Source organism: Hassallia byssoidea VB512170 (genome assembly GCF_000817785.2).
Taxonomy (GTDB): Bacteria; Cyanobacteriota; Cyanobacteriia; order Cyanobacteriales; family Nostocaceae; genus Hassallia; species Hassallia carrinoi.
The window spans coordinates 1-57,000 of the sequence record NZ_JTCM02000001.1; the positions used below are offsets into that span (position 1 = coordinate 1).

Annotated in this window: 58 protein-coding genes and 2 pseudogenes; 29 read left to right on the forward strand and 31 right to left on the reverse strand. The window is 43.2% G+C overall.

Translation table 11 applies throughout. The annotated features are described in order from the left end of the window. Window positions 1–424 precede the first annotated feature (424 nt). Complete coding sequence (gene lpdA / locus PI95_RS00005) at window positions 425–1,852, forward strand: dihydrolipoyl dehydrogenase (RefSeq protein WP_039753108.1); 1,428 nt, start codon at window positions 425–427, stop codon at window positions 1,850–1,852. Here the strand turns inward: lpdA and PI95_RS00010 are convergent. Then, window positions 1,845–1,985 (reverse strand): hypothetical protein, encoded by a 141-nt coding sequence (locus PI95_RS00010; RefSeq protein WP_236116873.1) that lies wholly within the window; start codon window positions 1,983–1,985, stop codon window positions 1,845–1,847. The two genes, lpdA and PI95_RS00010, sit on opposite strands and share 8 nt — an antisense overlap. Before the next feature lie 18 nt (window positions 1,986–2,003). Between PI95_RS00010 and trpC the strand changes: the two genes are divergently transcribed. Genes trpC through PI95_RS00025 form a run of 3 tightly spaced genes read left to right on the forward strand, consistent with a single transcriptional unit; the run spans window position 2,004 to window position 3,376 of the window. After that, entirely contained in the window at window positions 2,004–2,894 is an 891-nt protein-coding gene (trpC, locus tag PI95_RS00015; RefSeq protein WP_039753106.1) for an indole-3-glycerol phosphate synthase TrpC, read from the forward strand. A 12-nt stretch (window positions 2,895–2,906) separates the two neighbouring features. Continuing rightward, window positions 2,907–3,083 (forward strand): hypothetical protein, encoded by a 177-nt coding sequence (locus tag PI95_RS00020; RefSeq protein WP_163518462.1) that lies wholly within the window; start codon window positions 2,907–2,909, stop codon window positions 3,081–3,083. Window positions 3,084–3,124: 41 nt separating this feature from the next. Beyond that, window positions 3,125–3,376, forward strand: coding sequence for a DUF5340 domain-containing protein (locus PI95_RS00025; protein WP_039753105.1), 252 nt, complete (start codon window positions 3,125–3,127; stop codon window positions 3,374–3,376). Between the two features lie 221 nt (window positions 3,377–3,597). On the opposite strand, the gene PI95_RS00030 is transcribed toward PI95_RS00025, so the two are convergent. Continuing rightward, window positions 3,598–3,789, reverse strand: coding sequence for a DUF2949 domain-containing protein (locus tag PI95_RS00030; RefSeq protein WP_039753103.1), 192 nt, complete (start codon window positions 3,787–3,789; stop codon window positions 3,598–3,600). Window positions 3,790–4,316: 527 nt separating this feature from the next. Next, window positions 4,317–4,847: a DUF192 domain-containing protein gene (locus PI95_RS00035; RefSeq protein WP_039753102.1), complete on the reverse strand. Its 531-nt coding sequence runs from the start codon at window positions 4,845–4,847 to the stop codon at window positions 4,317–4,319. Window positions 4,848–4,872: 25 nt separating this feature from the next. Between PI95_RS00035 and PI95_RS00040 the strand changes: the two genes are divergently transcribed. Further along, complete coding sequence (locus PI95_RS00040) at window positions 4,873–5,136, forward strand: hypothetical protein (protein ID WP_163518463.1); 264 nt, start codon at window positions 4,873–4,875, stop codon at window positions 5,134–5,136. 21 nt (window positions 5,137–5,157) lie between these two features. Here PI95_RS00040 and PI95_RS00045 read toward each other — a convergent pair whose 3' ends face one another. The 5 genes from PI95_RS00045 to petM all read right to left on the reverse strand — a co-directional run bounded on the left by PI95_RS00045 (window position 5,158) and on the right by petM (window position 8,944). Continuing rightward, window positions 5,158–5,322, reverse strand: coding sequence for a hypothetical protein (locus PI95_RS00045; RefSeq protein ID WP_163518464.1), 165 nt, complete (start codon window positions 5,320–5,322; stop codon window positions 5,158–5,160). Between the two features lie 135 nt (window positions 5,323–5,457). After that, window positions 5,458–6,144 carry a response regulator transcription factor NblR gene (gene nblR, locus PI95_RS00050; protein ID WP_039753100.1) on the reverse strand — a complete coding sequence of 229 codons (687 nt, stop codon included), beginning with the start codon at window positions 6,142–6,144 and terminating at the stop codon, window positions 5,458–5,460. 404 nt (window positions 6,145–6,548) lie between these two features. Further along, complete coding sequence (locus tag PI95_RS00055) at window positions 6,549–7,466, reverse strand: NAD(+) kinase (RefSeq protein WP_039754087.1); 918 nt, start codon at window positions 7,464–7,466, stop codon at window positions 6,549–6,551. Window positions 7,467–7,699: 233 nt separating this feature from the next. Beyond that, on the reverse strand, window positions 7,700–8,686 hold the full coding sequence (locus PI95_RS00060) for an SDR family oxidoreductase (protein ID WP_039753099.1): 987 nt from the start codon (window positions 8,684–8,686) through the stop codon (window positions 7,700–7,702). Between the two features lie 153 nt (window positions 8,687–8,839). Next, window positions 8,840–8,944, reverse strand: coding sequence for a cytochrome b6-f complex subunit PetM (gene petM / locus PI95_RS00065; protein ID WP_039753098.1), 105 nt, complete (start codon window positions 8,942–8,944; stop codon window positions 8,840–8,842). On the opposite strand from petM, the gene PI95_RS00070 reads away from it, so the two are divergent. Both PI95_RS00070 and pdxA read left to right on the forward strand, forming a co-directional pair. Beyond that, window positions 8,895–9,290: a hypothetical protein gene (locus PI95_RS00070; protein WP_163518461.1), complete on the forward strand. Its 396-nt coding sequence runs from the start codon at window positions 8,895–8,897 to the stop codon at window positions 9,288–9,290. The genes petM and PI95_RS00070 overlap by 50 nt on opposite strands. Before the next feature lie 36 nt (window positions 9,291–9,326). Beyond that, window positions 9,327–10,412, forward strand: coding sequence for a 4-hydroxythreonine-4-phosphate dehydrogenase PdxA (gene pdxA / locus PI95_RS00075; RefSeq protein WP_039753096.1), 1,086 nt, complete (start codon window positions 9,327–9,329; stop codon window positions 10,410–10,412). A gap of 367 nt (window positions 10,413–10,779) precedes the next feature. Here pdxA and PI95_RS00080 read toward each other — a convergent pair whose 3' ends face one another. Then, the gene (locus PI95_RS00080; protein WP_039753095.1) at window positions 10,780–11,625 is read right to left on the reverse strand and encodes a hypothetical protein; all 846 of its coding nucleotides are present in this window, start codon (window positions 11,623–11,625) and stop codon (window positions 10,780–10,782) included. A 26-nt stretch (window positions 11,626–11,651) separates the two neighbouring features. Here PI95_RS00080 and PI95_RS00085 point away from each other — a divergent pair, with 26 nt between their 5' ends. The 3 genes from PI95_RS00085 (at window position 11,652) to PI95_RS00095 (ending at window position 16,433) form a co-directional block, all read left to right on the forward strand. Then, complete coding sequence (locus tag PI95_RS00085) at window positions 11,652–11,900, forward strand: hypothetical protein (protein WP_236116874.1); 249 nt, start codon at window positions 11,652–11,654, stop codon at window positions 11,898–11,900. 129 nt (window positions 11,901–12,029) lie between these two features. Next, entirely contained in the window at window positions 12,030–12,596 is a 567-nt protein-coding gene (locus PI95_RS00090) for a hypothetical protein (RefSeq protein ID WP_039753094.1), read from the forward strand. Between the two features lie 69 nt (window positions 12,597–12,665). Then, the gene (locus PI95_RS00095) at window positions 12,666–16,433 is read left to right on the forward strand and encodes a CHAT domain-containing protein (RefSeq protein WP_039753093.1); all 3,768 of its coding nucleotides are present in this window, start codon (window positions 12,666–12,668) and stop codon (window positions 16,431–16,433) included. A 75-nt stretch (window positions 16,434–16,508) separates the two neighbouring features. Here the strand turns inward: PI95_RS00095 and PI95_RS00100 are convergent, their stop codons facing one another. After that, window positions 16,509–17,405: a DUF4351 domain-containing protein gene (locus PI95_RS00100; RefSeq protein WP_039753092.1), complete on the reverse strand. Its 897-nt coding sequence runs from the start codon at window positions 17,403–17,405 to the stop codon at window positions 16,509–16,511. Window positions 17,406–18,093: 688 nt separating this feature from the next. Here PI95_RS00100 and PI95_RS00105 point away from each other — a divergent pair. Next, complete coding sequence (locus tag PI95_RS00105) at window positions 18,094–18,522, forward strand: rhodanese-like domain-containing protein (protein ID WP_039754086.1); 429 nt, start codon at window positions 18,094–18,096, stop codon at window positions 18,520–18,522. A 129-nt stretch (window positions 18,523–18,651) separates the two neighbouring features. Here PI95_RS00105 and PI95_RS00110 read toward each other — a convergent pair whose 3' ends face one another. The 4 genes from PI95_RS00110 to trpB form a co-directional block, all read right to left on the reverse strand. Next, the gene (locus PI95_RS00110; RefSeq protein WP_039753091.1) at window positions 18,652–19,275 is read right to left on the reverse strand and encodes a ribonuclease D; all 624 of its coding nucleotides are present in this window, start codon (window positions 19,273–19,275) and stop codon (window positions 18,652–18,654) included. Between the two features lie 357 nt (window positions 19,276–19,632). Then, a complete protein-coding gene (locus PI95_RS00115) occupies window positions 19,633–20,181 on the reverse strand; it encodes a CAP domain-containing protein (RefSeq protein ID WP_039753090.1) in 549 nt (182 codons plus the stop codon). Between the two features lie 183 nt (window positions 20,182–20,364). After that, the gene (locus tag PI95_RS00120; RefSeq protein ID WP_163518466.1) at window positions 20,365–20,568 is read right to left on the reverse strand and encodes a hypothetical protein; all 204 of its coding nucleotides are present in this window, start codon (window positions 20,566–20,568) and stop codon (window positions 20,365–20,367) included. Next, the gene (gene trpB / locus PI95_RS00125) at window positions 20,568–21,803 is read right to left on the reverse strand and encodes a tryptophan synthase subunit beta (protein WP_039753089.1); all 1,236 of its coding nucleotides are present in this window, start codon (window positions 21,801–21,803) and stop codon (window positions 20,568–20,570) included. Before trpB ends, PI95_RS00120 begins: the two co-directional genes overlap by 1 nt. 263 nt (window positions 21,804–22,066) lie before the next feature. On the opposite strand from trpB, the gene PI95_RS00130 reads away from it, so the two are divergent. The 3 genes from PI95_RS00130 to PI95_RS00135 are packed head-to-tail and all read left to right on the forward strand — an operon-like array spanning window position 22,067 to window position 22,782. Continuing rightward, window positions 22,067–22,411: a translation initiation factor gene (locus PI95_RS00130; protein WP_039753088.1), complete on the forward strand. Its 345-nt coding sequence runs from the start codon at window positions 22,067–22,069 to the stop codon at window positions 22,409–22,411. A 35-nt stretch (window positions 22,412–22,446) separates the two neighbouring features. Further along, window positions 22,447–22,551: a DUF6888 family protein gene (locus PI95_RS37385; protein ID WP_373695658.1), complete on the forward strand. Its 105-nt coding sequence runs from the start codon at window positions 22,447–22,449 to the stop codon at window positions 22,549–22,551. A 45-nt stretch (window positions 22,552–22,596) separates the two neighbouring features. Next, window positions 22,597–22,782 (forward strand): DUF6887 family protein, encoded by a 186-nt coding sequence (locus PI95_RS00135; protein WP_039753087.1) that lies wholly within the window; start codon window positions 22,597–22,599, stop codon window positions 22,780–22,782. On the opposite strand, the gene PI95_RS36580 is transcribed toward PI95_RS00135, so the two are convergent. Next, window positions 22,779–22,910 (reverse strand): hypothetical protein, encoded by a 132-nt coding sequence (locus PI95_RS36580; protein ID WP_268896619.1) that lies wholly within the window; start codon window positions 22,908–22,910, stop codon window positions 22,779–22,781. The two genes, PI95_RS00135 and PI95_RS36580, sit on opposite strands and share 4 nt — an antisense overlap. Window positions 22,911–22,946: 36 nt before the next feature. Here PI95_RS36580 and PI95_RS00140 point away from each other — a divergent pair, with 36 nt between their 5' ends. From PI95_RS00140 to PI95_RS00155, 4 genes and pseudogenes are all read left to right on the forward strand, one after another. Beyond that, entirely contained in the window at window positions 22,947–23,105 is a 159-nt protein-coding gene (locus PI95_RS00140; RefSeq protein ID WP_039753086.1) for a YqaE/Pmp3 family membrane protein, read from the forward strand. Window positions 23,106–23,228: 123 nt separating this feature from the next. Continuing rightward, complete coding sequence (locus PI95_RS00145; RefSeq protein ID WP_039753085.1) at window positions 23,229–24,116, forward strand: class I SAM-dependent methyltransferase; 888 nt, start codon at window positions 23,229–23,231, stop codon at window positions 24,114–24,116. A gap of 186 nt (window positions 24,117–24,302) precedes the next feature. Then, window positions 24,303–25,320: pseudogene (locus PI95_RS00150) on the forward strand (IS630 family transposase); the annotation flags it as partial. A 365-nt stretch (window positions 25,321–25,685) separates the two neighbouring features. Further along, a complete protein-coding gene (locus PI95_RS00155) occupies window positions 25,686–26,414 on the forward strand; it encodes an alpha/beta hydrolase (protein ID WP_201280236.1) in 729 nt (242 codons plus the stop codon). Window positions 26,415–27,168: 754 nt separating this feature from the next. Here PI95_RS00155 and PI95_RS00160 read toward each other — a convergent pair. The 3 genes from PI95_RS00160 to PI95_RS00170 form a co-directional block, all read right to left on the reverse strand. Next, window positions 27,169–31,050: a 2-oxoacid:acceptor oxidoreductase family protein gene (locus tag PI95_RS00160; RefSeq protein WP_039754083.1), complete on the reverse strand. Its 3,882-nt coding sequence runs from the start codon at window positions 31,048–31,050 to the stop codon at window positions 27,169–27,171. Window positions 31,051–31,573: 523 nt separating this feature from the next. Further along, window positions 31,574–32,029, reverse strand: coding sequence for a hypothetical protein (locus PI95_RS00165; RefSeq protein WP_052325792.1), 456 nt, complete (start codon window positions 32,027–32,029; stop codon window positions 31,574–31,576). Window positions 32,030–32,230: 201 nt separating this feature from the next. Beyond that, on the reverse strand, window positions 32,231–32,710 hold the full coding sequence (locus PI95_RS00170) for a hypothetical protein (RefSeq protein WP_039753083.1): 480 nt from the start codon (window positions 32,708–32,710) through the stop codon (window positions 32,231–32,233). Window positions 32,711–32,962: 252 nt separating this feature from the next. Between PI95_RS00170 and PI95_RS00175 the strand changes: the two genes are divergently transcribed. Both PI95_RS00175 and PI95_RS00180 read left to right on the forward strand, forming a co-directional pair. After that, window positions 32,963–34,162 (forward strand): histidine kinase, encoded by a 1,200-nt coding sequence (locus PI95_RS00175; RefSeq protein ID WP_039753082.1) that lies wholly within the window; start codon window positions 32,963–32,965, stop codon window positions 34,160–34,162. Between the two features lie 144 nt (window positions 34,163–34,306). Then, entirely contained in the window at window positions 34,307–34,960 is a 654-nt protein-coding gene (locus PI95_RS00180) for a response regulator (RefSeq protein ID WP_039753081.1), read from the forward strand. 246 nt (window positions 34,961–35,206) lie between these two features. On the opposite strand, the pseudogene PI95_RS35470 reads toward PI95_RS00180, so the two are convergent. After that, window positions 35,207–35,428, reverse strand: a pseudogene (locus PI95_RS35470) (tRNA-specific adenosine deaminase); the annotation flags it as partial. A gap of 332 nt (window positions 35,429–35,760) precedes the next feature. Between PI95_RS35470 and PI95_RS00190 the strand changes: the two are divergent. The 5 genes from PI95_RS00190 (at window position 35,761) to PI95_RS00210 (ending at window position 40,350) form a co-directional block, all read left to right on the forward strand. Next, window positions 35,761–36,591: an ion transporter gene (locus PI95_RS00190; protein WP_052325791.1), complete on the forward strand. Its 831-nt coding sequence runs from the start codon at window positions 35,761–35,763 to the stop codon at window positions 36,589–36,591. Between the two features lie 182 nt (window positions 36,592–36,773). Next, window positions 36,774–37,733, forward strand: a complete 960-nt coding sequence (locus tag PI95_RS00195; protein ID WP_052325790.1) for a TIGR04222 domain-containing membrane protein — start codon at window positions 36,774–36,776, stop codon at window positions 37,731–37,733. 97 nt (window positions 37,734–37,830) lie between these two features. Next, a complete protein-coding gene (locus PI95_RS00200) occupies window positions 37,831–38,946 on the forward strand; it encodes a TIGR04222 domain-containing membrane protein (RefSeq protein ID WP_052325789.1) in 1,116 nt (371 codons plus the stop codon). A gap of 37 nt (window positions 38,947–38,983) precedes the next feature. Further along, on the forward strand, window positions 38,984–39,817 hold the full coding sequence (locus PI95_RS00205) for an MbnB/TglH/ChrH family RiPP precursor modification enzyme (protein ID WP_039753080.1): 834 nt from the start codon (window positions 38,984–38,986) through the stop codon (window positions 39,815–39,817). Then, window positions 39,808–40,350: an SCO6045 C-terminal-like domain-containing protein gene (locus PI95_RS00210; protein ID WP_039753079.1), complete on the forward strand. Its 543-nt coding sequence runs from the start codon at window positions 39,808–39,810 to the stop codon at window positions 40,348–40,350. Before PI95_RS00205 ends, PI95_RS00210 begins: the two co-directional genes overlap by 10 nt. A gap of 126 nt (window positions 40,351–40,476) precedes the next feature. Here PI95_RS00210 and rimM read toward each other — a convergent pair whose 3' ends face one another. Both rimM and PI95_RS00220 read right to left on the reverse strand, forming a co-directional pair. Beyond that, window positions 40,477–41,169: a ribosome maturation factor RimM gene (gene rimM, locus PI95_RS00215; protein WP_039753078.1), complete on the reverse strand. Its 693-nt coding sequence runs from the start codon at window positions 41,167–41,169 to the stop codon at window positions 40,477–40,479. Continuing rightward, entirely contained in the window at window positions 41,170–42,453 is a 1,284-nt protein-coding gene (locus PI95_RS00220; protein WP_039753077.1) for a valine--pyruvate transaminase, read from the reverse strand. Window positions 42,454–42,720: 267 nt separating this feature from the next. Between PI95_RS00220 and PI95_RS00225 the strand changes: the two genes are divergently transcribed. The 3 genes from PI95_RS00225 (at window position 42,721) to PI95_RS00235 (ending at window position 45,523) form a co-directional block, all read left to right on the forward strand. Continuing rightward, window positions 42,721–43,833 (forward strand): S-(hydroxymethyl)glutathione dehydrogenase/class III alcohol dehydrogenase, encoded by a 1,113-nt coding sequence (locus tag PI95_RS00225; protein WP_039753076.1) that lies wholly within the window; start codon window positions 42,721–42,723, stop codon window positions 43,831–43,833. Between the two features lie 167 nt (window positions 43,834–44,000). Then, on the forward strand, window positions 44,001–44,849 hold the full coding sequence (fghA, locus tag PI95_RS00230; protein WP_039753075.1) for an S-formylglutathione hydrolase: 849 nt from the start codon (window positions 44,001–44,003) through the stop codon (window positions 44,847–44,849). Between the two features lie 14 nt (window positions 44,850–44,863). Next, on the forward strand, window positions 44,864–45,523 hold the full coding sequence (locus PI95_RS00235) for a Uma2 family endonuclease (protein WP_039753074.1): 660 nt from the start codon (window positions 44,864–44,866) through the stop codon (window positions 45,521–45,523). A 37-nt stretch (window positions 45,524–45,560) separates the two neighbouring features. Here PI95_RS00235 and xseB read toward each other — a convergent pair whose 3' ends face one another. The 3 genes from xseB to PI95_RS00250 all read right to left on the reverse strand — a co-directional run bounded on the left by xseB (window position 45,561) and on the right by PI95_RS00250 (window position 48,241). Then, window positions 45,561–45,791, reverse strand: coding sequence for an exodeoxyribonuclease VII small subunit (gene xseB, locus PI95_RS00240; protein ID WP_039753073.1), 231 nt, complete (start codon window positions 45,789–45,791; stop codon window positions 45,561–45,563). Then, window positions 45,784–47,001, reverse strand: coding sequence for an exodeoxyribonuclease VII large subunit (gene xseA / locus PI95_RS00245; protein WP_039753072.1), 1,218 nt, complete (start codon window positions 46,999–47,001; stop codon window positions 45,784–45,786). Before xseA ends, xseB begins: the two co-directional genes overlap by 8 nt. 70 nt (window positions 47,002–47,071) lie before the next feature. Next, window positions 47,072–48,241 carry a DUF711 family protein gene (locus PI95_RS00250; RefSeq protein WP_039753071.1) on the reverse strand — a complete coding sequence of 390 codons (1,170 nt, stop codon included), beginning with the start codon at window positions 48,239–48,241 and terminating at the stop codon, window positions 47,072–47,074. A gap of 100 nt (window positions 48,242–48,341) precedes the next feature. Between PI95_RS00250 and PI95_RS00255 the strand changes: the two genes are divergently transcribed. After that, window positions 48,342–49,610 carry a tetratricopeptide repeat protein gene (locus PI95_RS00255; protein WP_039753070.1) on the forward strand — a complete coding sequence of 423 codons (1,269 nt, stop codon included), beginning with the start codon at window positions 48,342–48,344 and terminating at the stop codon, window positions 49,608–49,610. Window positions 49,611–49,681: 71 nt separating this feature from the next. On the opposite strand, the gene PI95_RS00260 is transcribed toward PI95_RS00255, so the two are convergent. From PI95_RS00260 to PI95_RS00290, 7 genes are all read right to left on the reverse strand, one after another. Beyond that, window positions 49,682–50,212 carry an SMI1/KNR4 family protein gene (locus tag PI95_RS00260; protein ID WP_039753069.1) on the reverse strand — a complete coding sequence of 177 codons (531 nt, stop codon included), beginning with the start codon at window positions 50,210–50,212 and terminating at the stop codon, window positions 49,682–49,684. Between the two features lie 30 nt (window positions 50,213–50,242). After that, complete coding sequence (locus PI95_RS00265; protein ID WP_039753068.1) at window positions 50,243–50,857, reverse strand: Uma2 family endonuclease; 615 nt, start codon at window positions 50,855–50,857, stop codon at window positions 50,243–50,245. Between the two features lie 177 nt (window positions 50,858–51,034). Continuing rightward, the gene (gene mutS / locus PI95_RS00270; protein ID WP_039753067.1) at window positions 51,035–53,689 is read right to left on the reverse strand and encodes a DNA mismatch repair protein MutS; all 2,655 of its coding nucleotides are present in this window, start codon (window positions 53,687–53,689) and stop codon (window positions 51,035–51,037) included. Window positions 53,690–53,799: 110 nt separating this feature from the next. After that, window positions 53,800–54,291: a hypothetical protein gene (locus PI95_RS00275; RefSeq protein ID WP_236116875.1), complete on the reverse strand. Its 492-nt coding sequence runs from the start codon at window positions 54,289–54,291 to the stop codon at window positions 53,800–53,802. Window positions 54,292–54,299: 8 nt separating this feature from the next. Further along, the gene (locus PI95_RS00280; protein ID WP_039753066.1) at window positions 54,300–55,541 is read right to left on the reverse strand and encodes an AAA family ATPase; all 1,242 of its coding nucleotides are present in this window, start codon (window positions 55,539–55,541) and stop codon (window positions 54,300–54,302) included. 34 nt (window positions 55,542–55,575) lie between these two features. Further along, complete coding sequence (locus tag PI95_RS00285) at window positions 55,576–56,136, reverse strand: DUF7733 domain-containing protein (protein WP_444881573.1); 561 nt, start codon at window positions 56,134–56,136, stop codon at window positions 55,576–55,578. 136 nt (window positions 56,137–56,272) lie between these two features. Continuing rightward, window positions 56,273–56,884, reverse strand: coding sequence for a DedA family protein (locus tag PI95_RS00290; RefSeq protein ID WP_039753064.1), 612 nt, complete (start codon window positions 56,882–56,884; stop codon window positions 56,273–56,275). Between the last annotated feature and the right edge of the window lie 116 nt (window positions 56,885–57,000).

The following is a 57,000-nucleotide window of genomic DNA, read 5'->3' on the forward strand; positions in this document are numbered from 1 at the left end:
ATAGACACTCATTGACAGCCTTGTTTACTAGATCCTCGATCCCCCACGACATTTTCGGATGAAGGCTGTCCATTTTTGTCCAGGTTCAGCCCAAGGGTTTATCAGTTGATGATACGTTTCCAAGTCTAATAGTACACCAACTCGCTGACCATGTTCATTAGTGACGTACTGCACTGATTCCAACATAATTGACTTTGGTAATCTGCTTGGGCTAATCATAGCCTATCAGAACGCTGCAAGTTGGAAAAAAGTATAAAATCAAATAAGTATATTTTTTGTAACCACAATACTGGTAGTATTAATATCTTCGCCAGAAGCGCGTAAATGATAATTTGATTTAGCAACACTCAAAAATCCTGGGGGTTGCATTGATTGCTTGTGAAGATGAGAATAAGTAGACAAAGCACACGACGGGGAAACTAACGTGAGTCAGGGATTTGATTACGATTTAGTAATTATAGGCGCGGGTGTAGGCGGACATGGCGCTGCCCTACACGCCGTTAGCTGCGGTCTGAAAACAGCGATTATTGAAGCAGCCGATATGGGGGGAACCTGTGTCAACCGGGGTTGCATTCCGTCTAAAGCGCTGTTGGCGGCTTCTGGACGTGTGCGAGAGTTAAGAGATGCCCACCACCTGAAATCGCTGGGTATTCAAGTCGGCAATGTGGATTTCGATCGCCAAGCGATCGCCAATCACGCCGACAATCTCGTATCCAAAATCCAAGGTGATTTAACCAACAGCCTCAAACGCCTAAAAGTTGATATCATCCGGGGTTGGGGAAAATTAGCCGGAAGCCAAAAAGTCAGTGTTACTACAGAAGATGGTGAAAAAACCATCACAGCTAAAGACATCATACTTTCACCCGGCTCGATTCCCTTCGTACCTCCAGGTATTGAGGTAGACGGCAAAACTGTCTTTACCAGCGACCAAGGCGTAAAGTTAGAATCTTTACCAGATTGGATAGCAATTATTGGCAGTGGCTATATCGGCTTAGAATTTTCTGATATATACTCAGCTTTGGGCAGTGAAATCACTATGATTGAAGCCCTCGACCAGTTGATGCCAGGATTTGACCGCGACATCGCCAAACTTGCAGAAAGGGTGCTAATTATTCCCCGCGACATTGAAACCAAAGTGGGGATATACGCCAAAAAAGTCATTCCCGGTTCACCTGTGGTAATTGAGTTAGCAGATTTCAAAACCAAAGAAGATGTAGATGTCATTGAAGTGGATGCTTGTCTAGTTGCCACGGGACGCATCCCCGCTACACAAAATCTTGGTTTAGAGTCTGTGGGTGTGGAATTAGATCGGCGCAACTTTATCCCCGTCAACGACAGCATGGCTGTATTGTCAGCAGGTGAAGTAGTGCCGCATTTGTGGGCAATTGGCGATGCTAACGGCAAAATGATGTTAGCACACGCAGCTTCGGCTCAAGGTATCATAGCGGTAGATAATATCTGTGGCAAACACCGTGAAGTTGACTATCGCAGTATACCGGCGGCAGCATTCACCCACCCAGAAATCAGCTATGTGGGAATGACGGAAACAGCAGCCAAAGATTTAGGTAAAGAATCCGGTTTTGAAGTGGGAACAGCGCGGACTTACTTTAAAGGTAATTCCAAAGCTCTAGCAGAAGGTGAAGCGGATGGTATAGCAAAAGTGGTGTATCGTCAAGACACAGGCGAAGTTTTGGGCGTTCACATTTTCGGAATGCACGCTAGTGACTTAATCCACGAAGCGTCAGCAGCGATCGCCAATCGCCAATCTGTCCAAACCCTCGCTCATTTAGTTCACGCACACCCCACACTTTCCGAAGTGCTGGATGAAGCTTATAAACGAGCAGTCAGTTAGGGAGTGGGGAGTAGGGAGTGGGGAGTAGGGGGGATGGGGAGAAAGAAGAATTATTCTCCTTGTCTCCCAAGTCTGCCTTGTCTGCCTTGTCTCCCCACTCCCCATTCCCCATTCCCCACTCCCCACTCCCCATTCCCCACTCCCCTCCATTATGCAAATCCGTCGCCTTCATCCTAATCGAGCTATTGATGTATCTGTAGTCCGCTATCAAGCCGCTATTCCTGATGCGGCACCTAACAACATTTTGGAGGAAATTGTCTGGCAGAAAGAAATAGAAGTTGAACAAATGCGCGAAAAGTTGCCTTTGCGGGAATTGCAGCATCAAGCCCTCAATGCACCCCCAACCCGCGATTTTATCGCCGCTTTGCGACAAGGTAAGACAAAGCCAGCGTTAATTGCGGAAGTTAAAAAAGCTTCTCCCAGCAAAGGAGTTTTCAGAGAAGATTTTGACGCAGTAGCGATCGCCCAACAATATCAGCGAGGTGGTGCCAGTTGTCTTTCTGTGTTAACGGATGTAAAGTTCTTTCAAGGCAGCTTTGATAACTTAGCCAAAATTCGCGGCACCGTAGACTTGCCTTTACTGTGTAAGGATTTTATCATCTATCCTTACCAGATGTTTTTAGCGCGTGTTAAAGGTGCTGATGCGGTCTTGTTAATTGCCGCTATACTTAGCGATCAAGATTTGCAATACTTTATCAAAATTGCTAAATCCCTGAAAATGGCAGCTTTAATTGAAGTCCACACTTTAGCCGAACTTGACCGCGTGTTAGCTTTAGATGATGTATCCTTAATAGGAATTAATAATCGCAACTTAGAAAATTTCTCTGTTGACTTACAAACTACTTGTCAACTGCTAACAGCAAGAGGTAGCCAATTGCAAGAACGGAATATTTTAGTTGTCAGCGAGTCAGGATTACATAACCCAGAGGATCTAAATTTAGTGGCGTCATCTGGTGCATCTGCTGTACTAATAGGAGAATCTTTGGTAAAACAAGCAGATATAGAATTAGCGATCGCTCAATTATTTCCCAAGCTTTTGTAAAAGAAAAATTACATGAGGAAATGCACACAAAGGGCGATTCGTCAATGGGTAAGTAGAGGGCGATACCTGCGGCACGCGGGTACGCGATCGCGTCTTTCTTTGCAAAATCTTCATCACCTACAAAATCTCGGCTTTAACCAAATACTTCTTCGCTATGTAAAAATTCATTTTTCGAGTCAAAAATCTTAGACTAATAGAAAATTCCAAATATTAAATATTAGATTAACTTTATGGAGCAAATTCCTCTGCCTTCACCTATCCACTACGAACTGATACTGCAACTTTTAGAAAGACAAACAATGTCAGCAGTCAGTCAAAACCCAGAACTACGGCATCAGGTGAATCAGCTAATTATTACACTCCGTAAAGCTGCGGCACAACAAAAACACCTAGAAGAAATTTGCCAGTTTTCCTCTAAAGAAGTTGACCACCGCTGGTCAATCAATCATCAGAATTCTCAGAAAGTTGTCGTTCCTGATTGATTAAAATTAAGCAGTAAAGAGTTAAGCGTCAATATGTCCTTCTTAAATTCAAAAATTTGTACTTATAACTAAATCAAGAGAGCGAGTTGAATCATCCAACTCGCTCTTTTAATTTATATGTAAATGAGTAGAAAACCGTGCAGCTAATTTCCCTATCTATCAGCCTTTGCAAAAGGCTTTGATGTGGCATAAGTCGATTCTCCTGAATAAACTACTCATAATTATGCCGTCTCCAGCCAATCATAAATTTGTTCTAACTGTTCGAGAGTAATTAATCCATATTGCCAAAGAATCATTGGCAAAGGACCTGGGTCTTGTTCTCGGTGACGAAGAGCAACCGCTAGCGAAGCCGTAGAAATTGCTAAATCATCTTGTAAAAAACGAATAAGTCGAGGATATGTTGATGGTGTCATTTGTATCTCACCTCCCTATCGTAAAGTGTATTGTCATACATAAATTCAAGATTTTCTGTAGCCTATAAGCAGTATTTCATCTGTGACTGTGTTGTTAACTAATTAACACCCCAACACAGTTAATGACGGTGTTCCTCTCACAAAGCCTTCTGTTAAAAGGATTCGGTAAATATAAAATAAGAGCGCTTCTTGTCTACTTAATTTTCAAGTAGCGCTTAGATTCAGATGAAATTTATTTAATCATTTTTACTATAGTGCTTTAATTGATTACACCTGTAGTAAGAAAGATTCCATAGTTATACTCTCTTATTAACGACTATTTATACGTACGCCAAAAGGAATATTTTTTGCCATCAAATGTTAAAATTGCTATTTTGTCCTGGAAATAGCTTGGTTTTGTAATGATTAGCATGTTTATAAAATATTAGGTCAAAAGTAATTTTTTTACTAGACCATGTAATGCTTTTTTTACTAAAACTTCAACATTGATATTTTTCCCGCTAGCGTAATTAGGCTTACTGAAACCTCTATCTCCGGGAAGAACCGGGGTTGAGGAATTCAATTTTAACACGATCGCTCACTTTTAAACTTAATTCAGCGGCACGTCCAGAACGCAGTTCAATTACCGTGTCGATTGGTGTTTGAGGACCATAACTAGGACAAGGATCGGCAGTACAGGGAGGTACATTAGCTGCAATATATTGCACTACCCCCTGACGTAGAAAAATCATATCTAACGGTATAAGAGTATTCTTCATCCAAAAACTGACTGGTTGCGCGGAACGAAACTGAAACAGCATTCCCCTGTCCCTTGGCAAAACCTTGCGATACATCAACCCAATTTCTTGTTCTTTTGGTGTCCGCGCTACCTCCAAATTAATTTTTGTGCCATTAGGAACAATGGCAACACCAGAAATCGGTAGTGTTTGACCAGAAGGCGCTGAGGCTGATAATTGAGAATCGAACTTTGTGCTGGGGGGTTTAGCTGGTGTTGGTTCAGAACAGCCGAACAGCGCAACACTTAGGAGCATTGGTAGCAAAATTAGCCAACGAATCATAGAATTTTAATTGGTTGGAGCGTTGATGGTTGTTGGTTGGAGCGTTGATGGTTGGAGCGTTGATGGTTGGAGCGTTGTTAGTGGGCATAGGTTTGGCTGTGCGGTCTTGGTGTCGGACCTGCGTGGAGCATCTGCCGTCATTGGGCATTGGGAATTGGTAATGGGTAATGGGAATCTGAAGATGGGAAAAGGGGAGGCAGTGCGTTGCGTATTTTCCACTCGTCACGTTTTCGCTCTTAAGCTTCCACTCCATAGCTGCCGCGTGAAAGTTGTAGCACCTGCAAGCTGATTGGGAAAAGGAAAAGAATTATTACCAATGCCCCATGCCCCATGACGGCAGATGCGCGTCTGCCGGGGAACCCTTGCGGCAACAGCGAGTGGGGGGAACCACGGCAGGTGCTACAACAGGACTCCACCCCCCTTCGGGTTCGCCACTACGAATAGACGGTACAGGCAACCGCGCTCGTGGACTCACCGCAACGCACTGCCGGACCTTGGCGGAGCGCCTCTCCCAAAGGGAGAAGACCGCGCTGCCGATGCCTACGCACAGCCAAACCTATGCCGAATTCCCACTATCCACCATCCACGCTCCCACGCTCCTGCCAACTATTTACGATTCCCGTAACACGTATCCTACACCGCGCACCGTTTGAATCAGGCGCTTTTGACCTTCTTCTTCGATTTTTAGACGGAGGTAGCGAATATACACTTCGATGACATTAGATTCGCCCATAAAGTCGTAACCCCAAACATTTTCGAGAATTTGTTCGCGGGTTAATACTTCACGGGGATGTTCCATTAGATACTTTAAGAGTTCAAATTCTTTCATTGTCAAGTCAATAGCCCGCCCGTTGTGTATAGCGCGACGAGTTGCTATATCTAAAATCAAATCTCCAAAACGTAACTGTTCTGTGGTATCAACATCTGGTTTTAAATAAAGGCGAATCAACTTTAAAAAGTCTTCTGAACGATAAGGCTTGAGAAAGTAATCATCGGCTCCGGCTTCTAGACAAGCAACACGGTCATCGATTGTATCGCGTGCCATTAACACTAGCACGGACGATCGCATTCCGGCATTTCTCAGATTTTTGCACAAAGAGAGTCCAGATTCTCCGGTGAGCATTCGGTCTACAACTATTAAAGCAGGTTGGCGATCGCGGCAGTATTGAAAACCAAGGAACGCATCATGTGCCACAATTGGTTCGTAGCCAGCTTCCTGCAAATCGCAAGTCAGTTGATTTGCTAGATTCTCGTCGCTTTCAATCACCAAAACACAATCTTTGTGAGCAAGCGTCATATTAATGCGTGGAGTAATGATATTGAAATTCAATCTTCTGTGCTGTCAAACGTCTGTACATCAGGTCAAAGTGCAATTTACGTGTTTTTGATGATAGAGCAATTCTAGTTGGGCACTTTGTCTACCATGTTAAACGCACGTTCAAGTATCGGCGATTAAACTCGCAGATGCAACAATTTTAATAACTTATTCAAAATTACAGGGGAATGGGCATGGGGCAATTGTTTAATGGGCAATGGGCAATTGTTTAATGGGCAATGGGCAATTGTTTAATGGGAGATTTTTTCCATGCCCTATGCCCTATGCCCTATGACGGCAGGTGCTCCACGCAGGTGATCCCCAAGACCGCACTGCCTCCCCCATGCCCTATGCCCCATGCCCAATTCCCAATTCCCAATTCCCAATTAAGGCAATTCTACCGAGGTTGGTTTGGCGATGTGTGGTAGACCCCAACCTAATTTTTCTCGTAAAATGCGGAAAAACTCTGGTGGTTGCAAGCGAATAAATCGGGCAGTATATTGCGATCGCTCTAAATATACCCGATCTTGTGGCAGAACATAGCACCCTCCGTTACCATCCACCACCATCACTAGGCGAGGAATATTTACTGGGTAAATGTTTACTGGCTCACTATCAGGAAACACCAACGCCCTAGAAGCGAGAGAATGAGGGCAAATCGGCACTAATTGCAATACAGGTACTCCTGGAGTTACCACCGGTCCACCTGCACTCAACGAATAAGCTGTAGATCCCGTTGGTGTAGAAATAATCACACCATCTGCGGCAATATCTACTGGCGCATGACCTCCTATGACAATTTCAAAATGGCACATCGAGGTTAGCGGTTCTCGATGCAGCACCATTTCATTCAAGCAGAGGGCTTCCCACAATACCGACTCTCCCCGAAACACCTTGACGGTAAGCATTACGCGCTCTTCAATTTCATACTCACCCGCCATCAACTGTTCTATTGCTTGGGGCAATTGGTTGAGGTAAACTTCCGTCAAAAACCCCATATGACCAGTATTCACCGCTAGCAATGGAATGCCACAGGGGGCAACTTGGCGAGAGGCTGCCAAAACAGTCCCATCTCCCCCTAACACCACGACAAACTTCATTTCTGAGTCAAAACCAGGGGGTGTCAGACCCTCAATTGGCGTGTGGCATACAGGACTCTCTGGGGTAGAGTAGCCCAGCATACCACCGATACCCGCTGTGACGGAAACATCCCAACCGACTGCGGTTAGTTTGTCTTGCAGTTCGATAGCAACGCGACTCGCTATCGGTTTAACGTCGTTGTAAATAATGCCTGCTTTCGGCACATTCAAATATCCAACTTGCTTGCGATGCTCTATATTATGTTAATCGTGACACATTTTGGACAATGTGGGAATTGGGAATTGGGCATAGGGCATGGGGCATTGGGAATTGGGAATTGGGAATTGGGAATTGGGCACGCTCGCATGGGGCAGTCAAAAAATCAAGATAATTACTTTTGACTCCTGAGTGTTGACTTTTGACCCTTGACTGTTGACTTTTGACTTTTGACACTTAACTAATTTGAAGTCTTTTTAAAGGGGCTTCTTTTTTCCTTCTTCTTTTTGGCTTTAGTTTTTTCGTAGTCTATTTCTTTAAGTTTTTTCATAATTCGGCTGAAGTACTCTTGCAGGTAGCTTTCCAAGGTGGTGGTTTCTTGTTGGTCTAACCCAAAAACTTTGTATACTTCATCCATTGAGGCATTTAGCGGTTTACCACTTGCCAATACTTCTGTAAACGCTAGTCTGTCAGCAACGTTCCATCCCCACTGAAAGAACCGCGTTATGCTCCGCACTCCTCGCAATAAGTTTAATGGCATCCGGGTTATTTTGGCTTCTTTTTCAGATAAGCGTTCGCACAAGCTAATAATTTCCTGAGCACTCCAAGCGCGAGTACCCACCACCGGAAAAGCTTGCTTTTGCGTTTCTGGAACGCTCAAAGCGCGGATAGCAAACTTAGCAATGTCCTGAGTGTCCATGTAAGCGATGGGGGAAGATTCACCTGTCACCCAAACTGGTTGTCCTTCCAAAATCGGAATTCCATATTGACCGATTAACCCTTGCATAAAGCCAGCCAGCCGCAAAATAGTATAATTCAAGCCGGACTCTGCCAAAAAGAGCTCTGTACAGCGCTTAATTTCCATCAACGGTACTTCTGGATATTTATCGGCATTGAGAATGGAAAAGAAGATAAAACGTTCTACACCCGCAGCTTGAGCCGCTTGAATTAATGCTACCTTGCCATCCCAGTCTACTTGTTTAATACTCAGTGAGTCGGTAGGACGAGATGTAGAAGCATCAATGACTGCGGTTACACCTTCAAGTGCGGCTGTGAGGCTTTGGGGATAACACAAGTCTCCTGGTACGAGTTCTGCGCCCCATTCTTTAAGAAATGCAGCTTTTTTGGCACTCCGGACAAGACAGCGTACCTTATAGCCCTCATCGATAGCACGACGAGCCACTTGTCTTCCCAAGGTGCCAGTGGCACCGACGATTAATAATGTCATGGGGCTTTGTAAAAAATCTTAAAGTTTTATTAATAGAATCTTATCAGACTCGCATATGCAAACAAAAGTTTACAATATTTTTAACAAACTGATCTGGTGGGAGAGACTTTTTTTTGTCGCCTCTCCCTTGTCAGTAGCGGTTCGGTAGAATAATTATTCTGGTTCTGCGCCCTGAATCTTCAGCAACAATACACCCAAACCCCAGCCTATGAAGATTAAAGCGACGGGTAATAGCGCTGCTGCCACAATTTCGGTCATTGGTCTAATTCTCCTCTACGAATGGTTAATTTATATAAACTCAGTCTACCAGAAGGGCTGGGCGACGGGTGTGGGGACAAGGGGACTGGGGGACTGGGGGGACAAGGGGACAAGGGAGACAAGGAGGACAAGGGGAGGACACTTCTGTGCGGGGGTGGAGGAGCTCAGAACGTGTCCGTGGACAAGGGGAGCCAGTGCGTTGCGCGGGTTTCCCGCGTTGAAGCATCTGGCGTGGACAAGAAAGAATTTATCCGATTCTCAATGCCCAATGACGGCAGGTGCTTCAAGCCGGGAAACCCGTCCAACGCACTGCCTCCCCAATGCCCTATGCCCCATGCCCACCTAATATTATTCCCGCTTTTTTAGTAGGATTTTAAATCATATGTATTCAAATGTTACGGTAACATCTCATAAACAATTGCGTCCGCGTCTGGTGCTGACGTTGGGAGATCCGGCTGGGATTGGACCAGAGGTGGTTTTGAAGGCTTTGGCAGATGCGGATGTTCGCAAACACTGTGATGTAACGGTGGTCGGAAGCCGGGATTTATTGACACAAGTTTATACCAAGTTAAATTTAACTAAGAATTTGGACTCGATCGCAAATCCGGCTGAATTATCAGTTTTGGATGTTCCATCCCAAGGTGAAATTATTACCGGGATTGGTAACGCAGCTAGTGGTGCGGCTAGTTTTGCTTATATGGAAACTGCGATCGCTCACACGCTATCTGGTAAATTCGATGCGATCGTCACAAGTCCAATCGCTAAATCTGCATGGAAGGCAGCTGGCTATAATTATCCTGGGCAAACTGAACTTTTGGCAGAAAAATCTGGAGTTGACCGCTTTGGGATGTTATTTGTGGCGCGATCGCCTCACACAGGTTGGACACTCCGCACTTTACTCGCTAGCACACATATCCCATTAAGTCAAGTATCCCAGGTATTAACACCGGAGTTAATGACAAAGAAATTAGATTTGCTGGTGGAATGCTTAGAAAAAGACTTTGGGATAGAAAATGGGAAGATAGCGATCGCTGGTTTAAATCCCCACAGTGGCGAACAGGGACAGTTGGGACATGAAGAACAAGATTGGTTAATTCCCTGGTTAGAACAAGAGCGCAAAAATCGCCCATTATTTCAGTTAGATGGTCCGGTCCCACCAGATACAATGTGGGTTAAACCCGGTCAAGCATGGTATGGAAATTCTTTAATCCAAAATCTAAAATCTAAAATCCAAAATCCCGCAGATGCTTATTTAGCACTTTACCACGACCAAGGTTTAATTCCTGTGAAATTGATGGCATTTGATAGAGCGGTTAATACTTCTATCGGTCTTCCTTTTGTGCGGACTTCACCAGATCACGGGACAGCATTTGATATTGCAGGTAAAGGAATTGCCGATGCTACTTCGATGAAAGCAGCGATACATTTGGCGGTTGAATTGGTGTGTCAAAAGCTTAAAATAATGTAAATGGTAAAAAAGAAGAGACCGAGAGAACATATTATCGCCTCCCATTGAAGTGTTAATTATATCGAGGTAATCCAAATCACAGCACCTTGAGCGATCGCCACCGATGGAGACAATACTCAAGCGATGAAGTGCAACCGAGCAGCTATGTTGCTTAGTATTGGGTGATGCCGTGCGAAAAGCTGTGGTTGCGACTTTGTTTACAGCAATTTTCATCTATTTAGACCACAATCTTGTTTATTCATTTCTTCCTTTGCGCCTCTGCGAACGCCACTTGCTACAACGGGGGGAAAATAAGCAACGCAGTGGCTCCTTTGCGTGAGATAAAAATAATGTGGTTCATTTACTTGAAAATCGCTGTAAGCTAGCTTTAACGTATTTTGGGACGGCTGAGAATCAGTAACTGCACCCGACCATCACCTGTATTAATTGCCAATACTGGAGGACGCTGATTAGCCTTTGCTCGTGGTGGCATTGCGGGGAAGAGATATACCCAGTTGTTGTTCTCAATCAGCAACCGCCAAACAATAGGTTGCTCTGGATTGGTTGTATCGTTTGTTTCCCGTCCGAAAATCTGCTTGAACTGATCCACATCCCCGATAATCCGGGAATTCTTCAGGGGAGGATTGGTCAACAGATCATCCGGATTGCGTCCCAAAGCCATCTTATCGCTGGGGCTAACTAGAGTAACAATAGGTCTTGTAGAGGTGTTATTGACTGCATCCTGGTAAGCATCAGCAGTACCCTGCCAACGCGCTAACCAAAACAGAGCAACCAAAATCCAGGCTATAATTACGATTTCATGACGGAAAGGCTGGGGAAAAAGCTGGGCAAAGGAACGTAACGGCTTGAGGAGCCAAAAACCGTGCAGTTTTTGCGTAAATCTGCTGATGGGTAATTTTGACGTGCTAGGTGGAATGCTTGCATTTGGTGAGCGAATCAACCAAAGAGTGAATTGAATCAAAACTACTGTTATAGTTACAACTATAATTGTCCGAATAAATATCCACAAATCACCCAGAATAACTTGAATTGGTACTAGTAGAAATGACTCTACTGGTAAGTTTAAAGTATTAATTTCAACTTCAAAAAAGCCAAAGTAAGCCCAGCGATATATCCAGCCTGTAAAGTAAAGAAAAATACCTAATACGCCGAGCAGACTAGCGAAGCTGCCAAGAAGATTGGCACTGGTGGAATTTTGAGATGCTGGGGACATGACTAGTGACAAAAACTACTAAATATATGGTTCAAACTAGTATCTGGTTTACCGAAGGGGGCAACGCTCAATCGCTTTATTGTTGCACACACTCTTTGCGTCCCCATGCTACCTACGCCACATCGGTAAGGCTTACCCAAGGTTGGCGATTAGCCACCAGCAAGAGACATGATAAGCATCGGCTAGGTGTAAATCTTCATCCTCGGTTATCTGGTAGTGTTTCTGTAATTGCCCGTAGTGGAGCGTTGCCCAAAAAGTTGCGATCGCACTTTTGAGCAAACTTGTTTCAAAAGTTACCGGAACAAGAGGAACTTTTTGTGATTCTATATCAGTAGCCCTAAGTATATCTAAGGGTAAACCACTTTATTGCGTTACTCTTTATCTCGTTAATATTATTTAAATGCATGAAAGTATTTTTCAAAACACTGATTTTTGCCCTAGTGCTGACTGTCGCGGGGACGGGAGAAAATGTACAAGCAGTGATTGGCACTATTCAAATAGCCCAAACGCAGAAGGCAGCAGTTAACGCGCCGATACCCTTGGCGCTACCCAGCACTGCGGATGTGGTACTGAAGAATGGAAGTTCGATGACGGGACAGGTGACAGCGTTTGACCCGAACAAGCAAATAATTCAGATTTCCCTCAGTCGTGTTTCTCGCTCACTCAAAATTGCCCAGATTAAGCAAGTAACCTTTAAGCGAGATGGTCTAGTTTATACCAGCGATGGTCGGCGGGTCATCCGGGGAGACGATAACTCACAGGCTCAACAAAGCACTTGGAAGAATATTCCACTGAATGCGTTTCGGTTTCTCAACCCTAGGCAAGCAAGCGTAGACCTGGCAACACTCATGAATCCGAGGGATCTCCGTGGTATTCGGGGAGTGGCTGTTAAGAGTTTATATGTAGCGGATGAAATTCAGTTTCAAACTGCTGGAAAGATGACTATCAAGGTAACGCCTACTGACCCTTAGGTTCGATGGTGCTGGTGCTATCTACCCACATATTACTGGGATTGTAATTTTATCAAAGATGAAATTTTAATGCAACGCATTCTCAAAGTTTTGTTGGCAGTGGGAATTGGTTTGGCTCCAGTTGTTATGCAGTCAACTGTTGAACCAGTGTGGGGACAAACTCAGAATCCCCAAAGTGAAGAGGCGCTAAAACTTCTGAACCAAGCGCTGAAACAAACACGGCAAAGCCAACCACAGCAGGCAATAGAAACGTTTAAGCAAGTTTTAGCAATTGCACAACAACTTAAAGACCGAAAGCTGGAGGCAACTGCTCTACTTGGAATAGGTTTAAACTTTGGCAACATTGGGCAGCAGCAGAAAGCATTGGAGTTTTACAACCAAGCTCTTGTTATTAGTCGATCTGTGGGCGATCGCGTCGGGGAAGCCATTATCTTGAATGCGGTCGGTACAGTCTACATCTACATTGGGCAGCCCCAGAAAGCATTGGCGTTTTTCAACCAAGCCCTGCCTACTCTTCAAGAAGTGGGCAACCGCGCTCTTGAACCCCAGATCCTAAGTAATATTGGTGTAGTTTACATCGACATTGGGCAGCCCCAGAAAGCATTGGCGTTTTTCAACAAAGCCCTGCCCATTAGTCGAGAGGTGGGCAACCGCGCTGCGTCAGCCATAGTCCTGGGTAATATCGGTGAGGTCTACATCAACCAAGCAGTGGGCAACCGCGATTCTGAAGCCTCAATCTTGACTAATATCGGTGCGGTCTACAGCAGGATTGGGCAACCCCAGAAAGCTTTAGAGTTTTTCAACCAAACCTTGCCTATCTTCCGAGCGATGGGCAACCGTGTCAAGGAAGCAATTACCCTGAATAGTATCGCTGATGTCTACGGCAAGATTGGGCAACCTCAAAAAGCATTGGAGTTTCTCAACCAATCCCTGCCCATCCGCCGAGAGGTGGGCGATCGTCTTGGGGAAGCCAATATTTTGAATAATATCGCTCAGGTCTACGCGGACATTGGGCAGCCCCAGAAAGCATTGGAGTTTTACAACCAATCCCTGCCGATTACACGAGCAGTGGGCGATCGCGCCGGGGAAGCCACTACTCTAAATAATATCGCTGCGGTCTACACTGGCATTGGGCAGCCCCAGAAAGCTTTAGAGTTTTACAACCAAGCTCTGCCGATTAAACGAGCGGTGGGCGATCGCGCTGGGGAAGCCACTACCCTGAGTAATATCGGTGGGGTCTACAGCGACATTGGGCAGCCCCAAAAAGCATTAGAGTTTTACAACCAAGCCTTGCCGATTACACGAGCGGTGGGCGATCGTGCGCTTGAAGCTAGAATTATGAGTAATATCGGTCTGGTCTACACTGGCATTGGGCAGCCCCAGAAAGCTTTAGAGTTTTACAACCAAGCCCTGCCGATTAGACGAGCGGTGGGCGATCGTTTAGGAGAAGCTACAACTCTGAATAATATCGGTGGGGTCTACAGCAACACTGGGCAGCCCCAGAAAGCTTTGGAGTTTTACACCCAAGCCCTGCCGATTAGACGAGCGGTGGGCGATCGCGCTGGAGAAGCTACAACTGTGAGTAATATCGCTGGGGTCTACTTCGACATTGGGCAGCCGAAGAAAGCATTGACGTTTATCAACCAAGCCCTACAGATTATGCGAGAAGTGGGCAACCGTGCTGGGGAAGCGACAATTCTGAATAATATCGGTTTGGTCTACGGCAACATTGGGCAGCCCCAGAAAGCTTTGGAGTTTTACAACCAAGCCCTGCCGATTAAACGAGCGGTGGGCGATCGCGCTGGAGAAGCTAATACTCTGAATAATATCGGTGGGGTCTACAGAGACATTGGGCAGTCTCAGAAAGCATTGGAGTTTTTAAACCAAGCCCTACCGATTCAACGAGAGGTGGGCGATCGTGATTCTGAAGCTAATACTCTGAATAATATCGCTGTGGTCTACAGTCAGATTGGGCAGTCTCAGAAAGCATTAGATTTCTACAACCAAGCCCTGCCAATTACACGAGAAGTAGGCAACCGTGCGCTTGAAGCTACAACTCTGAGTAATATCGGTTTGGTCTACAGCAACATTGGGCAACCCCAGAAAGCTTTGGAGTTTTACAACCAAGCCTTGCCGATTAGACGAGCGGTAGGCGATCGTGATGGAGAAGCTGTTACTCTGAGTAATATCGGTGCGGTCTACCAGGACATTGGGCAGTCTCAGAAAGCATTGGAGTTTTACAACCAAGTCCTGTCCATCTTTCGAGAGGTGGGCAACCGTGCTGCGGAAGCCACTACCCTGAGTAATATCGGTTCAGTCTACAGCAAGATTGGGCAACTGAGTAAAGCTGCTACAAATTGGGAGCAAGCAGTCAGGATAACTCTGGAAATTCGTAAAGGACTAACCAAAGACTTTCGGGCAGAATTTTTGCAGCAAGAACAAGGAACTTCCATCGCCCTCGTGGATCTCCTCATTAGGCAAAAGCAAGCAGATTCAGCTTATGAATGGGCTAACCTCGCTACAACTGCTGACTTGATTGACTACGCCCGCTTGCTTAATGCCAAAGTCGCTAACCCCGATGCTCAACGAGCTATTGATGAGTGGAACCAGCTTTATCAGCAACTGCAATTTCTGCGTCAGCGCTTACAGGATAAATTTTCCGATACACTCTCAGGGCAAATGCGGGAGCGAGAAGCCCAAGTTAACCAGCAAGCCGAAGTTATCTCGAAGCGCTTTCCGGAAGTGGCAGAACTGTTTGAAACCAATCCCACAGACATTGCTCAACTAAGAGCCAGTATCCCAGCTGGTACAACAGTAATTCATCCTGTCTTACTGACGAACAATAAAAGTATCCCAAATACAATCGCTCTGTTTATTTTGACCAAAGACAAGCTGACAGTAAAGCTTGTACCTGTTAATCCGGCTGAATTCGATAACTTACTCACCCAAACCCATGCTCAACTAATCAATCGCTTTGATGATAAATACCTCGACAACTTGGAAAAGCTTTATAATCTGCTGATTCGTCCAGTTGAAGCTGAAATTCAGGCAACCAACCCCACACAACTTAGCATCATCGCCACTGGAGCTTTCCGCTACATCCCCTTTGAAGCCCTCTACAACAGCAAAACCGACAAATACCTGATTCAGGAATACCCCGTTAGCTACCTGACTCGTCTCTCTACCCATTCTCTCCAAGCTACTCGGACAAAAAACTCAACATCTGCCAAGAAGGTTCTAGCTCTTGGCAACCCGATTCCTAAAAACCCCTTGGCACTGCCTGGATCTGAAATTGAAGTCAACAGCATTACTCAAATCCTACCGGGAAGTGAAGCTATAATTGGCAACAAAGCTACACTCGCCACATTCAAAACTCAAGCTCCTCGCTTTCCTCTGCTACACCTGGCAACGCATGGCTGTTTCCAGCGAGGGGGCTGCTCGAAATTAGGCTTGTCAGAGAATGTCCTTTTATTTGCTGACCAAAAACTCAACATTGCTGATGCAGCCCTGTTGGGATTGAGCAACACTGATTTAATCACCCTTAGTGCCTGTCAGACTGCCCTAAATACTGATTCTAAAGGGAAACTATTGATTGGTGAGGGCGCAGAACCAATTACCGGACTTGCCTACCTGTTTGAGCGTGCAGGAGCTAGAGCCGTTATTGCCAATCTTTGGAGCATTGAGGATAAAACGACCCAGGAAATCATGGTACAGTTTTACCGAAACCTGAAACAGGGGATGAGTAAGGGTGAAGCGTTGCGCCAAGCTAAGTTAAGCCAAATTAATAGTCATCCTTTCTTCTGGTCATCCTTTGTCCTCATCGGTAATGCCGAGTAGGTGATGTTGGGCAGATGCGATGCACGTCGAACCTGTCTGCATCAATGCGATCGCGCTTTAACCCTTAAGCGAACCTTATTTAGCCTGCTCCAACCAGTTCACCAAATCGGACATATCGCTAAAATCTAGTAGATCCTCGCCCAAAGCTTCGAGCCGATCTAATGGTAATTCACGAATACGCTCCTCCAAAGATGGTTCAAGTGTCCCCACCCGACGATTTAACTGCCGCAGCACCAGCTTTTGTGCCTCCTGCTCCATCCAACTTGTGACAATTTGCATAACTTGTTCCTCCTCCTTCAATCCCATCGTATCAAGTTCACTCTGAAAAACTCGCTCCTCTGTTGCATTTAACCGTAGGTACGTATCCACAAATCCAGATATTAACTGTGTGCGTGCCGGATCAAGCCGTAGTGTTGCTAGTAACCGCAAACACTCTGCCTTTACCCTCGGACGATCTTTTGGGGCAATTTGCATTTTTGCCATCAATGCCGCCGCCACTGGATTTTGCTGTTGCAGGAAATCTCTCCAGTTAAGTTGATTAAGTTGTATCGCTGTGAAGTTGAATTCCAGTACCTTTAAATTCGGAAATTCTACCTGATACTGTTTCTTTTCCTCGCGCTTTGGCTCATCAAAGGAAAACACCACTACTGGATAGATAGGCAGCAAATGTTCTTGATGCAGCTTGGCAAAATAGAAGAACATTCTTCGAGTAAAGTTGGCTTCGCTCGAAGACTGGTTTTCTACATGAATAATAAAGCAAGTTTCTTGCCCACGAAACCTTACTAGTGCAAGCAAGTCAAGAATTTTGCGCTCTCCAGTAATGATGTCAGTAAAGTACTCTTGTTGCAAAAAGGTGACAGGTTCACGCTCTAAATAGTCAGCTACTTCTGGTAGAAATAGCTCTATAAACTCAAAGAAAAACGTAGATAGGAGTTTTTTGAAAAGTTGGTCGTGGTCAATTTGTTCGGTCATGCAACAATGCTAGAAATTCTCTAATGTTTTCAATGAGGTCAGCGTTGTTGGTTGTTAATTGTTATTTGGAGCGTTGTTGGTTGTTGGTTCTTAAGATTTAGCACTACCCACTACCCACTATCCACTATCCACTAACCACTATCCACTAACCACTATTATATTTTTGTTGTTGACGCTCGCTTGAGAAAGTTGAAAAGCCTATAACTTGATTTTTGTCAAACAAAATATACACTATTTAATTTTGTAGTCTTATAAAAAGATTGTCATATAAATTAGATTTATATAATTGCTAATTAAGTTGGGTTTGACGCCGATCGCTTGCAAACATTTATCTTTGCGAGCAAGTCTATCTGAAGGGGGATATTTACAAGCTTCATACCCAGGAAAGAGAGAGTAAATTTTTAGTGTTTGCTAAATTACTGATATTAACATAATCGGCGAGGGATGTATGGAATCAGAAAACAATATCGAATCAGCAGCGAAGGATGCAGCAGATTCAGCTAAAAATACCGCAGAATCAGCGAAGGATACAGCACAATCAGCAGCGAAGAATGTTGCTTCTTCAGCCAAGGATGTCGCAGAATCCGCTAAAAATACCGCAGAATCAGCAGGGAAGAATGTCGCAGATGCAGCGAATAAGGTAGGACAAGCTGGTAAGAAGGCTGTCAATAATGTAGTAGGGGATGTTATTCCTTCACAGCCACCAATTGACCCCCAATCTGATGTTCATGTGCTGAAATCGCGTCTGGAATGGGGCGAACCAGCTTTTACAATTTTGGATGTGCGCGATCGCATGACCTATAATGATGGTCACATCATGGGATCAATGCCAATGCCAATCGATGAATTGGTAGACCGTGCAACCCCAAGTTTAGCTAAAAGCCGTGATATTTACGTTTACGGCGCAAATGACGAAGAAACGAACCAAGCCGCACAAGCACTTCGTTCTGCTGGATTTGAACATGTCTCAGCACTCAAAGGTGGTCTTGCTGCATGGAAAGCTGTCGGCGGTCCAACTGAGGGTATTGTAGAATCAAAGACTCCCGCAGGCGCAGATGACTACAATGTTGTAGATCGCTTGAAAAATCACGCCGAAACACAAAACAAAAACGTGTAATTAAGAGTCAAGAATTAGGTAGAGACGTTCCACTGGAACGTCTGTACAAAAGTCAAGAGTCAAAAGTCAAGAATTAAAAAACTATGGAATGCGTGACTTTTTGACTCTTAACTCTGTGTACCTAACTTATTAATGTTCAAATACATCCTTAAATTGCAACAAATCTAAGGAAACTATAGTTGGTAAACACTGAAAGCATTCTTGTGCGATTTGCCAACGTTCTTCTCTAGTGAGCATTTCTATCAGTTTTTGTCGGACGCTAATTAAGTAGCGCACATCATTAGCAGCGTAACTTAATTGAGATGGAGATAAATTAGCAGCGTTTCCCCAGTCTGAACTTTGAGCGCTTTTATCGAGTTCAACTTGTTCCAATTCTTGCACTACATCTTTGAGTCCGTGACGATTGGTGTAAGTACGGGCTAACTTACTCGCAATTTTGGTGCAAAATACAGGATTAACTTGGATGCCGAGATGATAACGCAAGGTAGCAAGGTCGAAGCGAGCAAAGTGAAAAATCTTAACAATATTCGTTGCTTCTAGGAGTTTTTTTAAGTTTGGGGAGTCGGTTTGCCCAATAGCCATGCGGATTGCGGTAACTTTACCTTGATGATTACACAATTGGACAAGACACAAGCGATCGCGCAGTGGCAATAATCCCATAGTTTCGGTATCGACTGCGATCGCCTCCGATTCTAAATATTGCGATAAGGCAGCGTCACTAAGGTCGCGATCGCAAACCTGAAAATCTTCCATGAATTGAATTAAGTCCGGTTTAATAACTCATATTACCCGATAGTTAGTAGTTAGTGGTTAGTTGTTGGTTGTTGGTTGATGGTTGATAGTTGTTGGTGAGCCAGTGCGCTATCGCGCTCTGCCGACTTGAAGCACCTGGCGAACCCGAAGGGTTGATGGTTGTTGGTGAACCACTGCGCTATCGCGCTCTGCCGACAGCCGCGCAAGTGGTGAACCCGAAGGGTTCTTGGTTGACGGTTAACAGTTATCAACTATCCACTATCCACTATCCACTATCCATTATCCACGCTCCCACGCTTCCACGCTCCCACTACCCACTATCCACTATCCACTATCCACGCTCCCACTAACTAATCCCTATTTATTGCTAATAAAAATTTGCGTCAGATAAACTTCGCCTTCACTGTTAGCAGCAACACCAATCCCAGTTAAATTGTATTTGCCTTTAATGTTTTTTAGATGTCCGGGACTGTTGATCCAACCAGTCATAGCTTGGCTTGCTGGATCGCTATAGCCTTGGTTAAAAGCTACATTTTCTGCCGCACTCTTGTATTTAATCGGGACAGAATTGACTCGCTTTTCAAATCCCTTGTGACTAAACGGAACTTTACCATTAGCCATATTTTGACTGTGAATCCTTGCTTGGCGAGTGATGTTTGCATTTAAAGTCAGTTTTGACAAGCCCTTAGAAACTCGATAGCGATTAATTTGGTCAAAAACTGATTTTTCTAGAGCAGTGGTTTTAAAAGTAGTAGTAGGGGACAATGCAACTTGACTAGACCCAATCGACAACGGCTGATGATCGCTGTTTTTTTTCGTCGTGTGACCTGGTACAGGACTGCTCGTTAATCCACTGGCTAGGACAAGCGCACTGAAAGCGATGCCAAAAGCAGTTTGTCGAAACATGAAGAGTTGAGTAATATGTAGAGTTTTTAGACGCATCCCCTGCTTTTTTGTTTCCTGATATACCCGTATACTTTCCAGTATTCCGGGATGTTAGGAAATATTTGCACATTGCGATCGCCCAGTACAGAGTATTTAATTACAATAAGAGCGACCGCAAGCAAATCAAAATAAAAATTTAACAATTTAGGGAATTGGGCATTGGGCAATGGGCAATGGGCAATGGGCATTGAGAATAAAGCCAAATCTCTTTCTCATGCCCGATGCCCGATGCCCGATGCCCCATGACGGCAGATGCTCCACTTGGGGAGCCAGTCTCGTGGGCGGGGATGCCGACTTGAGAGAACTGGCGTGAAACCCCAAGACCGCACTGCCTCCCCCATGCCCCATTACCCATTCCCTAAGAATTTGGCTACAGTTTGCACATCTTTGTCACCGCGTCCGGAGCAGTTAATGACAATTTTGGGACTACCATTTAACTGCGGACATAAAGTATCCAAGTAGGCGATCGCATGAGCCGTTTCCAGTGCTGGTATAATTCCTTCTAACTGCGACAGCATCCGAAACGCCGTCAAAGCCTCTTCATCTGTCACGCTGTAATATTCTGCACGCGCAGTATCTTTTAAATAACTGTGTTCTGGACCCACACCAGGATAATCTAACCCCGCACTAATCGAATGAGCTTCAATTACTTGCCCATCCTCATCTTGCAACAAATAGCTCATCGCTCCGTGCAATACACCTATTTGTCCTTTTGTCAAGGTTGCAGCGTGTTTTTCTGTATTTACACCTTCACCGGCTGCTTCCACACCAATTAAGCGCACAGAAGATTCCTTGACAAACTCATGAAATAGTCCCATCGCATTAGAACCACCACCGACGCAAGCCAGAAGAATATCTGGCAAACCCCCCCATTTTTCCATCGCTTGAGCGCGGGTTTCTTGCCCAATCACCGCATGAAAATCGCGTACTATCATCGGGTAAGGATGAGGTCCTGCCACCGAACCCAGGATGTAGTGAGTCGTCTCTACATTCGTTACCCAATCCCGAATTGCCTCAGAAGTTGCATCCTTCAAAGTTCCAGTACCAGCTTCTACCGGGCGCACTTCTGCCCCCATCAACCGCATTCTAAACACATTTAAAGCTTGGCGTTCCATGTCGTGAACACCCATGTAAATCACACATTCCAGCCCAAAACGAGCGCAAACTGTAGCTGTAGCTACTCCATGTTGTCCCGCACCGGTTTCGGCAATAATTCGCTGCTTGCCCATGCGCTTTGCCAACAAAACCTGAGCCAAAGCATTATTGATTTTATGGGCACCGGTGTGGTTTAAATCCTCACGCTTTAAATAAATTTGCGCTCCCGTGCCATCTGGTCGGGCATAATGAGCGGTAAGGCGTTCAGCGAAATATAAAGGTGTAGCGCGTCCCACATAATCGCGTAACAGTTGTTGCAGTTCAGCTTGAAATTCAGCGTCATTGCGGTATTGCTGATAAGCTGCTTCTAATTCAACTAAAGCAGGCATCAGCGTTTCTGGGACATACTTACCGCCAAAGCGTCCAAAACGTCCTTGAGTATCAGGGCTTTGGGCAGTTGATTGAGAAGGAAGGGGAGTGGTAGTCACAGATAAATTTCGATGACAGGACGAACTTAATTATAGAAAAGTCTGAGGCAGATAAGATACGATCGCGATTGGGTGATTGGGGAATTGGGGAATTGGGGAATGGTGAATTGGTAATAGGTAATAGGTAATTGAGAATTGGGAACGTGGTAATGCGTTTTTTCTACCCATTAGCCATTAGCCATTAGCCATTAGCCATTAGCCATTACCCATCACCCATTACCCATCACCCATTACCCAGCGAAGTGAATTTTAATTGATGTATTATGGCTTCTGGAAAAGGTAATTCTGACAAACGTATTGTCTACCAAGAATTTGGCAACGATAACTCCGCTGCTTTTGAAAGACCAACTCAAGAACTACCACCCCAACAACAAAACGTAAGGGTGCAAGCTACCCGCAGCGGACGTAAAGGTAAAACTGTCACTGTGATTACGGGGTTTCAAGCTAAACCAGAAACCTTAGCAGATTTGGTGAAACAGTTGAAAGCTCAATGCGGTACAGGTGGCACAGTTAAAGATAATGATATTGAAATTCAAGGCGACCACAAGCAGAAAATCCTGGATATTTTAATTAAGCTTGGTTACAAAGCCAAAATTAGCGGTGGCTAATCGGTGCGGGAATGAAACCGACTGTAGAGCAAACAATGGAATTATTCAGGGTGTGCCAAAACCTCACCCAAATGTACCTACCACTTAACCTAGTTCGGCTCGACGAAAGGACTGGCAATGTCGTCATTCAAAGCAGGTGAAGAAATAGTAATAGTAATTGACAAAACAGGAAACGTGGATTATTTATGATAAAACCTAATTTTGCTGCAATGAGCAATGAAAAACTCAAAATCTACGTCTTGCAGCACCGGGATGACGACGATGCCTTACATGAATTGACAGTGCGAGTTCAAACTCAAGGCAAGCGACTCAACTCGATTGAAGAATTGAAGCAAGTCATCCAAGAGAAGCGATCGCCTCAACAAACTTAAGAATAACTGAAAACGGAAGCGATCGCTCTTCTGGATGCGTGAGTGTGGTAAACCGTATCTAGAAAGATACAGGCGATGTTACCTTGAAAAGTAGAAAGAAGTTTGAGCAGTTGCGAATAAATGAACATGAATGCTGCTCGGTTTTATATTAATAGGAGGTTGAAATGGATTTAGTTCGGATTCTTTGCGCTGTATTTCTGCCACCTCTGGGAGTATTTTTGCAAGTTGGTATTGGTATAGATTTTTGGATTAATATCGTTTTGACGCTTTTCGGCTATATTCCTGGGATTGTTCACGCGATATGGGTGATTGCTAGGAAGTAAGCTACGTAAATACAATTAAACTGAAAGTATTTGAAAGTTCGTAGTAAGCGCTTCAGCGCTTAATCACTAAAGTGGTTACTACGAACTTTAATTTATTTATCATTCCTAAAAGAGTACAAGATTATGAGCAGCGCACCTTTAAAAAAAGAACTTCATGAAGAGAATCGCTTGTCTTGGAATGAAGCAACTAAAGCGCACAATAGCCATAAGGGAAATCAAGCGAAGTTTTTTAGAGAAGGTGGCTGTACACTATTTCCAGAAGAAAAGGAACTTTTGGGAAATATTGTAAACTTGTCTTTGGTTCATCTGCAATGCAACGCTGGGCAAGATACTTTGAGTCTGGTGCAGCTTGGTGCTTTAGGTACTGGGGTAGATATTAGCGATGAAGCGATCGCTTTTGCCCAAAAACTCTCGCAGGAATCTGGAATTCCCGCTACCTTTCACCGGGCTGATATTTTTGATTGGCTGGAGGAAGCAGCGAAGAAAAACGAGCAGTTCGATATTGTATTCTCTTCTTATGGGGCTGTGTGTTGGATATCTAATCTCAACCTTTGGGCAAAAGGAATTTCAAACATTCTCAAATCTGGTGGACGCTTTGTTGTTGTGGACTTCCACCCGGTAGCGATGATGTTTGACACAGATTGGAGTCACAAATTCACTTATTTCTCTGAGGGAAAGCCTCTAACTTGGGAAGATGGTATCAGCGACTATGTGGCTGAGTCTAGCGGTGGTTTGACACCTTGGGGCTATGAAAAAGGTATCGAAAATTTTCACAATCCCTACCGCGTGCATGAGTTTCAGTGGGGAATTGGTGAAATAGTTACCGCATTGTTGCAAGCTGGGCTGACTTTAGAAGTGTTGAAAGAATATCCCTATAGCAATGGTTGCAAGCTATTTGAGCGGATGCGTGAAGCTTCAGGACGGCGGATGTTTCCACCACTAGATGTGCCAAGTGTACCATTAATGTACGGTATTGTAGCGCGATCGCGCAATTCCCATACTGATATATAATACCACCGCCCGACGACGCGCATTCGCGGCTACATAAACAAAGTCCGCATGACAAGGACTTAAGACTCATCGACCAAGTTCTGATATAGATTAACGAGTATCAAACACTCATTAATATCATGTCCGGGAGCACACCCATAGTAAAAGGGGTAAGTATGCCTTCTGTCGAAAGCATCCAATGTACCAATGCCAAAACGTATTAGCATAGAGCCACATCTATCATTAACGGAATTAGAACAGCGTTACCGTCAAGCATTCATATGCTGCCCTTGAGAAGCCACTACCAAATTATTTGGTTACTAGCATCTGGCAGAAGTAGTCGAGAGGTTTCACAAATAACTAGCTATAGTCTGAGTTGGATTTACGAATTAGTTTGGGGATATAACCGTATTGGACCGGAGTCATTAGGGGATAAGAGGCATGAACATCCAGGAGGGAAAACACTATTGGATGACATACAACAAGCACAACTATGGCAAGTACTGCAATCCCCGCCGCCGGATGGAGGGCTGTGGAACGGACAAAAAGTGGCAGATTGGATCAGTGAATTATTGGGATACTCCGTGAGTAGACAGCGCGGGTGGGAACAACTAAAGGAATGAAATTACGCTTAAGAGTGCCTCGACCCTCACATGAGGAAACAGATTATTTTGAACAGGAGGAATGGAAAAAAAAGTTGGCATCCCAGGTGGAGCGAGTTCAAAAAAGCCATCCCGACGCCGACTTCCGAAGTGTGGACAATGGATGAGCATAGAGTTGGGCTTAAACCAATAAGCGCGAAGGATGTGGGTAGACGAATGGACGGACACAAAACGCTTTCCGTGAATTGGCGGTATAAATGGCTATGGTTATATGGTTTTGTTCATCCGCAGTCGGGAGAGACATATTGGTGGATTCTACCCTTTGTAAATACCGAAATTTTTAATCAAGTTTTGGCTGCCGATCGCTCAACATTTTAACATTGGAAAGAATAAGCAAGTTGTACTAGCTTTGGATCAAGCTGGGTGGCATACTGGCGGGAAACTTGAAACACCAATTGGTATTCACATTGTTGAAATGCCATCTCACTCTCCAGAACTTCAACTCTTCAGTTAGACTTTGGCCACTTACCAATGAGCAAGAGTGCGTTCCCGTTCATTTGAAAATCGCATAGGAATTAGAAGAGGTTTTATTTCATCGCTGTGAACAATTACTCCAACAACAAGATTTAATTCGGGGTTTAACAAACTTTCACTGGTGGCCTCAAGTTCAAGTTACTGCTTAATTACGGGTAAGTACCCGGACATAATATTATTGGGCAATCATCCGTCCTCCTCGATCCTTCATAATACATATTTTACACCTCTTGTCAATGCGTAAGTCCTAGGATCTGCAAAATGGCTGAAACCTCCATGTTTTCGTTGCAACCCTCGATGCCTTGTCCAGCAAGAATGAAGAGCGATTTCTCCAACTGTTATTACAGCAGTTCAGCGGCTTGACAGGCTATCCCTTGCAAACGAGGTCTGGACAGTAAGCCAAATCTGGGTTTAGATCAAGATACCTCCCCACTCGCTGGGGAGGGGAAATTAATTGAATGGAAACACGAAGATGGTGGAGATCCTGTTCGTGCACGGCGCACTCGTCCGCGACGGCGCCTGGTGGTGGCGGCGGGTTGCCGAGCGGATTCATGAGCAGACCGGCACGGCGAGCCGGGCGGTCGAGTTGCCGTCCTGCGGAGAGGGCGCTCCACCCGGTACCGCCGGCTTGCTTGAAGATGCCCGGGCGCTTCGCGACGCGCTCGACGACGTGGACGAGGCCGTCGTCGTCGGGCACTCCTACGGCGGGGTGGTCATCGCGGAGGGCGCCGACCACCCCGCCGCTCGTCATCTGGTCTACATCACCTCGTACCTGCCAGACATCGGGCAGTCGCAAGCCGACATCATGAGCGGCGAGCAGGACCCGGTCTCTTTTGCGCCGGGCGACGACGGCACGATCCGCGTTGCCGACTACACCGCCTCCTCGTTCGGCGACCGCTTCTGGCAGGACCTGACAGACTCAGAGGCCCGAGCCGAGGCGTGGAACCGCCTGACCGCGCAATCGGTAGGCGCCTTCGGGACACCGACGACCCGGGCGGCATGGCAGGGCAGACCCTCGACGTATCTCGTCTGCGCGGAGGACCGCAGCACCTCCCTCGCCCTGCAACGCTTCCATGCCGACCGGGCTACCCGCTCGATCGACCTGCGCACCGGTCACCACCCGTTCCTGTCCCGACCCGACCTCGTCACCGAACAGCTCATCGAAGTGCTCCGCACCGACTGAAGGCGTAACGTCATCGGCGATCGGCGCATGCAGGCGTTCTCGGGTGATGCTTTCAATAGAAGGCATACTTACCCATTTTACTATGGGTGTGCTCCCGGACATGATATAACGGAGTTCTGATATAGATTAACGAGTATCAAAGACTCATCGACGGAGTTCTGATATAGATTAACGAGTATCAAAGACTCATTAACGGAGTTCTGATATAGATTAATGAGTATAAAAGACTCATTGACGCAGTTCTGATATAGATTAATGAGTATAAAAGACTCATTAATGAGTATCAAAGACTCTTTAATAGACCTCTTGCAAAAGTAAGTTCGCGCAAGATAGGGAAAGAAAAAAGTTTAAAGCAAAAGGGTTTTTCTTACCCTTTCCCCAATCATAGGCAGGTGCTACAACTTTCACGCGGCACGTTTTGGGGGGAAGCGGAGGAACATAAGCTGCCGCGTGGAACCCCACGCCAGTCGCACGCGGCTGTGCTACAACTTTCACGCGGCACGTTTTGGGGGGAAGCGGAGGAACATAAGCTGCCGCGTGGAAAATACGCAACGCACTGGCGCAGCAACGTTCGTGACCTCCCTTCTCCTTCACCAGACGCTCCGCGAACGGGTTCGCCAGAGCCGGCACGAGGGAAACCCTCCCGCAGCGCTGGTCTCACCGCAACGCGCTGGCGAAAAGCAAGGCACTGCCTCCCCTTTCCCCTTTCCCCCACTTCTGCAAGAAGTCTAATGAGTATAAAAGACTCATTAGCCTATTCCTTATCCTCTCCTACATTACGCGCTGCGAGATACTCGTACATTTTCCAACGCGCATCCACTTCAGCTTGCGCTTCTTCTAAAAGACGTTTGGCAAGTTCGGGTTTACTCTTAGTCAGCATCTTGAAGCGATTTTCTTGATACATTGACTGTTCTACCGACTGCTTGGGCTGACGCATATCCAATTGTAATGGATTCTTACCCGCTTGCTGCAATTGAGGATTGTAACGATACAGCAACCAACGTCCTGATTCTACCAAAGCTTTTTGATGATTCATAGCTGTGGTCATGTTGATGCCGTGGGCAATGCAATGACTGTAAGCGATAATTAGTGATGGTCCGTCATAAGCTTCGGCTTCGAGAAACGCTTTTAGGGTGTGTTCATCTCTAGCACCAAGGGCTACACTCGCTACGTAGACATTACCGTAAGTCATGGCAATCAAGCCTAAATCTTTCTTCGGTGCTGGCTTACCGCTGGCGGCATATTTAGCGATCGCACCTCGCGGTGTAGCTTTAGATGATTGACCGCCAGTGTTAGAATACACTTCGGTATCCATCACCAAAATGTTGACATTGCGACCGCTGGCAAGGACATGATCCAATCCGCCAAAATCAATATCATACGCCCAACCATCACCACCGACAATCCAGACGCTTTTTCTCACCAAGTAGTCAGCAATCGATTTGAGATTTTGGATTTGAGATTTTGGATTGTCATTTTCCGGAATTTCGTCTAACCGTTGTTTCAACAGCGCTACTTGTTCGCGTTGTTCCCAAATATCAGCTTCAGATTTTTGCTTTTGCTTGAGGATGGACTGAACAAGATTATCGCCTATTTCACCGCTTAATTGTTGCAGTAGTTCGGCAGCAAATTCCGCTTGCTTGTCTAGAGAAAGACGAAAACCAAGACCGAATTCGGCGTTATCTTCAAAAAGACTATTCGACCAAGCAGGACCTCTTCCTTCAGCGTTTGTTGTCCAAGGAGTGGTGGGGAGATTTCCCCCGTAAATTGAAGAACAACCTGTAGCGTTGGCAATAACAGAGCGATCGCCAAACAGTTGTGTTAATAATTTTAAATAAGGTGTCTCTCCACAACCAGCACAAGCACCAGAAAATTCAAATAAAGGTTCTTGCAATTGCTGTTGACGAATCTGATTGAGTTTTAATTCCCGTCTGTCAGGATTTGGTAAACTGAGAAAGAAATTCCAGTTTTCCCGCTCTTGTTCGCGTATAGGCAACTGCGCTTCCATATTAATCGCTTTGCGCGTCGGCTCTAACTTATTTTTAGCCGGACAAATATCTACACAGATAGCGCAACCTGTACAGTCTTCTGGAGCAACCTGAATGGTAAATTGCTGATTAGCAAAGTCTTTATCTTTCGCTTCAGTTGACTTGAAAGTTGCCGGCGCATTAACTAATTCACCTGGTTCATAAACCTTGCCTCGGATGACTCCATGAGGACAAACCATAATACATTTACCACACTGCACGCAGACATCCGCATCCCATACAGGAATCTCCGTAGCGATATTGCGTTTTTCCCATTTAGCAGTGCCGGTGGGAAAAGTCCCATCAACAGGTAGCGCACTCACGGGTAAGTCATCACCTTCCCACGCCATGATTTTACCCAAAACTGACTGCACAAATTCTGGGGAGTTAGGAGTTGAGAGTGAGGAGTTAGGAGTTGAGAGTGAGGAGTTAGGTAGAGACGTTCCGCCGGAACGTCTGTACAAAAGTGAGGGAGATGAGGGAGAAATTTCTCCAAGTCGTCCCCCTTGTCCCCCTTGTCCCCCTTGTCCTCCCTGTCTCCCTATCTCCAAGCAGTCCCCAAGTCCAGTTCTCACATCGACTTTATGCAAATTCTCCAGCGTCTGGTCTACAGCTTGCAGATTCTTCTGGACGACTTCGGCGCCTTTTTTGCCGTAGGTTTTTTCAATTGCTTGCTTGATTTTGGTTATGGCTTCTTCTTGTGGCAAGACACCCGCTAAAGCAAAGAAGCACACTTGCATAATAGTATTAATTCTGCCGCCCATGCCGCTGTTTTTGGCAACTTCGGTAGCATTGATGACGTAGAATTTAAGTTGTTTGGCAATAATTTGTTGCTGTACTTTTAGCGGGAGATGTTCCCAGACAATATCAGCATCATAAGGACTGTTGAGTAAGAAAGTTGCCCCAGGTACAGCCGCTTTCAGTACATCTACGCGCTCTAAAAATTCCCAGTGATGGCAACCAATAAAGTTGGCTCCCTCAATTAGGTAAGTTGAGCGAATCGGTTGTTGACCAAAGCGCAGATGGGAAACGGTCATTGAGCCAGATTTTTTGGAATCGTAGACAAAGTAGCCTTGGGCGTTGTTGTCTGTTTGTTCACCAATAATCTTGATTGAGTTTTTATTAGCACCAACTGTGCCATCAGAACCTAATCCGTAGAACATTGCCCGGACGACGTTATCTGGTTCGGTGGAGAAGTTAAAGTCAAAGTTTAGGGAAGTGTGGCTTACGTCGTCGTTGATACCGATAGTAAAGTGGTTTTTCGGATGTGGTTGGGCGAGGTTGTCGAAAATACCTTTAACCATCGCTGGTGTAAATTCTTTCGAGGAAAGACCGTAACGACCGCCGATGATTTTGGGGAGTGGGGAGGAGCCAGTGCGTTGGTAAGGCAGCGCGGTCTTGGGGGTTCCCCCCATGAGCGACTGCCGCAAGGGTTCCCCGGCTTGAAGCACCTGGCGTTGGGGAGTGGGGAGTGGGGGAGATGAAAGAGCAAATTCTTCCTTGTCCTCCTTGTCCTCCTTGTCCTCCTTGTCCTCCTTGTCCTCCTTGTCCTTCCATTCTTCATGGATAGCGGCGACTACATCCAAATACAATGGTTCGCCGGCGCTACCTGGTTCTTTGGTGCGGTCGAGGACAGCGATCGCTTTCACACTATACGGCAACGCATTCACAAACCGTGTTGCATCAAAGGGGCGATATAATCTGACTTTGAGAACACCTACTTTTTCACCACGGGCGTTGAGGTAATCAACAGTTTCGTGGACTGTCTCGCAGCCGGAACCCATAAGTATAATGACACGTTCTGCATCAAGCGCACCGTGATATTCATAGATTTGGTAATGTCGTCCGGTGCTTACGCCTAATTTATCCATCAATCGCTGAACAATATCAGGACAAGCGTTGTAGTATAAGTTAGCGGCTTCGCGCGATTGAAAGTAGACATCGGGGTTTTGAGCCGTTCCTCGCAATACTGGACGGTCTGGGGTGAGACTGCGGGCGCGATGGGCGAATATAAGATTGTCGTTAATAAGCGATCGCAAATCCTCATCTTCTAACAATTCGACTTTTTGCACTTCATGAGAAGTGCGGAAGCCGTCGAAGAAGTGCATAAACGGCACTCGTGCTTCTAAGGTAGCAGCATGAGCAATCAGAGCAAAATCTTGACTTTCCTGCACTGAGGCAGAACACAGCATCGCAAAGCCAGTAGCACGCGCTGCCATTACATCACTTTGGTCGCCGAAAATTGATAAAGCGTGGGTAGCCAAAGAACGTGCGGCGACGTGAATCACAGCGCTAGTTAGTTCCCCAGCAATTTTGTAAAGGTTAGGAATCATTAACAATAATCCCTGAGATGCCGTGAAGGTGGTAGTCAGAGAACCTGTTTGTAACGCTCCATGTACGGCAGCAGCGGCTCCACCTTCGCTTTGCATCTGAATCACACTCGGCACAGTACCCCACAAATTGAGGCGGCTTTCAGAAGACCATGCATCTGCCCATTCACCCATTGCTGAAGAGGGGGTGATTGGATAAATAGCAATTACCTCATTTAATCGATAAGCAACACGGGCAACAGCTTCATTGCCGTCGATGGTTGCAAAGTTTTTCTTCATCATTTTCTCCTGCTAGATTGCCCGGATGCGAGGATATTTATATTGCTGATTGTTAAATTTGACAATCTGACCTCTCTCCTATGAGGAGAGAGGCTTTGATTTTCTCCCCTTCCCTCCTAGGGAAGGGGCTGGGGGTTAGGTCTTTTCTGACCTCTCTGGTAAACCTCTCTCCTATGAGGAGAGAGGCTTTGATATTCTCCCCTTCCCTCATAGGGAAGAGGCTGGGGGTTAGGTCTTTTAGGTCTTAGGCTTTAATTTTCTCCCCTTCCCTATGAGGGAAGGGGCTGGGGGTTAGGTCTGCAAACCGCTATTTTTAATGTTTCAATTCAAATAACCAAACAAGAAGTATATAAAAATATTATTTGAAAGTACTTAAATAAATGTGTGATAAGTTTAACAATCAAAATAATTGAATTTGTCGCACTGGATACAAAAAAAGATGCGATCGCCTGATTAACATGTACAAGCGATCGCTATGCGTTAGGTAGTGTACCCTGAAGTTATTTAAGAATGAGAAAATTGATTATTTTTTAGACCCTGAAGTACCATTCCCATTTTGCTGGCGGAATCGCGCTAATTGCGCTTTTTGGTCAGCAGTCAGCAAAGCTTCTTTTTGTTGTTGTGAGGTTATGAAGATTTTCTGCAATTGGGCTTGCTGTTCTGGGCTAAAATTTACTGCCGCAAAAGCTTCGCGCCCAGATTTACCTGACTCCATAGCCGTTTTGATTTGTTGGAGTTGCTGTGGTGTCATGACTTTCTGTACTTGGTCACGAATACCGTTATCAATCTTCCGAAATTCAGTTTGTTGTTGCGGTGTGAGTTGGATTTGGATACCGCGTTCAGCGGGAGGTTTGGCTGGTGGATTTTGGGCAAGTTGAATTGGTGCGCTCTTAGTGGTTTCTGCTTTGACCGAGAAAGGAACTGCCGTTAAACTGAGGGCGATCGCTCCTGCTATCAGTGATAAGTTTTTGAACTTCATTTATTGTATTGCCTCGTGGATTTCTCCAGTTTGTCTTCACTATTATAGAATCCCCAATTAATCACCACGTCCGGGAAAATAAAGAATCCAAGTATTTATGACTAAAGTTATATTTTGTTTTGGACGGTTGTCATCACCGCTTCTTGTGTGGCGGAGAGAATTTCCGCCACAATCGGTGCTAATATCAGCGCTATTGGTTAATTAGTTGCTTGAATTGGGTCGCTGACGACGCGATCGCATATTATCTTGAAATTGCTTGAGTTGTTGCTGCTGTTCGGGAGTTAAGATTGCTTGGATCTGATTTTTCTCTGATTCCCTAATTTCGCGCATCTTGGTTTTCTGTTCTTCAGTTAGATTTAAAGAAGCAAAACCCCTCTTTGGACGCTGACCTTGAGGTGTTTGTTGCCGAGGCTGACCCTGACGTGCTTGTTTTGCAGCTTGTAGCTGTTGTTTTTGTTCTGGGGTGAGAATTCCTTCCATTTGAGCTTTGCTATTGCGACGAATCTCTTGAATTTTAGTTTTTTGTTCATCGCTTAGTCCCAAGCGTTCAAATGGACCATTGCGAGCTGGTTTAACTTGTGTTGGTGTTTGCGATATTTTTTGCGCGTTGACGACGAAAGGAGTTGCACTTAAACTGAGGGCGATCGCTGCGGCTATCAAGGATAAACTTTTAAGTTTCATTGATTAGTTGTTGGCTTTGCTAGCTTGCTGTCACCATCATATAAGTGTATCTGTTACAACGACATGCGGAAAAAGTCACGAATAAACCCATGACTTAAGTCATGATTAAAATTTGATAATTTTGACTATTAATTTGTGTAGAGACGTTCGGTCCGGAACGTCTGTACGAAAGGCGCAGAGTTAAAAGCAATTTTTTTGACTTTTGAGGCTTGAATGCGTGACTGTTGACTAATAACTGGAGCCGAACAAATAGTGAGCCGCCCAATTGAATTTAAAAATCATCCTTTTCGATTTCTGCTTTATTTAGAGTGGATATTACTAGCGTTTTCTGCTATCAGCGCAGTTTTACCATTTCGGTCTGAGAAATTTCAGACCAATTTTCCGGAACTGACAATTTCTTGTCTGGCGATTTTTGGTTTAATGGGTTTAAGATTGCCCACTAATAATCAAAGAAATAAATTACTGTATACGGCTCTGGAAATAATCTTAATTTTAATAACTGCTTTTTTGGGGGGTGGAACTGCTCGACTGTTTCCCTTTCTTAATATGATTATAGTAACTCGCAGTTGCTTAATCTTTCAGTTTCCTGGTCGTTTAGTAGTTGCCAGTTTATCATTTATCTTAATTTTAATAACAGTCTTCCAACGGTTTTCGCGATTTCCATTACCGCCAAAAGCGCAAGAGCGGTTTTGGTTTTTGACATTCAGTTTTATGGTTTCGTTTGGATTAGCTTTAGTCTTTGTATTGTTATTAATGAATGCAGTATTATCTGAACGGCAAAGTCGAGAAAAACTAGCGATCGCTAACGAAAAGCTGCGACAATATGCTTTGAAAATTGAAAATCAAGCCACTCTCGAAGAACGTAACCGCATTGCACGAGAAATTCATGATTCTTTAGGACATTCTCTCACTGCTTTAAATCTACAATTAGAAACTGCTTTAAAATTATGGCAATCTAATCCTAGCAAAGCTGAAAATTTCTTAGCTAGAGCAAAAGAACTAGGTTCAAAAGCATTGCAAGATGTGCGACAATCAGTTTCGACAATGCGCTCTCACCCTTTGCATTCTGAATCTTTAGAACAAGCGATCGCTGTACTTGCAGCTATATTTTACCGTTCAACAAGTGTGGCACCAATTTGTCATATAGTTATCGCTTATCCCCTACCACCCGAAGTTAGCACCGCTGTTTACAGGATTATTCAAGAATCATTGACAAATATCTCTAAATATGCAAATGCTACAGAAGTTAAAATACAATTAACTACGACAACAACAAATATAAATTTAATAATTGAGGATAATGGTAGAGGATTTGATGTAGAGCAAAATACAACTGGTTTTGGATTGCAAAGTATGCGCGATCGCACTTTAGCAGTGGGAGGTGAATTTCAGATTAATAGCGCTCCCGGTTTGGGTTGTAAAATAACAGTTGATATTCCTTTTTTACGTTGACAATATTAATTGTATTTGTGTTGTATAAAACAAGTCTTTTTATTAACGAACCGCCCAACTAAAGTTAGATCCCCGACTTCTCTTGCGAAGTCGGGATCTGAAGAAGGTCTGGAACTCACTAACATCTAAAAAATTAAAATTGATATGATTAAAGTGTTGCTTGTAGATGACCAAAATTTAATTCGCCAAGGATTAAAAGCATTATTGGAATTAGAAGCAGATTTAGAAATTATTGGTGAAGCTGAAAACGGTGAACAAGCAATTAATTTTATTGCTCAATTGCAACCAGATGTGGTATTAATGGATGTGAGAATGCCGATTATGGATGGAGTTGCAGCTACGCGAGAAATTCACAAGCGTTTTGCAAAAGTCAAAGTTTTAGTGTTGACAACTTTTGATGATGATGAATATGTGACAGCGGCATTGCAGAATGGAGCAATGGGTTATTTACTTAAAGATACACCTTCAGAAGAATTAGCTGTAGCAATTCGCGCCGTCCACAAAGGATATACTCAACTAGGACCGGGAATAGTAAAAAAACTTTTGACTCAGTTTACGGCAGTAACAGCATCTGCGTTACCCCCACCACCACCTAGTTTAGCTGAACTTACCCCTAGAGAAAAAGACGTTTTGCAGTTAATTGCTACAGGTGCAAATAATAGAGAAATTGCTCAGAAATTATACATTTCTGAGGGAACGGTGAAAAATCACGTCACAAATATTTTGAATAGATTAAATTTACGCGATCGCACTCAAGCAGCGATTTTTGCTAACACATTTTCAGCTTATTTAAATTAGGAGTGCGTGAATTATGATTTAAACAAACTTAGAGATAATTTATAAAGTAAAGCTGAAATTGTAGAAATTGTAGGGTGCGTTATAGCAACGCTTAACGCACCGATAAATATGGTGCGTTACGGCTAATCCTCACTCTCTCAAACTCTCAAATCATTACATAGCCGTAACACAACGGCAATAAAGCGGGAGGAATATCCACACCGCTTTAAGCCGGACCCTACTTAATATTTACTAGTGCGTGAATTATCATTTAAACAAACTCAGACATTCTTCTTTCAAAACCCCTTTTGTCACCTTTATCTTTCTAAATGACTTAGCGATAACCTCATCACAAGATATATTAATCTGCGACTGATTTACCGAAATTAAATCTTCAATCGAAGCACCATAAACAATTTATGATAAACCCGGACAAACACAAGCAGTAGCACATATCGGACAAGGTTCGCCAGTAGTATATATAATATAGCAATCCTATATCCCAAGTGCCCAGAAACCCGGTTTCTTGGAGAAACCGGGTTTCTAAATATTTTGGATTTAGGACTGCTATATAACCTTCTAAAGAAGGATTTATCTTGCCTCACTGTATTATAAGAGTATTGCAACCACTTGATTATCTTTAACAATCACCGCACCGTGCATCTCCTTTTTTTGCCTGTGAAGAGCGCTAGGCGCATAAAATCTTTAGGTTTCATAAATAATTAAAAATGGGACAGCTTTATATTTGTAAGTTAACGTAGAGTTGGCTATTGCGTTTATTCTAATCATTCGTAAAGTTATTTACAAGCAATTTGTCAAAAATGTTACTTCTACGAAAAAAAACAGCATTCTACCTAACAGACTTAGAAACACCTGTAGGTAAAGCAATTAATCTCACAATTGCTGGGTTAGTTCTACTGTCTTCAGTAATATTTGTAGCGGAAACTTATACTATTCCCAATGCAGTTAGATTTCAATTAAATATAGTAGATACCGTAATATTGATAATTTTTGCTGTAGAATATGCACTCCGGTTGTGGAGTACAGACAAGAAAATTAAGTATATTTTTAGTTTTTACTCGATAATTGATTTAATGGCGATTTTGCCATTTTTTCTGGGAACGGCTGATATCAGCTTTATTCGGTTGCTGCGATGGTTTAGAATTTTACGGTTAATCAGATTTATAGATAAGAAATCTTTTTTTGGTAATATCAACACAGAAGATGGTGTAATATTGGGGCGGATATTATTTACGTTATTTACAATAATATTTATTTACTCCGGTTTAATTTATCAAGTTGAGCATCCAGTTAACCCAAAAGTTTTCAGAACTTTTTTGGATGCGTTTTACTTTTCGATTGTCACCATGACAACTGTCGGATTTGGTGACGTTACACCAATTTCGGAATTAGGTCGCTTGCTGACAGTATCGATGATTTTAACAGGTATTGCCTTGATTCCTTGGCAAGTGGGTGATTTAATTAAGCGGTTGGTAAAAACTGTTAATCAGATAGAAACTATTTGTCCGGGTTGTGGTTTAGGTTTCCACGATGCAGATGCTCAATTTTGTAAAGCTTGCGGTACAAAGTTATCTGGTATCATTGACTCAAGCGTAGAAGATGGAATTTCGACTTATTCGCTTGACAAATAGAATTCGCGTTTACGTAAACTTCAGATAAATCAAGGGTTTCAAACTTTTGTCTTGTGGGTATTTCGCGGTGCAACGCGATTTAATCGCTTAATACAAGATGTGAAATAAAATAATTTTCCGAAAAAGTTGCAACTGGTTGTGTAGCAAACTGTCAGGGAAACTCATCAAAAGGAGTATTGGTGATGGATAAGTTGCTACTTGGTATCCTGGCTATGTTAGTAATTGTAGTTATCAGTAACCCAATTGCTAACCCAATTGCTAATATGCATGGACCGCTTTTTCTACTATTTTATGCTTTTGTGATTGGAGTAACGTTGCTGGTGTGTCGATTGAGTCTACAGCGCGACAGAGAGGCAAATTTACCTCTGCCATTAATTCCCACTAACCCCGATCCTCTCGAAATTGCTTATTTGCGGGGTGGAGAAAATGAGGTAACGCGGTTGGTTGTTTTAGATTTAATTCAACGCGGTTACTTAGAAATTGATAAACAGAATATCAAGCAATCAATTAATCGCCCGAACGTGAATATTTTAACATCATTAGAAGATGACGTGTTAAATCAATTCTCTTCACCACGCAAGGCTAATCATATTTTTAAGTTATCGCTCTCTAGAAAGGTAAAACAACACTGCGCTTTTTATGAACAGCGGCTAAAAAATCAACAATTACTATCATCAGAAACAGCTTCATCAGTTGCCCGACGTATTGCTTGGAAAGGGGGATTAATTATTTTAGGTTTAGGCAGCTACAAGTTGATAATAGCACTGGCGAATGGACATTCTAATGTGATGTTTCTCATCATCATGGGTATCATTTCGATTATTATTTTGACGAGTGTCTGCAATATACCACGACTGAGCGATCGCGGAAAAGCTTACTTAAAAGCATTACAGCAAACCTTTGCACAACTCAAAAACCAAGTATCTAATCATACAGATAATTCCGGAGATTTGAATAATATATTGTTGCCTGTAGCTATCTTTGGGGTGTCGATACTAGCAGCTAGTCCTTTCGCTGAGTTTGAAAAGCTATTCCACATATCAGCAGCAACCGCAAATGCCGATGTTAGCGGGGGGTGTGGTAGTTCCTGTGGGGGTGGTGGTGGCTGTGGGGGTGGTTGTGGTGGTTGTGGGGGTGGTTAAAGCTAAATTTAAGGGAAATCTCCTATATATATACGTGTGCTACAATGTGTAATTAAGAGATTTAACTGGTTAATACGGTAGCTCAAAGTTTAAAAATATGCTGCGTGAAGACATCCCAAACTCGAAAGCAGAAACGCCGATATTTAGGCTGATTGGTATTTTGGGTGTATTAGTGGTGATGGTAGCGATCGCTATTCCCGCATCCAGTCTGATTGCAAATATGCATGGTCTGCACTTTCTGGTGTTGTATGGTTGTGTTATTACCATCACTTTGTTTGTCAGCGGTAGGTTGGTGCAAGATTCAACCAAAAATCAGCCTCTACCGTTAATTCCGACTGCACCAGATCCTTACGAAATTGCCTATTTAAATACTGGAGAAATCGGAGTTTTCGAGGTAGCGGTAATTGACTTGATACAACGCGGTTATTTGCAAGTTATCAATAAAAACTTGATTAGGATTGCAGAGAATCGTCCCCATCCATTTAGGCTAACATTAATACAGCGTCAGGTATATAACTGGTTTTCTACCCCACGCACAGCAAACGAGATGTATTTTTTGCGATCGGTAACCGAAAAAGTACATCTCGTTTGCACAGTTTATCAACAGCATCTGCAAAATGAGCAACTTCTAAATTCTGACCTTAAAGCAAAAAGATGGTTAATTAGCCGGACAGGAACTTGTATAATTCTAGCTTTGGGTGGCTTTAAATTGGTGGCAGCTTTGGCAAATGGGCACCATAATGTCGGTTTTATTATCCCGATGGGTATTTTGTCAGTATGGCTTCTGTGGAATATTAAAATGCAAATACCGCGCTTGAGTCTTCGCGGAGAAGCTTATCTCAAGCAACTTAAGGAAACCTTCCGGCAGTTAAAGCAGAAGGTAAAGACAGATTTCGCTTCGGAACTTGACTACAACTTGGTTGTCGCACTTTTTGGTATCACCGCACTTGCAGGAACTCAGTACGAATACTATCAAAAAATATCTTCACCTAATACTGTGAGAACTAATAGAACTAGAACTACTTCAAGTTCAAGTAATAGTTCCAGTGGTGGTTGTAGTAGTTGCTGTAGTACTTCTGGCAATTGTTTCGGCGAAATTTCTTCTAGTAGCGGAAGTTCTTGCGGTAGTAGCTGTAGTAGTTCCGGTGGAAGTTCTTGCGGAAGTTCTTGCGGAAGTTCTTGCGGTGGGGGTTGCGGTGGTTGCGGTGAATAGTGTAAATTTCGTAGTCAGCGCTTTAGCGCTTTAATTAATGCTTTCTCATTTACCAACATTAGGTGTAGGGTTGGGTTTTCGCGAACCTTTCAAAAGTGACTTATTTCTGCACCGTCAGCAAGTTGACTTTCTAGAAATTGTTGCAGAACATTATCTAGATGCAACTTCGCAAAAACAGCAGGAATTAGAACTCTTAGCAGCACATTTCCCGATAATTCCCCACGCTATCAACTTATCTTTAGGCAGTGCTGAAGGTTTGGATACAGATTATGTACGCAAATTAGCAGCATTAATTAACCAACTTAACCCACCTTGGTGGAGTGAGCATATCTGCTTTACCAAAGCGGGTAAAGTTGATATCGGGCATTTGTCGCCGCTACCTTATACTTATGAAGCGGTAGATGTGCTTTGTCGCAATATTGCCCAAGTGCGTCGCTTCGTTGATGTGCCGTTAATTCTAGAAAATATCACTTATATGGTGACACTTCCCGGCGCCCAGATGACAGAAGCGCAGTTTTTAACCGAAGTTGTCGAACGTTCTGATTGTGGTTTGCTGTTGGATGTAACAAATATTTATACTAATGCTGTGAACCACAATTATGATATCCAGGCTTTTGTGAAAGAATTACCTTGGGAACGTGTGGTTCAGTTGCATTTCGTTGGCGGACATTGGCATGATGGTATATTAATTGATAGCCATTCGCAGTCAACGCCTGTCGAAGTGTGGAAACTGATGGATGAAGTTGTCGCCAAAATGCCTGTTAAAGGTGTTGTGTTAGAACGAGATGAAAATTTACCTACCTTTGCCGAATTAACAGCGGAATTGCAACACGCAAGGGAAATTGGTAGGAGTCATCAAAGATGGGATTAGCACAAACGCAACAGGTTTTAGCCCAGCTTTACACCAATACAAATTTCCGAGAGCGTTTTTTTGCTAACCCGGAAGCTGTTGGTACTGAGTTGAAATTGAGTGATGATGAAGCGCAGCAATTAGCGCAATCTGCACGGCAAATTAATATTTTCGCCAATTCGCTTAAGTGGAAGCGCTTAGGAGAAGTGAGGGAATTATTACCACGCACATCTAAAGTGTTGGGTAAAGATTTCACCGCTTTATTTTGGCAATATGCAGAAACGTATTTACCACAAGGTATCAAGAAACATCTCCAAGATGCGATCGCCTTCGCTAATTTCCTCGAAAAAACAACTTCTGATTTAGTTAAAGATTTAGTCCGCTATGAAAAAACGTGGCTTTTAACTTATGAACGCGATCGCTATTTCCAGATATCCTGGTTTCGTTATGCTGTTCACCGCGATTGTAAACCACAATTAGCGATCGCTATTTGGTATCGCTTCCCCCAAGGACAATTACACCATATCGTGCGGGGAGTAGGGAGTAGGGAGTAGGGAGTGGGAAAGAGAGATTTGTATGCATGTCGGTGTAATTTCAATCCGACGATTTTCAAAAAAAACTCTGCGTTACGAGTGCGCTTTCCTCCGCTTTCCTTTGCGTTTAAAAAACTCTACAACTACCTAATCATTAACTGACAACAAACCAGGCGGCGGTGTAATTTCAATCCGGCGATTTTCTAAGTCTACCACCGGGGCGATCGCTTTCACAAAGGGAATTAAAACAGACTTCGGATTTTTGATTTTAGATTTGGGATTTTGGATTGAAATTTCTCCTTCTCCCCCTTGTCCCCCTTGTCCCCCTTTCTCCTCCTCCTGATGCAACTCCACCTCTAGCAAATCGTTCCCAGCAGCGATGATATCAACCACCGTACCCACGAGTTCTCCTGATTCCTGCATAAAAACAGGCAAACCAATCAAATCGATCACATGATATTCATCTTCTCCTAATTTTGGGCGATCGCTTTCAGGGACTAGCAACTTACAACCGCGTAATTCTTCCGCAGAGTCGCAATTATCCACACCAGCTAACTTGAGGACATACAAATTTTTCCCATCAATATAACGTCCCCTGACTAATTCTATCGGTTGCGGTTCTGCCTCACCCGGACGCAATAACCAGCGTTTTCCAGGAACCTCAAAACGTTCTGGAAAATCCGACTGCGGATAAACCCGCACCTCCCCAGACAAACCTTGAGGTGCGACAATCTTACCAATTTCCAGCCAATTATCGGGGATGGGAGTGGGGGAGGGGGAAGAAGATATCTTTTTCTTCCCCGACTTTTTCTTCGTGTCCTTTGCGTCTTTGCGGTTCATTTAAGCACTTACAGCTGCACGCTGATAAACTTGTTGCGTTACTTTTGCTAAACGCTGCATTCCGATCGCAATTTCTTCATCGCTACCGGTGAGACTGATTCGCAAACATTGGTGTTTGTGTAACCAATCTTCTCGCAAACCGGGGAAAAAGCTACTACCAGGTACAATAATTACACCCACCTGCTTGAGTTCTTGATAAAATTCCCAATCAGTGATTGGTAACTCATCCAACCACAACCAAGCAAAAATTGCACCCTCACCACGATGGAGGAACCAAGGTAAATCCTTGGGCATGGCGGCAAATAAACTCTCTTCTAAAACAGTGAACTTATTTTGATAAAATGAGCGAATGACTTGTTCAGAGATTTCTGCAAGTTTACCAGAATTGATAGCGCGAGCGGCGATCGCTTGTCCATACCGAGAAGGATGAATACACATATTTGTCTGGAAGCACTCCAGCACATGAATCCACTCTTCATCCCCAATCGCAATGCCAATGCGTTCTCCGGGTAATCCAACTTTCGATAAACTCATGCAGTGTAAGATATTGTCTCCAAACACTGGTGTCATTTCGGTAAAATTCAACGCTGGGTATGGAGGTGCATAAGCTGAGTCAATCAATACTGGTGCATTAAAAGGTGCAGCCAAAGCAGCGATTTTCTTCACTTCATCATCGGTGAGAACATTACCCGTGGGGTTACAGGGACGAGAGAAGATGACGCAGCCGGTGTTTTCTGTAATTTCCAGTTGGCTGAAATCAGGGCGATATTTGAATTTATGTGCCCCTGCGTCAATATCCAAAGTTGGTTTGTAGGCGATTAAAGCTTCTGCACATAAAGTAACGCCACCATAACCTGTATAATCAGGGCTGAGGGGCAAGATAATTTCTTTTAAATCGCCACTGCTAGTGTAACCGCCGAAGACATTGGCAGCGTAGAAATAAAGACTTTGACTGCCGGGAGTTAAAAGAATATTACGTTCAGTTAAATTTAAACCATAGCGTTTGTTGAAGTCGTTAGCGATCGCTTCCACTAACGGTGCGTAACCCTGACTCGAACCGTAGCGACAAACTACTTCACCATATTCGGAACTAGCTAGCAATTCTTGTGTACAATCACGCCATAACTGCTCAACCTCCGGTAAAATCAAAGGGTTCCCAGCACTCAAATTAATAAATTGCTGCCCAGCGCCGGCTCGTAATGTTTCGTTAATGTCCTTCATAATCGCTCTGACACCAGTCAGGTGGGACATTTGTTCGCCAATTTTACTAAGGGCAGGTTTCATAAGCAGTCCAATAAGATAAAATGAGAGGTTGACAAATTATATAGCAGTTGGATGCTGGCGGGTCGATATTACCTCGAAGCTTTACCGCCTGTAACCAATGTAGCAAAGTTGAATTACTACAAATTTATCTACCCATAGCGCATTTTAGCGGCATTCGCTCTTTAACATTGATACTTGCGCTGATGGATAGAAATAAGTTGACACTGAATTCTCGATCTACACTCAAGGAAGGCTGACGAGTGAAAATCTACATAGGAAGGCACAAAAGTGGAAGTTAAAGCAGCGATCGCTTACAGTGCAGGAAAGCCATTAACTATTGAAACAGTGCAACTTGAATCCCCACAAACGGGAGAAGTTTTAATTCAAATTAAAGCCAGTGGGGTTTGTCATACCGATGCTTACACCCTTTCAGGAAAAGACCCTGAAGGATTATTTCCGGCAATTTTGGGACATGAAGGTGCTGGGGTTGTGGTGGAAATTGGCGAAGGTGTCACTAGCTTAAAACCAGGCGATCGTGTCATTCCCTTATACACTCCCGAATGCCGTCAATGTGAATATTGCCTTAGCTTAAAAACCAACCTTTGTCAAGCAATTCGCAGTACTCAAGGACGCGGTGTGATGCCCGATGGTACTAGTCGTTTTTCTATCGACGGGCAGATGATTCATCATTATATGGGTACATCCACCTTTGCAAATTATACAGTATTGCCGGAAATTGCTGTAGCGAAAATTCGTGAAGATGCGCCTTTTGATAAGGTTTGTTACATCGGCTGCGGCGTAACTACGGGTATCGGTGCAGTTATCAATACAGCGAAAGTAGAACCGGGTGCGAATGTCGTAGTTTTCGGTTTGGGTGGTATTGGTTTGAATGTCATCCAAGCAGCGCGGATGGTAGGAGCTAATATGATTGTTGGGGTGGATATTAATCCGAATAAACGCGCTTTGGCAGAAAAGTTTGGAATGACGCATTTTGTTAATCCGAAGGAAGTTGAAGGCGATTTGGTGCCTTATTTGGTGGATTTAACGAAAGGTGGTGCTGATTATTCTTTTGAGTGTATTGGTAATGTGAATATTATGCGGCAAGCTTTAGAATGCTGTCATAAAGGTTGGGGTGTGAGTGTGATTATTGGTGTTGCTGGTGCGGGTGAGGAAATTAAAACTCGTCCTTTTCAATTAGTGACGGGACGTGTTTGGAAAGGTTCGGCTTTTGGTGGTGCGAGGGGACGTACTGATGTGCCGAAAATTGTTGATTGGTATATGGAAGGTAAGATTAATATTGATGATTTGATTACGCATGTTATGCCGATTGAGAAGATTAATGATGCTTTTGATTTGATGCATAAGGGTGAGTCGATTCGTAGTGTGGTGACGTTTGATTAAACGAACCGCGTTGGCGAAGCCTCTCGAAGAGAAGACGCGAAGAACACGAAGAAGAGAGTAGAAGGTAGTAATGATACTTATTCTTGCGTTCTTCTTTGCGTCTCTGCGTCTTTGCGTGAGATAAAAAATTATTTCTGCAACAAGTATTCTAAAAAGACCTTTATCTAATGAGTAATATCAATTTAATTTCAGAATATAAATCTTTTGGTGGTAAGGTGGGCTTTTACAGTCATCTTTCTTCTAGCTGTAATGGAGAAATGCGCTTTGCTGTGTATCAACCACCGCAAGCAAAAACGCAAGCTGTTCCGGTTCTTTATTTCCTCTCTGGTTTGAGTAGTACGGAAGAGAATTTTATGGTGAAGGCAGGGGCGCAACGCTTTGCAGCGGAGTATAATTTAATGTTGGTTGCACCGGATACGAGTCCGCGCAATACTGGGATTCCTGGTGAGGATGATGAGTGGGATTTTGGCACGGGTGCTGGGTTTTATGTTGATGCTACTTCTCAACCGTGGCGATCGCATTATCAAATGTACAGTTATGTTGTTTCTGAGTTACCTGCTTTAATTAACGAACATTTCCCCGCACAACTTAATAATCAAAGCATTTTCGGTCATTCGATGGGGGGACATGGTGCTATTGTTTGTGCGTTGAGAAACCCAAAGTTATACAAATCTGTATCCGCTTTCGCTCCCATTGTTGCACCTATGCGTTGTCCTTGGGGAGAAAAGACTCTCAGCCGCTATTTGGGTGATAATAAGGTAAGTTGGGCTGCTTATGATGCTTGCGAATTGGTGCAAAAAGAAAGATATCACAGTTTGATTTTAATTGACCAAGGTACTGATGATAAGTATTTAACTGAGCAATTAAAGCCGGAGTTATTTGAAAAAGCTTGCGCTGCTGTGAAACAACCTTTAAACTTGCGTTATCAAGAAGGCTACGATCACGGTTATTATTTTATTGCTACTTTTATTGAAGACCACATTCGCCATCATGCTCTTGCTCTTTTTAAGTCTTGAATCATGAGGTTATTATGGTAGATTCTTACCTAGATCGTTTACCAACGAGTTTGGAACTTCCGTGTTCTGACGATATTCCTGTGGATAATGAAGACCAGAATTTCCTACCAAATTTTCTTTTGTTTCTACTTGAATCAATTTGGGCAAAGCGCTTAGATTGGTTCTTTGGTGCTGATATGGCTATATATCATACCACTGGGGTAAACCCAAGAGTACCCGTAGTTCCTGATGGATTTCTTAGTTTGGGAGTAGAAAGGAGAAAAGCTAGTGGGAGTCGCTCAAGTTATGTAGTCTGGGAAGAAAATGGTATTGTACCGACATTTGTTTTAGAAGTTGTTTCTCAAACTTATGGGGAAGAATACGATAAAAAAATGGAAATTTATGCGAAATTAGGTGTATTGTATTATGTAGTTTACAATCCTAATTTTTGGCAACGCGACCAACATCAACCTTTGGAAGTTTATAAATTAATAGATGGTTTTTATCAGTTACAAATTGGTGAACCGTTTTGGATGCAAAAAGTCGGTTTGGGAATTGGTAGAGGCATCAATTCAGATGGTGGTTTACAGCGTGAGGTGTTATATTGGTATAATAAGCAAAGTTCTCGCTATCAAACTGCTGAAGAGTTATTGACTGAATATCGCCAACAATTTGGCGAATTACCTGGATCGTAAATTGTAGAGACGTTCCATCGGAACGTCTCTACAACGGTTATTCATCGTTTAAAGTCTCAATTAATAAGTTTACCTGTTGCTGTCGCTGTTGTAAAAAGCTTTCGCACTGACGTAAATATTCTACTGCTGTGGCAAATTGTTCAAATACTTCTTCTAATTGTAATTCACCCGCTTCTATGCGAGTGATAATTGTTTCGATTTCGGCAACTTTCGCTTCATAATTTCCCCCATCCATTTCGGAATTAGAAGTAGTTTTACGTTTAACCATTAACTTCGGTAATTTTCACTTTAACTTTTCCTTGCGCTAACTGAATCGATAATTCTTGTCCTAGTTCTAACTCAGTTGCAGAACGAGCGATCGCCCCATTTTCTTGTTTTACCACAGCGTAACCGCGCTGTAAAACTGCCTGCGGGTCGAGAGTTGTCAATTTTTGCCGCAACAATTCTACATGTTGGGTTGCTTGCTGCAATCTGCCTGTAGTTACTTGGATTAATTGCTGACGTTTCCAAGAAAGATTTAGTACCTCTTGTTGTACTTGTCGATCTAAACGCAAACGATGTAAGCGATCGCGCATTCCTTGCAGTTTATTTCCCGCAGTTTGCATTTCAATTCGCATCGTGTCGTGTAAAACTGCAATTCGCTCTTGATGTTCAGCATACAACTCTGCGAGTGCGGGTACAACTAATTCTGCCGCAGCTGTAGGAGTATGTACGCAAGCATCCGCAGTTAAATCTACCAAAGATTCATCTCTTTGATGACCAATCCCAGTAATTACCGGAATTGGACAATCAGCAACTGCACGTACTACCCTTTCATCATTAAAGCAAGCTAATTCTTCAACCGAGCCACCTCCCCGCGATAAAATTAACACTTGGGCGCGATTATCTCGTTCTACGCGGGCGATCGCCTTTACAATAGATGCTGGTGCTTGTTCACCTTGCACCGTTGCCGGCGAAAATAAAACATGTAAACCGGGATATCGTTGCTTGAGTGTTTTTTGAATATCACCCCAAGCAGCAGCAGTAGGGGAAGTGACGACGGCGATGATTTGGGGATGGATGGGAAGCGATCGCTTTCTTTCTACATCAAACAAACCTTCCTCTTGCAAGCGATTTTTTAATTGTTGATAGCGCAACGCTTGTAAACCAACACCAGCAGGCAAAACCTGCCAAACTGTAAGTTGATATTCTCCTCTTTGCGGATAAACTCGAATATTACCCAAAATAATTATCTGTTCACCACGAATCGGTATCTGAGCCAATTTTGTTAATTGACTATTCCACACCACACATTTAATTGCTGCGCTGCCATCTGGATCTTGTAAAGTGAAAAATAACCCACTGCGATGTTGATTAGCGCTAGAAACTTCACCAGTTACCCAAACTTGCCGCAATTGCTCATCTTGCTCTAACAGTAACCGAATATAATCAGTTAACCCAGCTATAGAAAGTGCCGTATCCGGAATTAAATAACTCATGATTCGTAGTGAGGACTTCAGTCCTCGTAACTTGGATTTTAAGGGCTGAAGCCCTTACTACAAAATAAAATTATTCCACATTAAATATTTTACAATCCACCAAATACGGCGAATCGAACGCAGTCATTTCCCCAGCTTTTTTCCCAGGAATCGGAAACAACCTTGCTGAAAGTGGTTTATCTAACTTTATCGCCAAAGTCGCCATATCAATTAATATCGCGGTAATCTTTTCTATTGTAATATCACCCGGAATCGGAACCGTATCAAGTCCGCAACCACACACGGCAGAATAAGCTAATAAATTTGTGATATTATAAGTTTGCTCGTTAGCTCTTGCAGCTAAACCGACATCTTCACAAACCGGAAGCATTAACCCAGAGTAACCGCAAGTTTTTACAGAGACGCTTTTCAAAACGCGAGTTAGCATTCCTGATATTGCTAATGTACCTTGATTTCCAAACTTCCCATCCATGAGTTTTTCATAAGCATAGGCAATACTTTCTTTTTTGCCTAAAGATGGTGCAAGAGATGTGTCAATTCCTTTGTATTCGATAGCATATTTAGCGGATATTATTCTCGCTGTCGCCTCAATTTTCCTTAATTCTTTATCTAAAATCACTTTCAGCTTCTCTTCCGCATCAGAAATATCATCAGCATCATCAAAAGCTTGCATTACCAAGTCGCATAATTCTAATCCGATAGCGAAAGACGTTTCACCTTGATGATACGCAGTAGGAAAAAATGGAATTCCTGATTGACAATTTGCCCAAGCGCAAAAATGAAAGTTACCATAACCGTGTTCGCTTTCTTGAGAAATTCGCTGAATAACTTTTGCAGACTCTCTTGCGTTTTCAAAGTTTATTCCAGTGCGTTCGCAAAGCGACTCCTTTGGAGTATCGCCTATTTTACTGGAAGTGTATAAAATCGATGTATTTTTGATAATCTCTGGAATTAGAGCGATAGTTTCCGGTTTACTTGCGTAACCCAAACTGAAAAAGCTAATATTCAAGTTTTGGCAAACTTCTTCGATTATTTTAACTTGATTAATAATTTCACTTTTGGATAAATCATCTAGATATTCTTCCCAGGAATTAGTCGCTATTCTAGTTGTTTGTACCTCGTATCCCTGTTCTTCAATTATCAGCTTTGCTTGCTGATTAAACTCAGACGCTTGCTTAATCTTATCTATTTCTTTAAGAGAAGAAAGTGATATACCAGTTGTGATAGTTCTAATTTTCATTTTGACAAAGTATTATTAAAATGACGTAGTAAGCACTTCAGTGCTTTAAATAAGCACTGAAGTGCTTACTACAATTAAATAACTAAGTTAAACAAAAGCCATGAATAACGAATTCTACAATAAAGGACTAGAACTAGCTCAACAAAAAGACTACACCAAAGCTATTGAAGCATTTACCCACGCTTTGCAAGAAGATCCTTACTTTGCGGAAGCTTACAGACAACGGGGTTTAGCATATTATGACTCAGGAGCAACTCTGCAAGCTGTCTCAGATTATACTGAAGCTCTGAAACATAATCCTGAAAGTGTAGAAGCATATTATTATCGTGCATTAGCACGGTTGACGCTGAAAAATCTGCCCGGTGCGCTTGCGGATGTCGATAAAGCTATTTCACTTGAAGTAAATTATGCCGCAGCTTATCATCTGCGGGGAATTGTGCGGCGCAAAGAAGGGTATATTCAAGATGCGATCGCTAACTTTAAAAAAGCCGCAGAATTATATCTCAAGAAAAACGACAAAGAAAAATGTCGTCAATGTCTGGAAAGCATCAAGCAGATACAACCGAAAGAATATCCTGCTGTAAAGCCGTCAATTTCTACCCCCGCACCGATAATTTCTGAAAATGAATATTTCCGCACCTTGTTAGAAAAGGCAGAAAAAGGAGACACAAAGCAAGCTATTGATGATTTAAACTGGGTGTTGCAAGTCGATCCGCAAGATGGTATCGCTTACTGCTGTCGCGGGGTGGTGCGTTGCAAACAAGGAAATTATCGCGATGCTATTTCTGATTTTAACTCAGCGCTGCGCCTAAATTTTAAAGATGCGATCGTATATCGCAACCGAGGAAAAGCACGTTCTCAGTTAGGAGATCATCAAGGTGCGATCGCTGATTATAATCAAGCGCTACAAATGCAGCCTGAAGATGTCCTTATATATATTGCCAGAGCAAATACCCATCGAGCAATGAGTAATTATTACGCGGCAATTAAAGATTACACCCAAGCGTTGCAAATTGATTCTGATAATGCCCATGCGTATTATAATCGTGGCATTGCCTATACTCATTTAGAAGAAATCCAACACGCGATCGAAGATTATCAGCGTGCGGCAAGTATGTTTTGTGAAAAAGAAGATTGGCAGAATTATCAACAAGTCTTAAATAGCTTGAAAAAAATTCAATCCTCTACCCCGGAAGTTAAAAATGCTAAATACGATTTATTGCGTCAACGCTTGTTAAGAATGGTAGGGGGATATTGGGAAATTGCTCAACGACTAATTGAGCAGAAAAAGAATTACTATCCAGGGATGTCAGATGAGTGGTATTTGCAAACAGTTATTGATGATTTGGAAAGGGATAGAGGAAGATAAGTTAGTACGAGCGCGTTTTTAAACGCAGAGGAACACGAAGGTAAACGCAGAGTGACGCAAAGTTTTTGTAGTTAGTATATCCAGAGGTATTTTGATTCCAGAAGCCTTGTATAATACAGCATCATGTTAGTGATGCTCGGAAAGCTGATAAATTTTTCGCTGGGAGTGGAACTATCGACAATTGGAGAAGTTTTTCGCTGTTCTGAATCTAGAAGCGTACATTCAGAGTTATTTTGCCATGCAAAGATAGGAAATATGTGTTTTCCGGCTTTAGTTTCCCGCGATATAGCATAGCTTAATGCTTCATCTAAAGAAATGAAATGAACAATCTCACGCGCAGAAAAAGCTTTAATTTGTTCGGAAGATTTCTTGACAAATTCTTGTTCTTCTGCTGTTAAAAAACAACTGTAACCTCCGTTGTGCCATTGATAAAGTTCATACAGTTCCACAGATAGACGAAATGGCAAATCTTTAACTTTACTTTCAATTTCTTCGTGCGTTAAACCAGGGGCTAAAAGAGGAATTTTTTTACCATCTTTTTCGGGTTGATATTGTTGCACCCAAGTAGAAATACGCTGTAAAATTTCTGTTAATTCTGACATAATTTATCATAAATCTTATAACAGTGTAACCTATCTACCAGCATTAATAAGTTGGTTAGCAGTCAGCTTCAACTCAGAAAATGTAGGAATTTGAATTACTTCTTCTCCTCTATAAACTGCTTCATCATAAAAGCCTTCAACCAAAGTTAGAACTGTTACCCGCTTATCTACTGCTTTGCCATTTTGGTCGAAGTCGAGAAAATCAACCAGCAGATAAACTGGGATACCAAGGATATTGTATTCCGCTCTTTTGGCGCGATGGTCACGACTTTCAGTTCCCGCACTCACAACTTCTACAATTAATAGCGGTGGTTCTTCATTAAGTTCAATTACAGCTTCTCTATTTCTTAAATTTTTCCACTGTGACAAAAGTAAAACTGTCACATCTGGAACTCTAGAAGTATCCCGTCTACCCACTTGAGGTACTCTAACACCAACCGCAGCTTGACGTGCAACCCAATCTAACTTCAGTCGCTCGATTTCTGTTGTAAATGAGCGTTCCAAAAAGTGCATGATTTCACCATGTCCTCCACGGGGTTGAGACATCGGTATTAATTCTCCTCGCTCAAGTTCGTAGCGTGTATCAGTACCATCGTTATAAGTCAAATACTGCTCAAAGGTAACTATTTGTTTGGTTGTAGTCATGTTGCTACCTTCTTATCTACTAAATAAAGTTTAGTTTTTCAGTTATAAGAGTTACGTCAAATTATCGGAGAATTAACCGCAGAGGACACAGAGAACACAGAGTTTAGGAAAGTTTGGAAGAATTTTTGCGTTCATACCTGAATTATATAGATAAACTAGCTTAATATCGCTTTTTTATCAATCCAAACTTTGCAAACCCATCGCAATCTTACTATGCTTTTCAATCTGCCCCATTACTTGTTTTGCGCGTTGAATTACCACCGCAGGTAAACCCGCTAATCTTCCGGCTTCAATACCATAAGACTTATCAGCACCTCCTGGTTGAACTTGATGCAAAAAGATAATTTGGTCGGGTAACTCCTTCACCGTCACCTGATAATTAGCAACATTCGGTAACATTGCCGCCAACTCATTCAACTCGTGGTAATGTGTAGCAAAAATCGTTCGCGCTCGAATATCCACCGCCAAATATTCCGCCACAGCCCAAGCAATCGAAAGACCGTCAAAAGTTGCCGTACCGCGTCCAATTTCATCTAACAAAACAAGCGATCGCTCAGTCGCATGATTGAGAATATTCGCCGTTTCATTCATCTCCACCATAAAAGTAGATTGACCCGTTGCCAAATCATCCACCGCACCCACCCGCGTAAAAATGCGATCGCATACCCCCAACTTGGCAGAAGAAGCCGGCACAAAACTACCAATTTGAGCCATCAACTGAATCAACCCCACCTGCCTCAAATAACAACTCTTACCACTCGCATTTGGACCCGTGAGAATGATTAAATCGGGGAGTGGGGAGTGGGGAGTGGGGAGTGGGGAGTGGGGAGTGGGGAGTGGGGAGTGGGGAGTGGGGAGTGGGGAATTTTCTTCACTACTCCCTACTCCCAATTCCCTACTCCCCAGTTGAGTCGAATTCGGCACAAAAAACCCGGCAGGCAAAGACTGTTCCACCACCGGATGACGCCCATCCACAACCAAAATCTCCCGTCCCGCAACCATCTCCGGACGACAATAGCCTTGATGCACCCCCAACTCAGCCAAACCGCACAACACATCCGCAGCAGCTACCGCACGCGAAAGAATGCGAATTTCCGAGCCATGCGTTCCCACCTCATCCCGCAACGCCGTAAAAATCTCATATTCCAACTGATTTAAATCATCCCGCGCCGAGAGAATTCTTGCTTCTCGTTCCTTCAACTCCGGCGTGATGTAACGTTCCTCATTCGTCAGCGTTTGCTTGCGGATGTAATTACTCGGAACAGAATCCGCCTTAGCGCGAGAAATACTGATATAATATCCAAAGGTCTTATTGTATCCTACCTTCAAAGTCGGAATTCCCGTCTTTGCTCTTTCGTCAACTTCCAAATTAGCAATCCATTGCTGATCGCCTTCCACAGTTATTTTTCTCTCATCCAACAGAGAATTCACACCTTGGCGAATCAACCCCCCTTCAGTTAAATGTATCGGTGGTGACTCCACCAAATTTGCATGTAATTTTTCTGCCAACTCTGACAAAACAGGCGGCACTTTCTGCAAAGCTTTCAAAAAGGGAGAACGAGTATCAGCCACCAAGCTAGCTAATTCTGGTAAACGCGCCAAAGAATCAGCCAAAGCCACCAAATCTCGCGCATTTGCCGTACCAGAACCGGCGCGTCCCGTCAACCGTTCCAAGTCATAAATTTGACGTAACAATTGCCGCAAATCTTGACGCAGAGGTGTATTTTCGATTAACTCTGCGATCGTATCTTGCCGCGCTCGAATACCTTTAATATCAAGTAGCGGTTGCAATAACCATCTTCTCAAAGCACGTCCACCCATCGCCGTGCTGGTTCTATCCAACGCCCAAAGCAAAGAACCATGAAAAGTACCATCGCGGACGGTTTGCGTAATTTCTAGGTTGCGCCGAGTTTGATTGTCAACAATTAAATAATCAGTAATTGTATATGTGCGTAACGCTTGGAGAAAAACCGGATGGTCTTTTTGAGTATCTTCGAGGTATTCTAAAAGACCACCCGCAGCGCGAACAGCGAGGGGGAGACGATCGCAACCTAGACCTTCAAGCGATCGCACTTTGAATTTCTGCAATAATTTAGCTCTAGCTTCACCTTGAGAAAATGGAACTTGCGATCGCAAAGCATAACAAAACGATGGTGGCAAACATTCCGGCAGATGTTCCGATTTTTCCCCAGGACGCAGTAAACTACCTAAATCTGGCGCATTCGTCGGAATTAGCACTTCCGAAGGTTGCAAGCGCATTAACTCTTGTGTCAGATGTTCTAAATTACTTGCTTGCGTCGTGAGAAATTCGCCTGTAGATATATCTGCGTAAGCCAAACCCCAATGTTCCCCAGCAATTACCACAGCCGCAAGGTAATTATTGCGACTTGCTTTTAGCATTCCATCTTCCAGCAAAGTACCGGGAGTGAGGATGCGTGTAATTTCGCGTCGTACCAACCTCCCAGCAGCTTCCGCAGCATCTTCCACTTGGTCGCAGATTACCACAGCGTAGCCTTTTTCCACCAACAGCGTAGCGTATCGTTCCCAAGAGTGATGCGGTACACCAGACATCGCCACACGTCCTTGTTCTCCAGCTTGCTTGCTCGTCAGGACAAGTTCTAACTGCTGCGCTAGCGTGACCGCATCTTCAAAGTAACATTCAAAAAAATCTCCTACTCGATACAGCAACATCGCGTGAGGATACTTTTCCTTCGTTTCGATATAATGCTGGTACATTTGACTGAGCTTAGTGCGATCGACCGCTCGATGGTCAGAGATAAATGTACTGGCATCGGGTTTGGTGGATGGGGTTGCAGAATGAGAAGCAGTCATAGATGCCTAGTTATACGCACGGAAATTCCACAGTATTTGATGATAACCTGTTGTTAGTTTTATTTGTAGATTTCTCAAAGTTTATTCATCTTGTGCGATCGCTACGTCTCTTAGGTGGTTCTCGCAAAGGTGGTTCCTGCGCCTTTAGACCTTCGTTCCTCTGTCAGAAACTCCACTTGATACTTCTTTCGGTAGTAATGTTTACCTAAGTTTACAATACTGGCATCGCCCATAGAAGTCTTTTGTTTGGCATTTTCCGGAAATTCAGCCGCTAACTTTTTTAATTGTTCTCCTTCCCAAAGCACAATTTGTTCACCGAAAGCTGCCCAAGGAGTTGTTTCATCTGCTGCAAAAGTCATAATTTTTGCAAATTCTTGAGCCGTTTCATACTGTTTTGCTTTAGCTTGTGAAATATGATTACCAGTTTCCACAACCACAGCTAAGGGAAGCACCAAAATTGTAGATATAGCGATTTCAGCTTGAATTTTCTGATTGACACGCTGAAAATCCCACACATCATTGTCAGAACCGCAACTTTCCATTCCTGGAACTTTCAACCAAACGCAGAGAAAGCATGTGTCTATAATCAGAACCTTTCTCATGCTTCTAATTACTCGTTACGAGAAAGGCTTCTTTCAATCGCGCCGGTTACTGTAAGCTTACCCAAAGAAGCTGATGCAAACAGCTTGGGAAAATTCTGAATATCTTCTACTACCGTTAACTGACTTTCTCCAGTTTCCGAATCGCGATGTGCGACTACGACAAATGGCACTATCTCTGGTCCTAAAGCATCAAGCAAAGCTGGGTTATGGGTGGTAAATAATATATCAATATTTCTTTTATTGGCAATCTCCCGCAGCATTCTTACCAGTAATTCTGCACGAGAGGGATGAAGACCATTATCTATTTCTTCAATTATTAATTGACTACCTTTTGGTCGGGTTAGTAGCGCTGTGAGAATTGCTAAAAAGCGCAAAGTTCCATCCGACATACTTCTAGCATCAATTTCTGTAATCTGACCGGGTTTCCACAGTTCCTCACAGTAAAGCATAGCATCAGTACCAAATCTGCCTACCTTTTCTGCCCAAATTCTTTGAATATCACCTTCTGGTAAATTTTTGATATATGTAGATATTGTTGCTTCTATTTCCGCTTTCTGTTCATCAGGTAATGCAGCTAGCACACCTGCAATATTTGAAGCATTACTTTCGAGGCTGTCAGACAACGGTGAGTAGTCCCGCATTTGAGAAGGAATTGGATTTAGGATTAAAATACTTTCTAAAGCCTTGATAACAAAAGTTTTTACTGTATTTATTAGAATAAACCTTCCATCTAATATATTTTTCAATTCCTCTGGATAAATTTTATATATTTTATCTCTGTCCAATTCCTCAATAGGGATCATACCCCATACTTCTTTCAATCCACTTTTTGTTTGAAAATCAAAACTTTTTATATAAAACGTTGAGAAATTATCTGTAATATTATCTAGATATTTTTGACTATCAATATATTCTTCTATAATTCTGACTACAGGTTGTGTTTGAATTTTAATAACATATAAATAATCTGTTTTTTCATCTTCACCCTGAATCATTGCCTTTAATGTAAACTGAGTTTCTGGTTTAAGGGCAGCCCACTCTACACCACCTCGAATAGATGGAAATGTTTTATCTCCTGCTAAAGCAGCCTCAATATCTTCACCTCTGACTATTCTTTGTAAAAATTCCAAAGCTTCAACTACATTAGATTTTCCACTAGCATTTGTACCAATAAGAACAGTTAATGGGTCAATTGGAAGTTCTGCATAACGAAAACTTTTCCAATTTTCCAGGATGAGTTTTTTCAGCATGACTCACTCCAAAAACTTTCATATTTGACTTTTATTATCGTACAACAACTACTTCAGAATTATCTTGTACAGCCCAGCGAAACAACCTTGGTAGCTGAGACACATCTAAAACATAATTTACAGTCCAGATAATAATCTGTAAAATCAAAAAATAGCGTACCCACATCAATTGACTTTCAGAACCAAGAAATATTAAACCCTCATACAGTTGCCAAATGCGGTAAGGCAAATATAAATAAGGAACCATCACCCAGACAACCGATTTATACTGTCGTAATGTCAGACTTTCAAAGAGAATTTGCAGCCCTAGCATGAGATAGTATGACAGAAGCACAGTTAAAGTGCGATCATGCCCCCACACTACACCCCATAAAAGCATAACCACCAACGGTAACAACCCTCCCAACACCTGCACTGTCCCAAACCAGATTTTAAACCATCCTGGAAGCGGTTCCGGAAGACTCATCGGTTTTAAGTGTCTCCACGTCCAACCCACAAACACAAAAAAACACGTCGAGAGTACCAAAAAAATAAAGTCTTCCAAAAAGATGTCGAATGAAGTCATCAGCAGTATAATTACACTCTGATTGTTCAGTTTCTCTCATCCGCAAAAACTTGCCAACCACCCCAGGTAATAAAATCTCCCTTTCCTTCTTTGCGACTTTGCGCGGCAGTCGCTACAACGGGGGGAACCCCCGCAACGCGCTGCCTTGCCTTGGCGTGAGAAAATCTTAATGTTTACTTCCTCTATTTTCTTGAATTATATGAATAACCGACGGAATTAAAGAAACAACAATAATCAACCCAATAATCGGCAACAAATACTTATCCACCTGTTCAGCTGGCAGAGATTTTCCTAAAAAATATCCTAATAAAGTAATACCGAATGTCCAAAGTAAACCGCCAATTAAGTTGTAAGACATAAATGTCTTATAATGCATCGCACCAATACCAGCAATAATCGGTGCAAAAGTCCGCACTATCGGCACAAATCGTGCTAAAACCAGCGTTTTCTTCCCGTGTTTTTCATAAAAAGATTGAGTTTTTTCCAAATGTTTTTTATGAAACAGCCACGAATCCTCTTTTTGAAATAATCTGCGTCCAAATCTATGTCCAGTAGCATACCCGACATTATCACCAAACACTGCACAAACAAAAGCACCAAAAATCAAAACCCAGATATTTAGCAGTTCCGGTTTCGTGTAAGCAACAAATCCCGCAGTAAATAACAAACTATCTCCGGGTAGAAAAAACCCAATTAATAACCCAGATTCAGCAAAAATTATCGCCCATACTCCAAAATAACCAAGTGATTTAACTATCTGCGGTAAATCAAAATGCATAAAATCTCTAAGTGTTCAACAATAGGCATAGAATATCTTAACGTTCAGAAATTCTTTCTTCATGAAAAATAATATTAAGTTTAAGTAAAGTTATTTTGTATCCTAAAAAATATATT

Excerpts from the sequence above, each read along its gene's own strand:
- nblR (WP_039753100.1), bottom strand. The coding sequence starts at position 6,144 with ATGACGCTTGCTCACAAAGATTGTGTTTTGGTGATTGAAAGCGACGAG.
- PI95_RS00195 (WP_052325790.1), top strand. The coding sequence starts at position 36,774 with ATGGATAAGTTGCTACTTGGTATCCTGGCTATGTTAGTAATTGTAGTT.
- rimM (WP_039753078.1), bottom strand. The coding sequence starts at position 41,169 with ATGAACCGCAAAGACGCAAAGGACACGAAGAAAAAGTCGGGGAAGAAA.
- PI95_RS00085 (WP_236116874.1), top strand. The coding sequence starts at position 11,652 with ATGGTTCAAACTAGTATCTGGTTTACCGAAGGGGGCAACGCTCAATCG.
- PI95_RS00210 (WP_039753079.1), top strand. The coding sequence starts at position 39,808 with ATGGGATTAGCACAAACGCAACAGGTTTTAGCCCAGCTTTACACCAAT.
- PI95_RS00280 (WP_039753066.1), bottom strand. The coding sequence starts at position 55,541 with ATGCTGAAAAAACTCATCCTGGAAAATTGGAAAAGTTTTCGTTATGCA.
- PI95_RS00010 (WP_236116873.1), bottom strand. The coding sequence starts at position 1,985 with ATGGGGAGTGGGGAGTGGGGAATGGGGAATGGGGAGTGGGGAGACAAG.
- trpC (WP_039753106.1), top strand. The coding sequence starts at position 2,004 with ATGCAAATCCGTCGCCTTCATCCTAATCGAGCTATTGATGTATCTGTA.
- PI95_RS00070 (WP_163518461.1), top strand. The coding sequence starts at position 8,895 with ATGAAGATTAAAGCGACGGGTAATAGCGCTGCTGCCACAATTTCGGTC.
- PI95_RS00170 (WP_039753083.1), bottom strand. The coding sequence starts at position 32,710 with ATGAAACTTAAAAGTTTATCCTTGATAGCCGCAGCGATCGCCCTCAGT.
- PI95_RS37385 (WP_373695658.1), top strand. The coding sequence starts at position 22,447 with ATGGAATTATTCAGGGTGTGCCAAAACCTCACCCAAATGTACCTACCA.
- PI95_RS00095 (WP_039753093.1), top strand. The coding sequence starts at position 12,666 with ATGCAACGCATTCTCAAAGTTTTGTTGGCAGTGGGAATTGGTTTGGCT.
- PI95_RS00030 (WP_039753103.1), bottom strand. The coding sequence starts at position 3,789 with ATGACACCATCAACATATCCTCGACTTATTCGTTTTTTACAAGATGAT.
- PI95_RS00165 (WP_052325792.1), bottom strand. The coding sequence starts at position 32,029 with ATGAAGTTCAAAAACTTATCACTGATAGCAGGAGCGATCGCCCTCAGT.
- PI95_RS00060 (WP_039753099.1), bottom strand. The coding sequence starts at position 8,686 with ATGACATTATTAATCGTCGGTGCCACTGGCACCTTGGGAAGACAAGTG.
- PI95_RS00260 (WP_039753069.1), bottom strand. The coding sequence starts at position 50,212 with ATGTCAGAATTAACAGAAATTTTACAGCGTATTTCTACTTGGGTGCAA.
- PI95_RS00220 (WP_039753077.1), bottom strand. The coding sequence starts at position 42,453 with ATGAAACCTGCCCTTAGTAAAATTGGCGAACAAATGTCCCACCTGACT.
- PI95_RS00275 (WP_236116875.1), bottom strand. The coding sequence starts at position 54,291 with ATGAGAAAGGTTCTGATTATAGACACATGCTTTCTCTGCGTTTGGTTG.
- PI95_RS00040 (WP_163518463.1), top strand. The coding sequence starts at position 4,873 with ATGGTTGTTGGTTGGAGCGTTGATGGTTGGAGCGTTGATGGTTGGAGC.
- PI95_RS00140 (WP_039753086.1), top strand. The coding sequence starts at position 22,947 with ATGGATTTAGTTCGGATTCTTTGCGCTGTATTTCTGCCACCTCTGGGA.
- PI95_RS00180 (WP_039753081.1), top strand. The coding sequence starts at position 34,307 with ATGATTAAAGTGTTGCTTGTAGATGACCAAAATTTAATTCGCCAAGGA.
- PI95_RS00290 (WP_039753064.1), bottom strand. The coding sequence starts at position 56,884 with ATGCATTTTGATTTACCGCAGATAGTTAAATCACTTGGTTATTTTGGA.
- PI95_RS00255 (WP_039753070.1), top strand. The coding sequence starts at position 48,342 with ATGAATAACGAATTCTACAATAAAGGACTAGAACTAGCTCAACAAAAA.
- PI95_RS00025 (WP_039753105.1), top strand. The coding sequence starts at position 3,125 with ATGGAGCAAATTCCTCTGCCTTCACCTATCCACTACGAACTGATACTG.
- PI95_RS00265 (WP_039753068.1), bottom strand. The coding sequence starts at position 50,857 with ATGACTACAACCAAACAAATAGTTACCTTTGAGCAGTATTTGACTTAT.
- PI95_RS00115 (WP_039753090.1), bottom strand. The coding sequence starts at position 20,181 with ATGTTTCGACAAACTGCTTTTGGCATCGCTTTCAGTGCGCTTGTCCTA.
- xseA (WP_039753072.1), bottom strand. The coding sequence starts at position 47,001 with ATGAGTTATTTAATTCCGGATACGGCACTTTCTATAGCTGGGTTAACT.
- PI95_RS00190 (WP_052325791.1), top strand. The coding sequence starts at position 35,761 with ATGTTACTTCTACGAAAAAAAACAGCATTCTACCTAACAGACTTAGAA.
- PI95_RS00205 (WP_039753080.1), top strand. The coding sequence starts at position 38,984 with ATGCTTTCTCATTTACCAACATTAGGTGTAGGGTTGGGTTTTCGCGAA.
- PI95_RS00120 (WP_163518466.1), bottom strand. The coding sequence starts at position 20,568 with ATGGGGCATGGGGGAGGCAGTGCGGTCTTGGGGTTTCACGCCAGTTCT.
- PI95_RS00035 (WP_039753102.1), bottom strand. The coding sequence starts at position 4,847 with ATGATTCGTTGGCTAATTTTGCTACCAATGCTCCTAAGTGTTGCGCTG.
- PI95_RS00110 (WP_039753091.1), bottom strand. The coding sequence starts at position 19,275 with ATGGAAGATTTTCAGGTTTGCGATCGCGACCTTAGTGACGCTGCCTTA.
- fghA (WP_039753075.1), top strand. The coding sequence starts at position 44,001 with ATGAGTAATATCAATTTAATTTCAGAATATAAATCTTTTGGTGGTAAG.
- petM (WP_039753098.1), bottom strand. The coding sequence starts at position 8,944 with ATGACCGAAATTGTGGCAGCAGCGCTATTACCCGTCGCTTTAATCTTC.
- PI95_RS00160 (WP_039754083.1), bottom strand. The coding sequence starts at position 31,050 with ATGAAGAAAAACTTTGCAACCATCGACGGCAATGAAGCTGTTGCCCGT.
- PI95_RS00100 (WP_039753092.1), bottom strand. The coding sequence starts at position 17,405 with ATGACCGAACAAATTGACCACGACCAACTTTTCAAAAAACTCCTATCT.
- PI95_RS36580 (WP_268896619.1), bottom strand. The coding sequence starts at position 22,910 with ATGTTCATTTATTCGCAACTGCTCAAACTTCTTTCTACTTTTCAAGGT.
- PI95_RS00250 (WP_039753071.1), bottom strand. The coding sequence starts at position 48,241 with ATGAAAATTAGAACTATCACAACTGGTATATCACTTTCTTCTCTTAAA.
- PI95_RS00235 (WP_039753074.1), top strand. The coding sequence starts at position 44,864 with ATGGTAGATTCTTACCTAGATCGTTTACCAACGAGTTTGGAACTTCCG.
- PI95_RS00135 (WP_039753087.1), top strand. The coding sequence starts at position 22,597 with ATGATAAAACCTAATTTTGCTGCAATGAGCAATGAAAAACTCAAAATC.
- PI95_RS00130 (WP_039753088.1), top strand. The coding sequence starts at position 22,067 with ATGGCTTCTGGAAAAGGTAATTCTGACAAACGTATTGTCTACCAAGAA.
- PI95_RS00020 (WP_163518462.1), top strand. The coding sequence starts at position 2,907 with ATGAGGAAATGCACACAAAGGGCGATTCGTCAATGGGTAAGTAGAGGG.
- PI95_RS00200 (WP_052325789.1), top strand. The coding sequence starts at position 37,831 with ATGCTGCGTGAAGACATCCCAAACTCGAAAGCAGAAACGCCGATATTT.
- PI95_RS00090 (WP_039753094.1), top strand. The coding sequence starts at position 12,030 with ATGAAAGTATTTTTCAAAACACTGATTTTTGCCCTAGTGCTGACTGTC.
- PI95_RS00080 (WP_039753095.1), bottom strand. The coding sequence starts at position 11,625 with ATGTCCCCAGCATCTCAAAATTCCACCAGTGCCAATCTTCTTGGCAGC.
- PI95_RS00145 (WP_039753085.1), top strand. The coding sequence starts at position 23,229 with ATGAGCAGCGCACCTTTAAAAAAAGAACTTCATGAAGAGAATCGCTTG.
- pdxA (WP_039753096.1), top strand. The coding sequence starts at position 9,327 with ATGTATTCAAATGTTACGGTAACATCTCATAAACAATTGCGTCCGCGT.
- xseB (WP_039753073.1), bottom strand. The coding sequence starts at position 45,791 with ATGGTTAAACGTAAAACTACTTCTAATTCCGAAATGGATGGGGGAAAT.
- mutS (WP_039753067.1), bottom strand. The coding sequence starts at position 53,689 with ATGACTGCTTCTCATTCTGCAACCCCATCCACCAAACCCGATGCCAGT.